Genomic DNA, 56,588 nt, shown 5'->3' with positions numbered 1-56,588 from the left:
CGCTCCCCTCGGGGACCGCGCCGGGCCTTTTCGCCGCCAGCGCCGCGTCACTTTTGGTGACAGTCCTGTGACACAGCGTGCGCTTGGGGCGGACGCGACAGGGGAGGACGCAGTTAGCGGTCGACGGGCCGCAGCAGCTTCCCCCCGCACCACGTTCCCCGCACCGCCCCCGAGGAGTCCCCATGGCCGCCAGGCACGCCCGTACCCGTCCGACCGCCAGGACCGCCGCGCCCGCCTCCTGCCCGGGGGCTTCCCGCCGCCGGGAGGAGCTCCGCTCCCGCCGCTGCGCGCCCCAGGACGCCGCCGCGCCCACCCTGGTCGGCATCATCACCAGCCGGGAGGACTTCGAGGAACTGCGCCGCGACGGCGGCACCGAGTACAGCTCCTTCGCGGTCTACCTGGAGGAGATGGAGCAGCTGATCGGGCGGATCCGGGAGGCCGGCGGCACGCTCAAGGGCCGCGCCTTCCACCCCGGCGACCTGGTCGACTTCTGCCGGCAGCACGGCCTGTCGCTGGCCGACCCGGGGAGCCACACCGCCTACACCGCCGACCCGGCCGCCGACGTGGAGTGGGTCCGCTACGAGGACGAGCCGCTGGACGAGTTCCTGGGACGGCTGGTGCTGGCCCGCCGGCGCGGCCTGGTGCACCGCAGACTGGAACGGCTGCTCGCGGAGACCGCCGAGGCGGCGGCCACCGGGGTGTTCCCCGAGGAGCCGCTGCGGGAGGCCTACGAGCGGGGGGCCGCGGCGCTGCGGCGGATGCTGCTGGGGGCGGGTCCCGGCCGGTTCCGGCTGGTCTGCGCCCTGCGCCCGCCGGCGGAGCCGCCGGTGGAGGCCTGGGCGGACCTGCTGCTGGAGCGCACCGGGGCGGAGGACGGCGGCGCCGTGCTGCGGATCGAGGACGCGGACCTGGACCTGTTCTGCTCGCTGCTCTGCACCGGCTACGCGCTCGGTCTGACCGGCGGGGCGCTGCTGTCCGGGATGTGCGAGGAGCGCGGCTCGGTGGCCTGGGGCTGGGGCTTCGACGGCGGGGCCGAGGGCGGCGGCTTCACCCCGCGCAACGCCGCCGACGTACTGCTCGACCTGTCGCTGCCGGCCGCGTCCTGGATCGCGGTCTGCCTGCCCGGTGCGGCGGCCGCCCCGGGCTTCCCGCTGGACGAGATCGCCCTGGACTGAATCGGCTGAACCGCCGCAGCGCCGTGCGCACCAGGTGCGCACGGCGCCGACGGGGGACTGACGGGCGCTCAGGCCGCGGCCCCTGCCCGGCGGGGGAGCAGCTGGACCAGCCCGGCCAGCACCAGTTCCAGCGCGACCAGTGCGGCCAGCCCCAGCTGGAAGGCGTGCGGGTAGCCGCTCGCGGCCCCGTCGCCGACCGCGCCGTAGAAGACGATGCCGATCAGCGCGATCCCCAGCGCCCCGGCCACCTGCTGCACCGTGGCCAGCACCCCGGAGGCCGAGCCGACCAGCTGCGGGCTGACCCGGGTCAGCACCGCCCCGGTGAGCGGGGCGATCACCATGCCCATACCGAGGCCGTCCACCACCAGTCCCGGCACCAGCCGGAGCACGCCGTCGGTGCCGCCGCCGCTGCCGAGGGAGCCGACGGCCAGCCAGAGCAGGCCCAGGCCGAGCGCCATCAGCAGCGCGCCGACCGCCGGCACCTGACGGCCCATCCGCGCGGCCAGCAGGTGCGCGGTCATCGAGGTGGCCAGGTAGCCGCCCCCGATCGCGGTGAAGACCAGCCCGGAGGCCAGCGCGTCCAGGCCGCGTCCCTGCTGCAGGTACAGCGCCAGGATCAGGAAGAAGGAGCCCTGGCCGAGCCAGAAGGCCAGCTGGGCGGCCATACCGGCGCTGAAGGCCCGCTCCCGGAACAGCCCGGTGTGGACCAGCGGGGAGCCGTCCCGTCCGCTCAGCCGGTGCTGGTGCAGGCCGAAGCCGGTGAACAGGGCGGCGGAGCCGGCCAGGCAGAGCCAGGTCCACAGCGGCCAGCCCTGCGAGCGGCCCTGGATCAGCGGCAGGACCAGGGTCACCAGTGCGGTGGTGACCAGGGCGACCCCGGTGTTGTCCAGCCGGGGCCGCTGCGGCGCCCGGGACTCGGGGACGGTGCGCGGGACCAGCGCCAGCGTGGCCAGGCCGACCGGCAGATTGATCAGGAAGCAGGCCCGCCAGTCCAGCCCGAACAGGTCGGCCTTGATCAGCAGACCGCCGATGAGCTGCCCGAAGACCGCACCGATGCCCATGGTCAGCCCGTACATGGCGAAGGCCTTGGCCTGGGCCGCGCCCTGGTAGGAGGTGCGCAGGAGCACCAGCACCTGAGGTCCCATCAGCGCCGCCGACAGGCCCTGGACGGCGCGGGCGGCGATCAGCACCCCTGCGGTGGGGGCGAGGCCGCAGGCCGCCGAGGACAGGGTGAACAGGGCCAGGCCGAGGCTGAAGACCCGGCGCCGCCCGGCGATGTCGCCGAGCCGTCCGGCCGTGATCAGCCCGGCGGCCAGGGCCAGGCTGAAACCGGCCACGATCCACTGGATCGCGGAGGCGCTCGCCCCCAGTTTCAGCTGCATCGAGGGGATGGCGACATTGACGATGAAGAAGTCAAGCGCGGTCATGAAGGTCGCGGTCAGCACCACCGGAAGCAGTCCGCGCGGCGCGGTCGGCGGCTGCTGCTGCGCCGGGGAGACGGGTGAGGGGACGGAGGAGGGGACGGGGGCGGTCGAGGTGGTCATCACAACTCTCCTGGCTGGTGGGCCCCGCGCGGGCCTGTGGGAGCAGGCCCGCGCGGGGGAATCGGGAAGGTGGCGCACCGTCAGGCGCTGGGCACCTTGTCGAGGAAGCCGTGCACCTGGCCGATCCGCCCTTCGGCGTCCGCGACCAGCACGTCGAAGCCGACGACCAGCGCCTCGCCGCCGGCCGGGCCCAGCTCCCAGCCGAAGCGGGCGATGTGGTGGTGCGCGTCGACCGGGCCGGCCAGGGTGAACACCAGCCCGGCGAACTGGCCCTGCACCGCGGCCAGGGTGGCGTCGATGGCGTCCAGGCCCTCGGCGGCGACCAGCGGGTCGGTGTAGCTGCCGTCCTCGGCCCAGAGGTCCGTCACCAGGGCCCGGCGGGCGGTCGGGTCGGTCTCGTTCCAGGTGGCGATGTAGCGCTCGGCCAGGTCCTGCAGCGTGGCGGTGGCAGTCATCGGAATCTCCCTGCTCTTCCGGGGGACCCGGTGTCCCCGCAGGTCAAAAAGCTACGCAGGGCCGGACGGCGCGGAATCTGTCGCGCTTAGGTACTTCGCGGATAGGTAGGGTGCGGTTGTGCCTTCTCAGCTGTACGGACGCGAGGACGAACAGGCCGCCGTCGACGCCCTGCTGGCCGACGCCCGGCAGGGCCGCAGCGGGGCGCTGGTGCTGCGCGGCGAGCCCGGCATCGGCAAGACCGCGCTGCTCGACCACGCCGCCGGCACCGCGGCCGGCAGCGGCTTCCGGGTGATCCGCGCCACTGGCGTCCAGTACGAGGCCGAACTGCCCTTCGCCGGACTGTCGCTGCTGCTGGCGCCCGCGCTGGACCGGCTGCCGGGGCTGCCCGCGCCGCAGCGGCGCTCGCTGGAACGCGCCTTCGGCCTGGCCGAGGACCCTGGCCCCGGCCAGGGTTCCGGCCCCGGCGACCGGCTGCTGGCGGGCCTCGCCGTGCTCTCGCTGCTGGCCGAACTCGCCGAGCCGCAACCGCTGCTGTGCCTGGTCGACGACGCCCAGTGGCTGGACCGGGAGTCCACCGAGGCACTGCTGCTGGCCGCCCGGCGGCTGCAGGCCGAGGGGGTGGTGCTGCTGCTCGCCGCCCGCGAGGGGGAGGGCTCCTGGGCCGCCCCCGGCCTGCCCGAGCTGCGGCTCTCCGCCCTGGCCGGCCCGGCCGCCGAGGCCCTGCTGGCCGCGACCACCGCGCTGGGACCGCCGGAACGGCGCCGGATCCTGGCCGAGGCGCACGGCAACCCGCTGGCCCTGATCGAGCTTCCGGCCGCTCCCGGCAGAGTCGCTGACGGATCGTCAGGCGGCATGGCGCTCACCGGGCGGCTGCAGCTCGCCTACCACGGGCAGGTCACCCGGCTGCCGGCCGCCACCCAGTCGCTGCTGCTGGTCGCCGCGGCCGAGGAGACCGGCGAACTGGACCTGGTGCTGCGGGCCGGGGCCCTGCTGGGCGCGGCGGCCGAGGACCTGCGGGCCGCCGAGGAGGCGGGGCTGGTCCAGGTCGAGGACGGGGCCAGGATCCGCTTCCGGCACCCGCTGCTGCGCTCCGCCGTCCAGCAGCGCGCCCCGCTGGCACTGCGGCTGGCCACCCACCGGGCGCTGGCCGAGGCGCTCACCGCCGACGGCGAGGACCGGCGCCGGATCTGGCACCTGGCCCAGGCCGCCACCGGGCCGGACGAGCGGCTCGCCGCCGAGCTGGAACGCGGCGCCGAGCACGCGGCCGGGCGCGGCGGCCACGCCGGAGCAGCCGCCGCCTATGAGCGGGCCGCCCGGCTCAGCCCGGCCGCGGCGGACGCCACCCGGCGGCACGCCCACGCCGCCGAGGCCGCCATGGAGGGCGGCGAACCGGACCGCGCCGCCGTACTCGCCGAGCAGGCGCTGCGCCGGATCGCCGCCGAGCCGGGCCCGCCGGACCGGCTGACCCAGGCCCAACTGCTGTTCGTACAGGGCATCGCCCGGTTCTGGCACGGCGACCACCAGGGCGCTCTCGACCTGCTGCTGCGCACCGCCGACCTGGTCACCGACACCGCGCCGCAGCACTCCGCGCGGGTGCTGATCCAGGCCTTCCATGCCGCCTGGTACCTCGGCGAGCAGCAGGTCGGCCTGGTTCGGGACCGGCTGGCGGCGCTCGCCCCCGCGCCGGAGCAGTGGTCCACCCCGCTGGTCCGCTACCTGGTCGCGGTCACCGGGGCCCTGCTCGGACCGGACGACGACGCCGCGCCGCAGCCGGTCGCCGAACCGGTCGCCGAGGTGGCCGCGCAGGCCCGGGCGGCGGGGGCGGCCGTCCCGGTCGACCTCGGCACCTTCTGCGGGGCCACCCTGATCCTCGGCGACGACACCGAGACCGTGCGGCTGGCCGGCGAACTCGTCGCCGAGGCCCGGGCGGTGGGCGCGGTCGGGGCCCTGCCGACGCTGCTGTTCTTCCTGGCCGAGGGGGAACTGTTCACCGGTCAGCCCGCGGACGCGCTGGCCCACGCCACCGAGTCGCTGCGGCTGGCCGAGGACATCGGGCAGCCGCAGTGGGCCAGCCAGATGCACAGCTTCCTCGGCTACCTGGCCGCGGTCGTCGGCGACGAGCAACTGACCCGGGGCAGCGCGGAACGCGCGCTGGCGGCCGGCTTGGCCGGACGCCCGTGGACCCAGTGGGCGCTGGGCCTGCTCGACCTCGGCCAAGGCCGCGCCGAGGAGTGCCTGTCCCGGCTGGAACCGCTGGTCCACGGCCCGCAGCGACACCATGTCGCCGCGCTGCGGGCCGTCCCCGACCTGGTGGAGGCGGCGGTCCGGCTGCGTCGGCCGGAGCGGGCGGAGACGGCCTCCGGGTACTTCCGGGGCTGGGCCGGGCGCGGCGGCCAGCCCTGGGCGGCGGCGCTGGCGCTCCGCTGCGAGGCGCTGCTCAGCACCGACGCCGCGGCCGAGGCGGCCTTCCTGGCCGCCCTGAAACTGCACGGTGAACAGCACCGCCCCTGGGACCGGGCCCGTACCGAACTGCTCTACGGGGAGTGGCTCCGCCGCGAGCGCCGCACCGCCGAGGCACGGACCCCGCTGCGGGCCGCACTGGACGCCTTCCAGCAGCTCGGGGCCGCCCCCTGGGCGGAGCGGGCCCGCACCGAGCTCGGCGCCACCGGGGGCGGCGCGCCCGCGCGGGAACGCCCGGCGGGTGCGCTGGCGCTGCTCACCCCGCAGGAGTCGCAGATCGTCCGGCTGGCGGCGCAGGGGCTGTCCAACCGGGACATCGCCGCGCAGCTGTTCCTCAGCTCACGGACCGTCGGCTACCACCTCTACAAGGCCTACCCCAAGCTGGGCGTGGCCTCCAGGGGTGAGCTGGCGGACGTGCTCTGACACTGCGTCAGGGAGTCGACAACCGACGTTCCAGCGGGGTGCGGAAGCGCGGGGTGATCCTGGCCGGGCCGATGAAGGCGGCCAGCTCCGCCGCCGCCGCGCCGACCGCGGCCTCGGCCTCCGCGCCCACGTCGTCGAGCAGCTGCCAGACCGGCTCGCCGTCGGGCCGTTGGGCCCAGCCGCCGACGATCCGTCCGTTCCACCAGACGGTCGGGCCGATGTTGCCGGTGCGGTCGAACAGCTCGGCGGTGTGCTCCGGCGGGAGGTACCAGTCGCGCTGCTTCCAGCCCATCCCGGTCGGGTCAAGCGCGGGCAGCAGCGCCGCGTACGGGGCGGTCTCCGGGCCGCCCGGCCCGGTGTCGCCCGGCAGGACGTACCCGGTCTCCTGGTCCTCCAGCAGCACCGGCTCGGCCCGCACCGCGAGCAGCGCCTTGCGCACGTCGCCCAGGGTCCAGCCGGTCCACCAGGCCAGGTCGGCCTCGGTGCCGGGCCCGTAGGCCGCGAGCCAGCGCCGGGCCAGCTCGGCCCTGGCCTCGGCGGCGGGCGGCGCCGGGAACGGCTCGGAGCGGACCCAGCGGAACTGGCTGGAGGTCCAGGAGCCGCGCGGGCGGTCCCTGCGGATCCGGTTCTCGGCGGCGAGGACCCGCAGCACCCGGGAGGCGACGGCCTGCGTGGTCTCGTTGGGCTTTCCCGCGCCGACCACCACCCGCTGCTGCAGCGCGGGCACCGCCGCGCCCAGCTCCGCGCCGGTGAGCGGTTCACCGGCGGCCAGCGCGGCCAGGGTCTCCCGCTCCGCCGCCGCCAGCCAGGCCGCGTCCCAGCCGCCGCCCTCGGCCAGGAAGGCCAGCAGCCGCCGGCGCTCCCTCGCGGCGACGGCCCGCGCGGTGGAGGCGTCCACCACGGCGGCCAGCTCCCGGCCGACCACGAACATGGTGCGCCGCATGGCGAGCAGTCGCAGCAGGCTCAGCTCGTCGTAGAGCGCCCGCTCCAGCGCGGCGGGGGTGGCCCCGGCCATCCGGGCGGCCACGGCCAGGAACACCGTGGCCGGGTCGGTGGCATGCAGCCCGACCAGGGCGTCGGCGACCTGCTCCGGCGTGCCCGCGCGGGCGGCGGGGCCGAGCAGATGACGGTCCGCAAGCCGGGCGCGGCGGTCGGCGTGGCTGAGTTTCACCCCCTCACATTAGTCAGCAGATGGGTCGGTCACATTTATTGATGGTTCGTCAGATTCTGGCTAGCCTCACCGGGACCGGTGACCGAGCTGCCGCGCCGTGCGGCTCCCCCGTGGCCGGACCGTGGAGGAGAAGCCATGCCCGAGGTATCAGTCAGCGCGTCCGTGCCCGCGCCCGTCGACAAGGTCTGGGCGGTCATCAGCGACTTCGACCGCTTCGGCGAGTGGAACACCATCCACACCGCGTTCCCGGGCGGCGCGCCCAAGGCCCTGGCGGTCGGGGACGTCTTCAGCGAGAAGATGACGCTGATGGGCATGCCCTCCGAGGCCGCCTGGACGGTGACCGAGCTGGAGCCGGGCCGCTCCTGGAAGCTGTCCGGCAAGGGCCCGATGGGGATCACCCTGATGCAGCACTACATCCTGGCCGAGGACGGCGGCGGGACCCTGGTGACGGTGGAGAGCGAGTTCAAGGGCGCCGCGGTCAACATGATGGCGGCCCGCGTCAAGGACGCCACCACCACGGCCCTCAACGAGTCCCTGCGCAAACTCACCGCCCTGGTCGGCTAGAGCTAGAGCCCTGGCCGGTGCGCCGGGATGGGTAGGGTGCGGGTATGCCTACAGCACTCATCACCGGCGCGACGGCCGGGATCGGCGCGGCCTTCGCCCGTCGCCTGGCCAAGGACGGTACGGACCTGGTCCTGGTCGCCAGGGACGGGGAGCGGCTGGCCGGTGCCGCGGCTGCCCTGGGCGCGGAGTTCGGGACCGGCGTCGAGGTGCTGGTCGCCGACCTGGCCACGGACGAGGGGATCGCCGCGGTGGAGGCCCGCTTGGCCGATCCGGAGCGGCCGGTCGACCTGCTGGTCAACAATGCCGGGTTCGGCCTCAGGGACGGCTTCCTCACGGTGCCGCTGGCGCAGGAGCTGGCCATGGTCAAGCTCCACATCGAGGCGGTGCTGCGGCTCACCACCGCCGCCGTGCCGGGGATGCGCGAGCGCGGGCGCGGCGGGGTGGTCAACGTGGCCTCGGTGGCCGCGTTCCTGCCCCGCGGCACGTACGGGGCCAGCAAGTCCTGGGTGGTGCAGTTCACCCAGGGCGCGGCCCGCGACCTGGCCGGGACCGGCGTGCGGCTGCTGGCGCTGTGCCCCGGCTTCACCCGTACCGAGTTCCACCAGCGGGCCGAGGTCGACATGTCGGAGGTGGGCGGCTGGATGTGGCTGTCGGCGGACCGGGTGGTCGACGACGCGCTGCGGGACCTGGCCAGGGGCCGTTCGGTCAGCATCCCCTCGCGCCGCTACAAGGTGCTGGTCGCCGCCGCGCGCAAGGCCCCGCTGGCCGCGCTCGGCGGGATCTCCTCCCGGGCCGGCCGCCGCCTCGACCGCCGTTGACCCCCGCGCCCGGACCCGGGACCCGCTGCGGGATGATCGGGACGTACGGGATGATGGGGCATCAGGGGCCGAGCAGTCCGGAGGAGGAGGTCGTGATACCCCGTCATCCCGTACGTCCCGAGCCGCCCGGGATACTCAACCTCCCCGCGGTGGCGGAGCGCCGCAGCCTCCGGGAGCAGGTCACCCACGCGCTGCGGGCCGCCCTGGTGGTCGGCGAGCTCCGGCCCGGCGCGGTCTACTCCGCGCCGGTGCTGGCCGCCGAGTTCGGCGTCTCCGCCACGCCGGTCCGCGAGGCGATGCTCGACCTCGCCAAGGAGGGCCTGGTCGAGACGGTCCGCAACAAGGGCTTCCGGGTGGTCGCGGTGACCGAACAGGACCTGGACGACTTCACCGAGCTGCGGGCGCTGATCGAGGTCCCGGCCACACTCCAGGTCGCCCGCAGCGCAAGCCGGGCCGACCTCGAGCCGCTGCGCCCGCTGGCCCGGGAGACCGTCGCCGCCGCCAGGGCCGGTGACCTCACCGGCTGCGCCGAGGCCGACCGCCGGTTCCACCTGGCCCTGCTCTCGCTCACCGGCAACCGGCACCTGGTGCAGACGGTCGGCGAACTCCGGAAGCGCTCACGGCTGTTCGGCCTGGCCGCGCTGGTCGAGAGCGGCCGGCTGCTGGCCTCGGCCGAGGAGCACGAGCGGCTGCTCAACCTGATCATCGCCCGCGACCTGGACGGTGTCGGCCGGCTGATGAGCGGCCACATCCGCCACCTCCGCTGACGTACGCGGTCACGGCAGTGGCCCGCCTCCCCTCCCTCGGGGCGGCGGGCCACTGCCGTGACGTTTCTGCACTGCAGCGAACGGGTCAGATCGAGTCGTCCTCGCGCACCGCACGGCGCGCGTCCGGGTCGAGCACGCCCCAGCTGATCAGCTGGTCCACCAGCAGCGAGGCGGGCTGGTCGTAGATGACGGCCAGGGTGCGCAGGTCGTCCTGACGGATCGAGAGGACCTTGCCGTTGTAGTCGCCGCGCTGGCTCTGGATGGTCGCCGCGTAGCGCTGCAGCGGTCCCGCCTTCTCGGACGGCACCTGGGACAGCCGCTCCAGGTCCAGCACCAGGCGCGGCGGCGGCTCGGCCGCTCCGCCCGGGGTGCTGCCGGGCAGCAGTTCCTGCACCGGGACGCCGTAGAACTCGGCCAGTTCGGCCAGCCGCTGCACGGTCACCGCGCGGTCGCCGCGCTCGTAGGAACCGACGACGACGGCCTTCCAGCGGCCCTGGGACTTCTCCTCGACGCCGTGCAGGGAAAGCCCCTGCTGGGTGCGGATCGCACGCAGCTTGCCGCCGAGCTGCTTCGCGTAGTCGCTGGACAAATGGTCTCCCCGGACGTGATGTGGCGTGACGCTCTGAGTGCGCTGTACGAAAACCTGTACTGGCCTTCTGCTTGCCCTAGACGGTGCGGAGGATGGGCATCCGTCGCCCGGCCGTAACTCACTGTGAGGTTACGCAGAGTGATATGACTTCGTCAAGCTGAATGGGGCAGTCGTGCGATGCCCTGGCCTGCATGATCACCCTGATAGGGTGGACGGCGGTCGCCCTTCCCCCGGGGAGCGGTGTCCACGACATTCCACAGACATCCTTTAAGGCCCGTCCAGTGAGGCGGGGAAGGAGGTCGGCTTCGGCATGACCGCAACAGACCGTACCCAGCGCGAGAACAGCCCCGGCGGCGCCCGCCAGGTCCTGGACGAGAGCGACATCGCCCGTTCCCTGACCCGGATCGCCCACGAGATCGTGGAGCGCGCCAAGGGCGCCGAGGACGTCGTCCTGCTCGGCATCCCCACCCGCGGCATCCTGCTCGCCCGCCGCCTGCACACCATCCTGGCGGAGATTGATCGTGGGGGTCCGGGGGGTCGCTCCCCGGGGCATCGGAGTACCGGGCGGGACATCCCCTTCGGGACCCTGGACATCACCATGTACCGGGACGACCTGAGGCTCAAGCCCGCCCGCGCCCTTGAGCACACCGAGATCCCGCCCGGCGGCCTGGACGGCAAGCTGGTCGTCCTGGTCGACGACGTGCTCTTCTCCGGCCGCACCGTCCGCGCCGCCCTGGACGCCCTCGGCGACCTGGGCCGCCCCCGCGCCGTCCAGCTCGCCGTCCTGGTCGACCGGGGCCACCGGGAGCTGCCGATCCGTGCCGACTACGTGGGCAAGAACCTGCCCACCTCGCTGCGCGAGGCCGTCAAGGTGAAACTGGCGGAACTGGACGGACACGACGCGGTCCTGCTCGGACAGAACGCCGATTCGAACGGGAGCGCCCAGTGAAGCGACACCTGATCTCCACCGCCGACCTGACCCGCGACGACGCGCTGCTGATCCTGGACACCGCCGAGGAGATGGCCCAGGTCTCCACCCGGGCCGTCAAGAAGCTGCCGACCCTGCGCGGGCGCACCGTGGTCAACCTCTTCTTCGAGGACTCCACCCGCACCCGCACCTCCTTCGAGGTGGCCGAGAAGCGGCTCTCCGCCGACGTGATCAACTTCTCCGCCAAGGGCTCCTCGGTCTCCAAGGGCGAGACCCTCAAGGACACCGCGCTCACCCTGCAGGCCATGGGCGCCGACGCGGTCGTCATCCGGCACGGGGCCTCCGGCGCCCCGCAGCGGCTGGCCGAGTCGGACTGGCTGCACGGCAGTGTGGTCAACGCCGGTGACGGCACCCACGAGCACCCCACCCAGGCCCTGCTGGACGCCTTCACCATGCGCCGGCACCTCAACCCCGGCCTCGGCCGGGACCTGGCCGGGCGCAGGATCACCATCGTCGGCGACGTGCTGCACAGCCGGGTGGCCCGCTCCAACGTCCGGCTGCTGCACACCCTGGGCGCGGACGTCACCCTGGTCGCCCCGCCGACCCTGGTCCCGTTCGGCATCGAGACCTGGCCCTGCGCCGTCTCCTACGACCTGGACGCGGTGCTGCCCAAGAGCGACGCGGTGATGATGCTCCGGGTCCAGCGCGAGCGGATGAACGCCGCCTACTTCCCGACCCAGCGCGAGTACTCGCTCCGCTACGGCCTGGACGCCAAGCGGGCGGCGACGCTGCCCGACCACGCCATCGTGATGCACCCGGGCCCGATGGTCCGCGGCATGGAGATCGCCTCCGAGATCGCCGACTCGACCCGCTCCACCATCGTCGAGCAGGTCGCCAACGGCGTCAGCATCCGGATGGCCGTCCTCTACCTGCTGCTCGGCGGCTCCGAGCCAGCCCTCTCTCCTGCACGCCCCACCGAGGAGCACAGCAAGTGACCAGCTACCTGATCAAGAACGCCCGCCTCCTCGGCGGGGAGCCGCAGGACCTGCGCCTCAAGGACGGCGTCTTCGCCGAACTCGGCACCGGGCTCGCCGCCGCCGAGGGCGAGACGGTGATCGACGCCGAGGGCCTGATCGCCCTGCCCGGCCTGGTCGACCTGCACACCCATCTGCGCGAGCCGGGCCGCGAGGACGCCGAGACCGTGCTCACCGGCACCCGCGCCGCCGCCAAGGGCGGCTTCACCGCCGTCCACGCCATGGCCAACACCTTCCCGGTGGCCGACACCGCCGGCGTGGTCGAGCAGGTCTGGCGGCTCGGCAAGGAGTCCGGCTACTGCGACGTCCAGCCGGTCGGCGCGGTCACCATCGGCCTGGAGGGCAAGCAGCTCGCCGAGCTCGGCACCATGGCCGACTCCGCCGCCGCGGTCCGGGTCTTCTCCGACGACGGCAAGTGCGTGGACGACGCGGTGATCATGCGCCGCGCGCTGGAGTACGTGAAGGCCTTCGGCGGGGTCATCGCCCAGCACGCCCAGGAGCCCCGGCTCACCGAGGGCGCGCAGATGAACGAGGGCGCGGTCTCCGGCGAGCTGGGCCTGATCGGCTGGCCGGCCGTCGCCGAGGAGTCGATCATCGCCCGCGATGTGCTGCTGGCCGCGCACGTCGGCTCCCGGCTGCACGTCTGCCATGTGTCCACGGCCGGTTCGGTGGAGATCATCCGCTGGGCCAAGTCCAAGGGCTGGGACGTCACCGCCGAGGTGACCCCGCACCACCTGCTGCTGACCGACGAGCTGGTCCGCTCCTACGACCCGGTCTACAAGGTCAACCCGCCGCTGCGGACCGAGGCCGATGTGCTGGCGCTGCGCGAGGCGCTGGCCGACGGCACCATCGACGCCGTCGCCACCGACCACGCCCCGCACCCGTCCGAGGACAAGGACTGCGAGTGGGCCGCCGCCGCGATGGGCATGGTCGGCCTGGAGACCGCCCTCTCGGTGGTCCAGCAGACCATGGTGGACACCGGGCTGATCGGCTGGGCCGAGGTCGCCGACCGGATGTCCTACCGCCCGGCCGCCATCGGCGGACTGGCCGGCCACGGCCGCCCCGTCTCGGTGGACGAACCGGCGAACCTGGTCCTGGTGGACCCCGCGTACCGTGGAACGGTGAACCCCGACACCTTCGCCACCCGCAGCAGGAACACCCCCTACCGCGGCCGTGACCTGCCCGGACGCGTGGTCGCCACCTTCCTGCGCGGTACGCCGACGGTCCTGGACGGGGAGCTGGTATGAGCCTCGCCACGCTGCTCGCGGCCGACGCGCCGCACTCCGCGCCGGTCACCCATGTGGGGGATCTGATCGGCTGGATCATCGGGCTGCTCGTGATCATCGCGCTGCTCTACTGGCTGATGCGGCAGGGCTGGCTCTGGCGCAGGACCCAGCAGTCGGGGATCCCGCCGCTGCCGGCCGTCCCCACCACGACCACCCCGCCGATCCTGGAGCTGGAGGGCCGCTACCTGGGCAGCACCACCGCCGGGAACTGGCTGGACCGGGTGGTCGCACACCGGCTGGGCGACCGCAGCCTGGTCGAACTGACCCTGGGCGCCGAGGGCCTGAAGGTGGTCCGCCCCGCCTCGGCGAGCTTCTTCGTCCCGGTCGCCGCGCTGCGCGGGGCCAGGACCGACCGGGGGATCGCCGGGAAGGTCGTCCCCGAGGGCGGCCTGCTGGTGGTCACCTGGGAGCACGGCGGCACCCTGCTGGACACCGGGGTCAGGGCCGACCACCCGGCCGAGCACGAGAGCTGGGTCACCGCGATCGAGGTGCTCATGCGGGCCCACGCCAAGGTGACCGCCGACGCTCCGATCGAACCCGCTCCGATCGAACACGCCCCGATCGAACACAAGGAAGGCGCATGATGACCGCACGTACCGAGAGGAAGCCCGCTGCCTACGTCCTGGAGGACGGGCGGGTCTTCCGCGGCCAGGCGTACGGCGCGATCGGTGAGACCTTCGGCGAGGCCGTCTTCAACACCGGTATGACCGGCTACCAGGAGACCCTGACCGACCCCTCGTACCACCGCCAGGTCGTCACCATGACGGCCCCTCAGATCGGCAACACCGGCGTCAACGACGAGGACGGCGAGTCCTCCCGGATCTGGGTGGCCGGCTATGTGGTCCGCGACCCCGCCCGGGTGCCCTCCAACTGGCGCTCGCGGCGCTCGCTGGACGAGGAGCTGACCGCCCAGGGCATCGTCGGCATCAGCGGGGTCGACACCCGCGCGCTGACCCGCCACCTGCGCGAGAACGGCGCGATGCGCTGCGGCATCTTCTCCGGACCGGCGCTGGCGGACGACGCCGCGCTGCTGGAGCGGGTCCGGCAGGCCCCGCAGATGGTGGGCGCCAGCCTCTTCAACGAGGTGTCCACCACCGAGGCCTATGTGGTCCCGGCGATCGGGACCAAGCGCTTCACCGTGGCCGCGCTCGACCTCGGCATCAAGGGCATGACCCCGCACCGGATGGCGGAGCGCGGCATCGAGGTGCACGTACTGCCGGCCGACGCCACCGTCGAGGACGTCTACGCGGTCGGTGACGACGGGAGCGGGCCGGACGGGGTGTTCCTGTCCAACGGCCCCGGCGACCCGTCCACCGTGGACCTCACCGTGATCAAGGCGGTGCTGGAGCGGAAGACCCCGCTGTTCGGGATCTGCTTCGGCAACCAGATCATCGGCCGCGCGCTGGGCTTCGGCACCTACAAGCTCAAGTACGGCCACCGCGGCATCAACCAGCCGGTGCAGGACCGCACCACCGGCAAGGTCGAGGTCACCGCGCACAACCACGGCTTCGCCGTGGACGCCCCGCTGGACGGCGAGACGCAGACCCCGTACGGGCGCGCCATCGTCTCCCACGTCTGCCTGAACGACAACGTGGTCGAAGGACTGCAGCTGCTGGACCAGCCCGCCTTCAGCGTCCAGTACCACCCGGAGGCGGCGGCCGGTCCGCACGACGCCGCGTACCTGTTCGATCGCTTCGTAGAGCTCATGGAGGGCCAGCGTGCCTAAGCGCACAGACATCCACTCGGTGCTGGTCATCGGCTCCGGCCCGATCGTCATCGGCCAGGCCGCCGAGTTCGACTACTCCGGCACCCAGGCCTGCCGGGTGCTCAAGGCCGAGGGCCTGCGGGTCATCCTGGTCAACTCCAACCCGGCCACGATCATGACCGACCCGGAGATCGCCGACGCCACCTATGTCGAGCCGATCACCCCGGAGTTCGTCGAGAAGATCATCGCCAAGGAGCGCCCCGACGTCCTGCTGCCCACCCTGGGCGGCCAGACCGCGCTGAACACCGCCATCTCGCTGCACGACAACGGTGTTCTGGCCAAGTACGACGTCGAGCTGATCGGCGCCAATGTCGAGGCCATCAACAAGGGCGAGGACCGCGAGCTGTTCAAGGGCGTGGTCGCCGCCGTCAAGGCCAAGATCGGCTACGGCGAGTCGGCCCGCTCGGTGATCTGCCACAGCATGGACGAGATCATCGCCGGCGTGGACACCCTCGGCGGCTACCCGGTCGTGGTCCGCCCCTCCTTCACCATGGGCGGCGCCGGCTCCGGCTTCGCCCACGACGAGGAGGAACTGCGCCGGATCGCCGGCCAGGGCCTGACCCTGTCGCCGACCACCGAGGTGCTGCTGGAGGAGTCCATCCTCGGCTGGAAGGAGTACGAGCTCGAGCTGATGCGCGACCGGAACGACAACGTCGTGGTCGTCTGCTCGATCGAGAACTTCGACCCGATGGGCGTGCACACCGGCGACTCCATCACCGTGGCGCCCTCGATGACCCTCACCGACCGCGAGTACCAGCGGCTCCGCGACATCGGCATCGCCATCATCCGCGAGGTCGGCGTCGACACCGGCGGCTGCAACATCCAGTTCGCGATCAACCCCGACGACGGCCGCATCATCGTCATCGAGATGAACCCCCGGGTCTCCCGCTCCTCCGCGCTGGCGTCCAAGGCCACCGGCTTCCCGATCGCCAAGATCGCGGCCAAGCTGGCCGTGGGCTACACCCTGGACGAGATCCCCAACGACATCACCGAGAAGACCCCGGCCTCGTTCGAGCCCACGCTCGACTACGTGGTGGTCAAGGTCCCGCGGTTCGCCTTCGAGAAGTTCCCGAGCGCCGACGCCACCCTCACCACCACCATGAAGTCGGTCGGCGAGGCCATGGCGCTGGGGCGCAACTTCCCCGAGGCGCTGAACAAGGCGCTGCGCTCGCTGGAGAAGAAGGGCAGCCAGTTCACCTTCGTCGGCGAGCCCGGCGACAAGGACGAGCTGCTGGTCAAGGCGGGCATTCCGACCGACGGCCGGATCAACACGGTGATGCAGGCGATCCGGGCCGGGGCCACCCAGCGCGAGGTCTTCGACGCCACCAAGATCGACCCCTGGTTCGTGGACCAGCTCTTCCTGATCCACGAGATCGCCGAGGAGATCGCCGAGGCCGACAAGCTCGACCCGGACACCCTGCGGCACGCCAAGCGGCACGGCTTCTCCGACCTGCAGATCGGCGAGATCCGCGGCCTGAACCCGGACGTGGTCCGGGAGGTGCGGCACGCGCTGGGCATCCGGCCGGTGTTCAAGACCGTCGACACCTGCGCCGCCGAGTTCGCCGCGAAGACCCCGTACTTCTACTCCTCCTACGACGAGGAGAGCGAGGTGGCGCCGCGCACCAAGCCCGCGGTGCTGATCCTCGGCTCGGGGCCGAACCGGATCGGGCAGGGCATCGAGTTCGACTACTCCTGCGTCCACGCCTCCTTCGCGCTCAGCGACGCGGGCTACGAGACCGTCATGGTCAACTGCAACCCGGAGACCGTCTCCACCGACTACGACACCTCCGACCGGCTCTACTTCGAGCCGCTCACCCTGGAGGACGTGCTGGAGATCGTCCACGCCGAGACCCTGGCCGGACCGGTCGCCGGCGTCATCGTCCAGCTCGGCGGGCAGACCCCGCTCGGCCTGGCCCAGGCGCTCAAGGACAACGGCGTGCCGATCGTCGGCACCCAGCCCGAGGCCATCGACCTGGCCGAGGAGCGCGGCGCCTTCGGCCGGGTGCTGCGGGACGCCGGACTGCCGGCGCCCAAGCACGGCACCGCCTTCTCCTTCGACGAGGCCAAGGCCATCGCCGACGAGATCGGCTACCCGGTGCTGGCCCGGCCGAGCTACGTGCTCGGCGGGCGCGGGATGGAGATCGTCTACGACGAGCCGTCCCTGGCCGACTACCTCAAGCGGCACGCCGGGCTGATCTCCGAGCACCCGGTGCTGATCGACCGCTTCCTCGACGACGCCATCGAGATCGACGTCGACGCCCTCTACGACGGCACCGAGCTCTACCTCGGCGGCGTCATGGAGCACATCGAGGAGGCCGGCATCCACTCCGGCGACTCCGCCTGCGCGCTGCCCCCGATCACCCTCGGCGGCTACGACATCAAGCGGCTGCGGGCCTCCACCGAGGCCATCGCCAAGGGCGTCGGCGTGCTCGGCCTGATCAACATCCAGTTCGCCATGGCCGGGGACATCCTCTATGTGCTCGAGGCCAACCCGCGCGCCTCGCGCACCGTCCCGTTCACCTCCAAGGCCACGGCCGTGCCGCTGGCCAAGGCGGCGGCCCGGATCTCGCTCGGCGCGAGCATCGCCGAGCTGCGGGCCGAGGGCATGCTGCCCAAGGAGGGCGACGGCGGCACGCTGCCGGTGGACTCCCCGATCGCGGTCAAGGAGGCGGTGATGCCCTGGAGCCGCTTCCGCGACATCCACGGCCGCGGCGTCGACACCGTGCTCGGCCCGGAGATGCGCTCCACCGGCGAGGTGATGGGCATCGACACCACCTTCGGCACCGCCTACGCCAAGTCCCAGGCGGGCGCGTACGGGGCGCTGCCGACCAAGGGCCGGGTGTTCGTCTCCGTGGCCAACCGCGACAAGCGCAATCTGGTCTTCCCGGCCCGCGCGCTGGTCGAGCTCGGCTTCGAGGTGCTGGCCACCTCCGGTACGGCCGAGGTGCTGCGCCGCAACGGGATCGTCGCCACGGAGGTGCGCAAGCACAGCGAGGGTCCTGGCGCGGACGGCGAGCGGACCATCGTCCAGCTGATCCACGACGGCGAGGTCGACCTCATCATCAACACCCCCTACGGGACCGGCAGCCGGCTGGACGGCTACGAGATCCGCACGGCGGCGGTGGCACGGTCGGTGCCGTGCCTGACGACGGTTCAGGCGATGGGGGCGGCGGTGCAGGGGATCGATGCGCTGATTCGCGGCGACGTCGGGGTTCGCTCCCTGCAGGAGCACGCCGCTCAGCTGAACGCCTCTCGCTGACGGGGGTTCGGTTCGGGGGACTGCGCACCGCCGTGCATGGCTGGTCGCGCAGTTCCCCGCGCCCCTGGGGGATTGCCACTTCACGTCCGCTGGAAGGCGAAGCTTTGTACCGCTTGTTGTTCAACCTTGTTTTTCGGCGGATGGATCCTGAACGGGCGCACCATCTGGCGTTCTTCTGGATCCGGCTGGCGGCGTCCGTGCCGGGGCTCCGCTCGGTGCTGCGCAGCGTCCTCGCGCCGGAGGACCCCGCCCTGCGGGTGAAGGCGCTGGGGATGGACCTGCCCGGGCCGTTCGGGCTGGCGGCGGGGTTCGACAAGAACGCCGTCGGGATCGACGGGCTGGCGATGCTCGGCTTCGACTACGTCGAGATCGGCACGGTCACCGCCGAGCCGCAGCCGGGCAACCCGGCCCCGCGGCTGTTCCGGCTGATCGAGGACCGCGCGCTGGTCAACCGGATGGGCTTCAACAACGAGGGCTCCGCCGTCGTCGCGGCCCGGCTGGCCGCCCGCCCGGGCAGCTCGCGGACCGTGGTGGGTGTGAACATCGGTAAGACCAAGGTGGTCCCCGAGGCTGAGGCGGTCGCCGACTACGTCACCAGCACCGAGCGGCTGGCCCGGCACGCCGACTACTTCGTGGTCAACGTCAGCTCGCCCAACACGCCCGGGCTGCGCAACCTGCAGGCCGTCGACCAGCTGCGACCGCTGCTGACCGCGGTCCGGGAGACCCTGGACGCCAAGGCGACCCGGGGCCACATCCCGCTGCTGGTCAAGATCGCGCCGGACCTCGCCGACGTGGACATCGACCAAGTCGCGGACCTCGCCCTGGAACTGGGCCTGGACGGCATCATCGCCACCAACACCACCATCGGCCGCGAGGGCCTGCGCACCGACCCCGCCAAGGTCGAGGCGGCCGGTGCGGGCGGGCTCAGCGGTGCGCCGCTGCGGGCCCGCTCGCTCGAGGTGCTGGGCCGGCTGCACGCCCGGACCGGGGACCGGCTGACCCTGGTCTCGGTCGGCGGCATCGAGAACGCCGACGACGCCTGGGCCAGGATCACCGCCGGCGCCACCCTGATCCAGGGTTACAGTGCCTTCATCTACGAGGGTCCCTTCTGGTGCCGCAGGCTCCACCGGGGCCTGTCCGCCCGGCTCCGCGCGAGCGGCCATGGAACCCTGAGCGAAGCAGTCGGCGCGTCGAACGGAAGGTGAACGCATGGCGCACCCCCTCCAGATCCGGGCGGAGATCCTCGACATCACGCCGCTGGGCGCCTACTCCCGCGTCCTGCTCCGCGCGCCCGGCGTGGCGTCCCGGGTCCGGCCCGGGCACTTCGCCGCGGTGGCCGTCGGCGGCGGGGACTCGTCCATGCTGCTGCGCCGCGCCTTCTCGATCCACCGGGCCGACCCGGAGCAGGAGACCGTCTCGCTGGTCGTCGCCGAGCACGGGCGCGGCACCAGGGAGCTGCTGCGGAGCCGGCGGGGGGACAGCCTGGACCTGGTCGCACCGCTCGGCACCGCCTTTCCGCAGCCGGTCGGGGCGCTGACCGCGCTGTTCGTCGGCGGCGGCTACGGGGGCGCGCCGCTGTTCCCGCTGGCCGAGCAGATCGTCGCCCAGGGCGGCGCGGTGGGCTTCATCCTCGGCGCGTCCACCGGTGAACGGCTGTTCGGGGTCGACAGCGCCCGGAAGCTCACCCCGGATGTGCTGGTCACCACCGACGACGGCTCCAGCGGGATAAAGGGCCAGGTCACGCTGCCGCTCGCGGAGGCGGTCAAGGCCATCGGCGCGGAGGCGGTCTACTCCTGCGGCCCGATGGCCATGCTCCGGGCGGTCACCGGGATCGCCACCGCGGAGGGGGTGCGCAGCTTCTGCGCGGTGGAGGAGGCCATGGCCTGCGGCGTCGGCGTCTGCATGAGCTGCGTCCTGCCGGTGGTCGGCGAGGACGGGGTCAGCCGCTTCGTCCGCTCCTGTGTCGAGGGCCCCTGCTTCGACGGCACCCGGGTCCGCTGGGACGACATCGGCACCGTCCCGGCCGACCTGTACGGCGCCGCCGCGATGGGGGTGCGCTAGATGGACGCCACCGAGGTGGACCTCACCGCGCCGTTCGGCAACGGGACCCTGCCCAACCCGGTGACCACCGCCTCCGGCTGCGCCGGCTACGGGCGGGAGCTGGCGAAGTTCCTGCCGCTGACCGAACTGGGCTCGATCACCACCAAGACGATCATGCCGTACCCGCGCGCGGGACGGCCCACCCCGCGGATGGCCGAGACCCCGAGCGGGATGCTCAACTCGATCGGCCTCCAGGGCTCCGGCATCGAGCACTTCGTCGAGCAGGAGCTGCCCTGGCTGGCCGAGCGCGGCGTGCGGGTGCTGGTGTCCGTCGCGGGGGAGCGGGTCGAGGAGTTCGCCGAGACCGCGCAGGCCCTGCGCGGCCGGCCCGGAGTGGTCGGCATCGAGGCCAACATCTCCTGCCCCAATGTCGCCAACCGCGGCCTGGTCTTCGCCTGCAACCCGGCCACCTCGTACGACGTGATCGCGGCGATCCGCGAGGTGTCCGACCCGGGGCTGCCGCTCTACGCCAAGCTGACGCCGGACGTCACCTCGATCACCGAGATCGCGGCGGCCTGCGTCCGGGCCGGGGCGGACGGCCTCTCGATGATCAACACCCTGCTGGGCATGGCGATCGACACCACCACACTGCGCCCGTCCCTCGCCGCCGGTGAGCTGGGTGACGGTACCGGCGGGCTGTCAGGGCCGGCGATCCGCCCGGTCGCCGTGCGCTGCGTCTACCAGGTGCACGCGGCCATGCGGGCCGGGGTGATGCCAATGGTGCCGATCCTCGGCATGGGCGGCATCAGGACCGGCCTGGACGCGCTGGAGTTCGTCCTGGCCGGCGCCTCCGGCGTCGCGGTCGGCACCACCGTCTTCAACGACCCCTCGGCCCCGCTGCGGGTCCTCGGCGAACTGCGCCAGGCCCTGGCCGAGCGCGGCTTCGCCGCACTCACCGACGCCATCGGCTATGTCCACCACCAAGGAGTACAGACATGACGGCCCCCTTCGGCACCCGACTGCGCCAGGCGATGGACACCCGGGGCCCGCTCTGCGTGGGCATCGACCCGCACGCGGCACTGCTGGCGGCCTGGGGGCTCGGCGACGACGTGGCCGGGCTGGAGCGCTTCGCCCGGACCGTGGTCGAGGCGCTGGCCGGCGAGGTCGCCGTGCTGAAGCCGCAGAGCGCCTTCTTCGAGCGCTTCGGCAGCCGGGGCATCGCCGTGCTGGAGCAGGCCGTCGCCGAGGCGCGGTCGGCGGGGGCGCTGGTGCTGATGGACGCCAAGCGCGGTGACATCGGCTCGACCATGGCCGCCTACGCGGACGCCTTCCTGGCGCCGACCAGCCCGCTGTTCTCGGACGCGGTCACCGTCTCGCCCTACCTCGGCTTCGGCTCGCTGCGTCCGGCCTTCGACGCCGCGCGGGCCTCCGGCGCGGGTGTCTTCGCGCTGGCGCTCACCTCCAACCCGGAGGGGCACGAGGTCCAGCACGCCCGGGGGGCGGACGGGCTGACCGTCGCCCAGTCGGTGCTGCGCCACCTCGCCGCCGAGAACGCCGACGCCGACCCGCTGGGCTCGTTCGGCGCGGTGGTGGGCGCCACCCTCGGCAGCATCGACGCGGACCTGGACATCAACGGCCCGCTGCTCGCCCCGGGCATCGGCGCGCAGGGGGCGACCCCGGCGGACATTCCCAAGCTCTTCGGCCCGGCGGCGGACAACGTCCTGCCGAGCGTTTCCCGTGACATTCTGAAGCTGGGACCCTCGGTCGGGGCGCTGCGCGAGGGCGCCGCACGATTCGTGGACGAGACGCGCACGGCAATCGGTTGAAAGTTCGACCATTAGCCCATTTGTGTGGTGGTTTAGTGAATGCCTTGTGATGGCCTGAGCTGCGGATACGGTCCCGGGCGCGGCGGAAAGCCGTACCGCCCGGGCCGTACGGGGGCCGGTTGGATGAGTTCGCCTCGTATTCCCGGGCGGTATGTCCGTAAAAGTCCTGGTCGACAGAGTCTGACCAGGACTTTTCTGTTGTTTTTCCTGACGCGGACCGCGTAGAGGGGTAGTGTCCGGCGATAGGTCCAGAGAGGGGCAGCTTCCACGTTGCTCTCGCAGGTCAGAGCCGCTAGGTTCCTCGACGGTCTTGAGTAGGTCCCTGTCCCATTCATTCGAATCACCGAGGTGAACGGCGTGGCACTTCCGCCCCTTACCCCTGAGCAGCGCACCGCTGCGCTCGCCAAGGCAGCTGAGGCTCGCCGGGAGCGCGCCGAGATCAAGAATCGGCTCAAGCACTCCGGCGCGTCTCTCCACGAGGTCATCAAGGCCGGCCAGGAGAACGACGTCATCGGAAAGATGAAGGTCTCGGCCCTGCTCGAGAGCCTTCCCGGTGTCGGCAAGGTCCGGGCCAAGCAGATCATGGAGCGGCTGGGCATCTCCGAGTCCCGCCGCGTCCGGGGTCTCGGCACGAACCAGATCGCTTCCCTGGAGCGCGAGTTCGGCGGCGCTTCGGCCTGATCTGTCCCGATGGTTCGGAAACCCTCCCGGTTCCTGGATAATCGGTACATGAGTGAACGTCCGCGGCTGACCGTGCTCTCCGGCCCTTCGGGTGTCGGCAAGAGCACGGTCGTTGCTTTCATGCGCGCCCAACACCCCGAGGTGTGGCTCTCGGTCTCCGCCACCACGCGCAAGCCGCGTCCTGGCGAGCGGAACGGTGTCCACTACCACTTCGTCGACGAGGACCAGTTCGCCAAGATGGTCGCCAACGGCGAACTGCTGGAGTGGGCCGTCTTCGCCGGGAACCACTACGGCACGCCCCGCAAGGCGGTGCTGGACAAGCTGGAGCTGGGCGAGCCGGTGCTGCTGGAGATCGACCTCCAGGGCGCCCGCCAGGTCCGCGAGTCGATGCCCGAGGCCCAACTGGTCTTCCTGGCCCCGCCCTCCTGGGAGGAACTGGTCCGCCGGCTGACCGGGCGCGGCACCGAGTCGCAGGCCGTGATCGACCAGCGGCTCGCTGCGGCGAAGGTCGAACTCGCGGCCGAAAGTGAATTCGACGCCACTCTGGTCAATACCTCGGTCGAGGGTGTAGCGGCAGAACTGCTAGCCTTGCTCAACGTAGTCTGATCATTTTCTCCGGAAGGTTCCCGCGTGTCCTCTTCGATGACAGCGCCCGAAGGCATCATCAACCCGCCGATCGATGAGCTGCTCGAGGCCACCGACTCCAAGTACAGCCTGGTGATCTACGCGGCCAAGCGTGCGCGCCAGATCAACGCCTACTACTCGCAGCTGGGCGAGGGCCTGCTGGAGTACGTCGGCCCGCTGGTCGACACCCATGTGCACGAGAAGCCGCTCTCGATCGCGCTCCGCGAGATCAACGCCGGTATGCTCACCGCCGAGGCGATCGACGCGCAGTAGGCCTCACCCAATACACAGGCAGTGCGACGCCGCGATCCGTACGAGTGACGGGTCGCGGCGTTTGTTGTGACGCATGGACGCTGGAGGTGGCTGGTCGTGGTGAACGTCGTGCTGGGTGTCAGCGGCGGCATCGCCGCCTACAAGGCGTGCGAGCTGCTGCGGCGATTCTCCGAGTCCGGCCATGACGTCCGGGTGGTGCCGACCGGGTCCGCGCTGCACTTCGTCGGCGCGGCCACCTGGTCGGCGCTCTCCGGGCACCCGGTGTCCACCGAGGTGTGGGAGGGCGTGCACGAGGTCCCGCACGTGCGGATCGGGCAGCGCGCGGACCTGCTGGTGATCGCGCCCGCGACCGCGGACCTGCTGGCCAAGGCCGCGCACGGGCTGGCCGACGACCTGCTGACCAACACCCTGCTGACGGCCCGCTGCCCGGTGGTGTTCGCCCCGGCGATGCACACCGAGATGTGGGAGCACCCGGCGACCCGGGAGAACGTCGCCACGCTGCGCCGCCGCGGAGCGCTGGTGATCGAGCCCGCGGTCGGCCGGCTGACCGGCGCGGACACCGGCAAGGGACGGTTCCCCGACCCCGAGGCGATCTTCGAGCTGTGCGCCCGGGTCCTGGCCCGCGGCGCGGCGGCCGGGGAGCTCGACCTGGCCGGGCGCCATGTGGTGGTGTCGGCCGGCGGCACCAGGGAGCCGCTGGACCCGGTGCGCTTCCTCGGCAACCTGTCCACCGGACGCCAGGGCTACGCGCTGGCCTCGGTGGCCGCGGCCCGCGGCGCAAGGGTGACGCTGGTGGCCGCGCACACCGAGCTGCCCGACCCGGCCGGGGTCGACCTGGTGCGGGTGGGCACGGCGGAGCAGCTGCGGGCGGCGGTGCTGGCCGCGGCTGCGGACGCCGACGCGGTGGTGATGGCCGCCGCCGTGGCGGATTTCCGCCCCGCGGATTACGTTCCCGTGAAGATCAAGAAAGTGGACCGGGCCGAGCCCGAACCGCTGGCGCTGGTGCGGAACCCGGACATCCTGGCCGAGCTCTCCCGGCACCGGGCGGCACCGGGGCAGGTGGTGGTCGGCTTCGCGGCGGAGACCAATGACGTACTCGTCAACGGGCGGGCGAAACTCGCCCGCAAGGGTTGTGATCTTCTGGTCGTCAACCAGGTCGGCGGCGGCCTCGCCTTCGGCAGCGCGGACAACGAGGCGGTGATCCTGGCCGCCGACGGCTCCGAGACCGAGGTGCCGTTCGGGCCCAAGGCGGCCTTGGCCGACACGGTCTGGGACCTGGTCGCGACCCGTCTCACCACGCGGAACGGCTGACCGGCCGCGGGCGCCGTCCGCCGGGCCGGAGTTGTCCGACAGGTGATCCAGAACCTGGACCGAGGGGGTCGGCCCGGGCTTCTGTTGGCTACACTCCCGCTGTAGTCCTCAATAAGTCTTTCCGGACCGCCCGTGCCTTTCGGGCCCGAGTGGTTCAGTCAGCAGCCGCTGCAACCCAGGGAGCGCTGTGTCTCGCCGCCTGTTTACCTCTGAGTCCGTGACCGAGGGTCACCCGGACAAGATCGCTGATCAGATCAGCGACACGATTCTGGACGCACTGCTCAAGGACGACCCGCACTCCCGGGTCGCCGTTGAGACGCTGATCACCACCGGGCAGGTGCACATCGCCGGGGAGGTCACCACCAAGGCGTATGCGCCGATCGCGGCCCTGGTCCGCGAGAAGATCCTGGAGATCGGCTACGACTCCTCGAAGAAGGGCTTCGACGGCGCCTCCTGCGGCGTATCGGTGTCCATCGGCGCGCAGTCCCCGGACATTGCCCAGGGTGTGGACGACGCCTTCGAGGCCAGGGTCGAGGGCGACGACGATGAGCTCGACAAGCAGGGCGCCGGCGACCAGGGCCTGATGTTCGGCTACGCCTGCGACGACACGCCCGAACTGATGCCGCTGCCGATCAGCCTGGCGCACCGGCTGGCCGAGCGGCTGTCCGCGGTCCGCAAGAACGGGACCATCCCGTACCTGCGCCCGGACGGCAAGACCCAGGTCACCATCGAGTACGACGGCGACAAGGCGGTCCGCCTCGACACCGTGGTGGTCTCCTCGCAGCACGCCTCGGACATCGACCTGGACTCGCTGCTCGCCCCCGACATCCGCGAGTTCGTGGTGGAGCCGGAACTCAAGGCGCTGGCCGACGCGGGCAGCGACCTGATCACCGACGGCTACCGGCTGCTGGTGAACCCGACCGGACGCTTCGAGATCGGCGGCCCGATGGGCGACGCCGGGCTGACCGGCCGCAAGATCATCGTCGACACCTACGGCGGCATGGCCCGCCACGGCGGCGGCGCGTTCTCCGGCAAGGACCCGTCCAAGGTCGACCGCTCCGCCGCCTACGCCATGCGCTGGGTCGCCAAGAACATCGTCGCCGCGGGCCTGGCCCGGCGCGCCGAGGTCCAGGTCGCCTACGCCATCGGCAAGGCCGAGCCGGTCGGGCTGTTCGTGGAGACCTTCGGCACCGAGACCGCCCCGGTCGCGAAGATCCAGGAAGCCGTCACCCGGGTCTTCGACCTGCGTCCGGCCGCCATCATCCGGGACCTGGACCTGCTGCGGCCGATCTACGCCCAGACCGCCGCGTACGGCCACTTCGGCCGTGAGCTGCCGGACTTCACCTGGGAGCGCACCGAGCGCGCCGAGGCGCTGAAGGCCGCCGTCGAGGGCTGACTCCGGCCGACCGCCGCCGACGGCGGCCCCCGTCCGAGCCGTGCCCGGACGGGGGCCGCCGTCGCTCAGGCGACCACCACGGCCATGTCGTGGTAAGTGGAGTAGCCGGCCTGGAACTTCGCCTTGCTGATCCAGTAGTGGCCGCGCGCCGGGTCGTTCACATACACGCCGTGGGGGGTCACCCCGACCAGGGTGACCGCGTGCTCGGCCGGACCGGCGTAGGGGATCAGCCTGCCGTCGTAGGCCCGGTAGTTCCTGCTCTTCTTCGCCCGCCACAGGTAGTCGATCCAGACCACCGCCGGGTGTCCGGCCCGGAGCTGCAGGTAGAGCTTCGCCGGGGAGTAGTTCTGCTGGGCGACCAGCACCGTGCCGCCGTTGGCCCTGGCGGCGGCGGCGATCCGGGGGTAGAAGACCCCGTAGCCGGTGCCCCGCGACTCGCTGCCGTCGGGGCTGCCCACGAAGGCCCGGTAGGGGTCGCCCGAGGTCCGGCCCGAGTAGCCGAAGTGAGGGTGCTTCAGATCGACGCCGATGGAGCCGAGCAGCTGCCTGTCGCTGCGCCGGTGCCCCCGGTAGGCGAGGACCATCCGCAGCGCGGCGGCCTCGCAGTCGTTGGCCTCCTGCTGCCGGTCCATCGGCACCCGCATGCTGCGCGAGGTCGGCAGGGCGGCTGCCGCCGCGCCGGTGGCCGGGACCAGCCCGAGCAGCAGCGCGGCAGCCGCGGTGGCCGCGCCGAGGAGCGGAAGGGCAGGGCGTCCGGGCATGCGGGCAGGTCCCCCTGGGTCGGTCGGGCGGTGCGGACGGAGCAGGCGGTGCAGGCGGTACGGACGGTGCAGGCGGTGCGAGTGCTGCGGTCAGCCGACCGGGCTGATCACAGCGGCGGTGCCGTAGGCGCAGATCTCGGTCCCGTTGCCGCCGGCCTCGGTGACGTCGAAGCGCATCGCCAGGACCGCGTTCGCACCCCGGGCCTTGGCCTGGTCGATCAGCCGGTCCATCGCCTGGTTCCGGCTCTCGACCAGGGTCTTGGTGAGCCCGCGCAGCTCGCCCCCGGCCAGTGACTTGAGCCCGGCGCCGATCTGCGTGCCGAGGTTGCGGGAGCGCACGGTCAGCCCGAAGACCTCCCCGATCACCCGGTCGACCCGGTACCCGGGGACGTCGTTGGTGGTGGCCACCAGGACCTCGGTGCTGTGCTGTCCGCCGCCGAAGTCGTCAAGATTCGTCATGGCTCGCATTCTGCCTTTCCAAGGTCAACTCGGCAGCGGAAACTGTCGGCCCGCTCTGATAGGACTACGGGTATGAACGGCACTCCTGACTCCGACTCCGACGCCGCGCCGGACGCCGGCCCGGGGGAGCAGCTGGAGCTGGTCCGGCTGGAGCTCAAGAAGGCCAGGGCCAGGGCGAAGCCCAGGGTGAACCCCAAGGCGACGACCCGTCACCTCCCGGTGGCGCGGGTGGTGGTGAACAAGGGCGTGCTGGTCATCGACCAGTTCTTCGACTACTCCGTTCCGGTGGACCTGGACGAGATCGCCCAACCGGGTGTCCGGGTCCGGGTGCGCTTCGGCGCGAAGATGGTGGACGGCCGCCGCGAGGGCGGCGGACTGATCGACGGTTTTGTGGTGGCCCGGCTGGAGAAGTCGGACTATTCGGGCTCGCTGGCCCCGCTGCTCCATGTCCTCTCGCCTGAGCGGGTGCTGACGCCGGAACTGCTGCGGCTGTGCCGCGCGGTGGCCGACCGCTACGCCGGCACCCTGGCCGATGTGCTGCAGCTGGCGGTGCCGCCCAAGCGCAACCGGGCCGAGGCCGAGCCCTCGCCGGAGCCGCTGCCGCCGCCCGAGCCGCCCGAGCCGGGCTCCTGGACGCGCTATCCACTGGGGGAGGCGTTCCTGTCCGCGCTGGCGGCGGGCGAGTCCCCGCGCGCGGTCTGGTCGGCGCTGCCCGGCGGCTCCTGGGCCGAGGAACTGGCCCGGGCGGTCGCGGCGACGCTGGCCTCCGGGCGCGGCGCGCTGGTGGTGCTGCCGGAGGGCCGGTCGGTGGCGCAGCTGGACGCGGCGCTGCTGGAGCTGCTGGGCTCGGGACGGCATGTGGCGCTGACCGCGGAGCACCCGCCGGAGGAGCGCTACCGCCGCTGGCTGGCCGTCAGCCGGGGCTCGGTGCGCGCGGTGGTCGGCACCAGGGCGGCGATGTTCGCGCCGGTGGCGGACCTGGGCCTGGTGGCGGTCTGGGACGACGGGGACGACCGGCACAGTGATGAGCACGCCCCCTATCCCCATGCCAGGGACGTCCTGCTGCTGCGGGCACTGCCGTCCGCGGCGGCCGGCGCCACCGGCGGGGCGGGTGCCGCAGGCGCGGCGGTGCTGATCGGCGGCCTGGCGGTGACGGTGGAGGCGGCCCAGCTGCTGCACACCGGCTGGGCCAGGCCGCTGGTCGGGGACCGGGCCGAGGTGCGCCGGGCCGCCCCGCTGGTGCGCACGGTGTCCGAGCGGGACCAGGCCAATGACGCGGGCGCCCGTGCGGCCCGGCTGCCCTCGCACGCCTGGAGCGTGGCCAGGGAGGCGCTGACCCGGGGCCCGGTGCTGGTGCAGGTGCCCCGGCGCGGTTATGTGCCCCGGCTGGCCTGTGTGCGCTGCCGGGAGCGGGCCCGCTGCCGGCACTGCGCCGGTCCGCTGGAGCTGGGGGGCGCCGAGGACGCGCTCTGCTGCGTCTGGTGCGGACGGCTCGACCCCGACTGGCACTGCCCGGAGTGCGGGTCGACCCGGCTGCGGGCGCAGGTGGTCGGCGCCCGCCGCACGGCGGAGGAGCTGGGCCGGGCGTTTCCGCTGGTCCCGGTGCGTACCTCGGGCCGGGGCGAGGTGCTGGCCACCGTGCCGGACGCGCCCGCGCTGGTGGTCTCGACGCCCGGGGCCGAGCCGGTCGCCGAGGGCGGCTACGCCGCCGCGCTGCTGCTGGACGGCTGGGCCCTGCTGGGCCGCGCGGACCTGCGGGCGGGCGAGGACACCCTGCGGCGCTGGCTGAACGCGGCCGGTCTGGTGCGCTCCAAGGAGCAGGGCGGCGCGGTGGTGGTGGTCGCCGACGAGGGGCTGCGCCCGGTGCAGGCGCTGGTGCGCTGGGACCCGTCCGGCTTCGCCGGGACGGAGCTGGCGGAGCGGGCCGAACTGCACTTCCCGCCGGTGTCCCGGATGGCCTCGGTGACCGGCAGCGCGGCCTCGGTGGAGGACCTGCTGGCCCTGCTGCGGCTGCCGTCCGGCGCGGACGTGCTCGGCCCGGTGCCGGCCCGGGGCCCCGACGAGGAACGGGTGCTGCTGCGGGTGGACCCCGGCCGGGGCGCCGAGCTGGCCACCGCGCTGAAGGCCGCGCAGGTGGCCCAGCTGGTCCGCAGGTCGGCCGAGCCGGTACGGGTCAGGATCGACCCGCTGGACATCGGCTGATCAGGGCGCCGGCGAGGGCGCGTTCTCCGGGGGCGGCAGCGCCGGGTCGCGCCGGGCCGAGGGGATGGCGCGGGACAGTCCGCCGGGGATCTGCACCCCGCTGCCGCCGCCCGCGGCCTGGGGCTGGGCTTGGACCTGGGCCGGGACATGGTGCGTGGTCGGCCCGACCGGGGCCTGCAGCTCGGCGAGGTCCGGCTCGGACCCGCCGGGCGCGGAGCCCTCGGCGGCCGGGTCGGCGGGGCGGCGCACCCCGTACCTGCGGTGCACGGCCTGCTTGGTGACGCCCAGTGCGGAGCCCACGGCGTCCCAGGAGAAGCCGAGCGAGCGGTCGAACTCGACGGCAGCGGCCACCAGGCCCTCCACGCTGTCCCGCAGTTCCTGGGCGAGCCGGACGGTGGGCGCGGGGGCACGGCCGTAGACCACGAATCCGGCCGAGGTGGTCGGGCGGCGGGGGCGGTAGACGTTGCCCAGCTGGGCGGTGAGTGTGCGCAGCGCGTCCACCTGGCGGCGCACCCGCTCGATGTCCCGCACCAGCAGGTGCAGGCTGGCCCTGGCACGGGCGTCGTGAGTGGCGTGTTCGGCCATGTTGTTTGGGGAGCCTCTCGGAAAACCGGCGGTCAATCTTCCTTGACCAACGTTCCCGAGCCCGTTGAGTCACGGAGAGGGCGCGCGGAATCAAACGTACGGCGTGCGCACGCGGCTCTGCCGCCGTCGGCTGCGGTCCGCCCGGCGGCGATTGTGCGGCGCGGCCCTCAGTACACTGGTGCTTCTGTGCACGAGGGTCGACTGCACGCCTCCACCCTGACCGACGGGAGCCCGATCCGTGGCGATTCAGCCCATCCGCATCTTCGGCGACCCGGTGCTGCGGTTGGCCGCGCAACCGGTCACCGTGTTCGACAAGGAGCTGCGGACCCTGGTCAGGGATCTGACCGAGACCATGAAGGAGGCCCCGGGCCGGGGCCTGGCGGCCCCTCAGATCGGGGTCTCGCTGCGGGTGTTCACCTACCACGTCGACGGGGTGTTCGGGCATCTGATCAACCCCGGCCTGGACCTGAGCGAGGAGGAGCAGGACGGCCCCGAGGGCTGCCTCTCGCTGCCGGGCCTCACCTTCGACTGCAAGCGCGCCTACGGCGTGGTCGCCAAGGGCTTCAACGAGTACGGCGACCCGGTCACGGTGGAGGGCACCCAGCTGCTGGCCCGCTGCATCCAGCACGAGACCGATCACCTGGACGGCATCATCTTCATCGACCGGCTCGACCGCGAGCAGCGCAAGGCCGCGCTGCGGGCGATCCGCGAGGCCGAGTGGGCCGGGGACACCGCGCCGCAGGTGCGGGTCTCCCCGCACAGCACCTTCGGCCGCGCGCTGTGACCGGCTGTTCCTCCTTCCCGTTCCTCCCGAGAGGCCGCACCCGCGTATGAAGCTCGTCTTCGCCGGCACCCCCGAGCCCGCCCTGCCCGCGCTGGAGGCGCTGATCGCCTCGGGGCACGAGGTCGCCGCCGTGGTCACCCGTCCGGACGCCCCCGCCGGGCGCGGGCGGAAGCTGGTCGCCAGCCCGGTCGCCCAGCTGGCGGAGCAGGCCGGGATAGAGGTGCTCAAGCCGGGACGGCCGCGCGAGCCCGAGTTCCTGGAGCGGCTCGCCGCCATCGCCCCCGACTGCTGCCCGGTGGTCGCCTACGGAGCGCTGCTGCCCAAGGCGGCGCTGGACATCCCGCGCCACGGCTGGGTGAACCTGCACTTCTCGCTGCTGCCGGCCTGGCGCGGCGCGGCCCCGGTGCAGCACGCGGTGATGGCCGGGGACGAGGTGACCGGCGCGTCCACCTTCCTGATCGAGGAGGGCCTGGACTCGGGACCGGTCTACGGCACCGTCACCGAGCTGGTCCGCCGCGACGACACCAGCGGCGACCTGCTGGAACGGCTGTCCCACTCGGGTGCGCGGCTGCTGCTGGCGACCATGGACGGGATCGAGGCGGGCACCCTGGAGGCACGTCCGCAGCCCGCCGACGGGATCAGCCTGGCGCCCAAGATCAGCGTGGAGGACGCCCGGGTGGACTGGACCGCCCCGGCGCTGCGGGTGGACCGGGTGATCCGCGGCTGCTCCCCGGCGCCCGGCGCCTGGACCCTGTTCCGCGGCGAGCGGCTGAAGCTGGGCCCGGTGCGGATCGCGGCCGGGCTGATGCTGGAGCCGGGGGAGCTCTCGGTGACCAAGAACGCCGTGCGGGTCGGCACCGGCAGCCATGCGATCGAGCTCGGCGAGGTCCAGCCGCAGGGCAAGAAGCGGATGTCCGCGGGAGACTGGGCCCGTGGCTCCCGCCTGGAGTCCGGCGAGCGCCTGGGCAGCTAAAGGCATTCTCCGTTCGTCCATAACCAACGTCAGCACCTTGCGAGGCAGCACATGAGCACTCCCACCGCCAAGTCCCCGCGTCCGCACCGCCGTCCCAAGAAGGACCCGGCCCGGATGCTGGCCTTCACCGCGCTCCGCGCCGTGGACGAGCGCGACGCCTACGCCAACCTGATCCTGCCCTCGCTGCTGCGCAAGGCCGAGAAGAACGAGGGCTTCGAGCGCCGCGACGCCGCCTTCGCCACCGAGCTGGTCTACGGCACGCTGCGGATGCGCGGCAGCTACGACGCGATCATCGGCGCCTGCATCGACCGCCCGCTGAGCAAGGTCGACGCCAACGTCCTGGACGTGCTCTCGCTGGGTGCGCACCAGCTGCTGGGGACCAGGATCCCGGCGCACGCGGCGGTGTCCGCGACCGTGGAGCTGGCCCGGGTGGTGCTCGGCGACGGCCGGGCCAAGTTCGTCAACGCGGTGATGCGGAAGATCAGCACCCAGGACCTGGACACCTGGCTGCAGCAGGTCGCGCCCCCCTACGAGGAGGACGCCGAGGACCACCTCGCGGTGATGCACTCGCACCCGCGCTGGGTGGTCGCCGCGCTCTGGGACTCGCTCGGGGTGTGGCAGCCCGAGCACTGCGGCCGGACCGCGATGTCCGAGCTGCTGGCCGCCGACAACGCCCGCCCGGCGGTCACCCTGGTGGCCCGTCCGGGCCGGTCCACCGCGCAGGAGCTGCGGGACTCGCTGCCGGCCGAGGACACCGCGCCGGGACGCTGGTCCCCGTACGCGGTGCAGCTGGTCGAGGGCGGCGAGCCGGGCCTGGTCGAGGCCGTGCGCGAGAACCGGGCCGGGGTGCAGGACGAGGGCAGCCAGCTGGTCGCCTCCGCGCTGGCCGCCGCCCCGCTGGAAGGCCGCGACGGGCTGTGGCTGGACGCCTGCGCCGGCCCCGGCGGCAAGGCCGCGCTGCTGGCCGCGCTGGCCTCGCAGCGGGCGGCGGTGCTGGTCGCCTCCGAGTCGCAGCCGCACCGCGCGGCCCTGGTCGCCAAGGCGCTGGACGGCAACCCCGGGCCCTACGCGGTGATCACCGCGGACGGGCTGCACCCGGCCTGGCGGCCCGGGGCCTTCGACCGGGTCCTGGTGGACGTCCCGTGCAGCGGCCTGGGCGCGCTGCGGCGCCGTCCGGAGTCCCGCTGGCGCCGCCGTCCGGAGGACGTCGCCCACTTCGGCCCGCTCCAGCGCGGCCTGCTGACCTCGGCGATCGAGGCCACCCGCCCCGGCGGGGTGGTCGGCTACGCGACCTGCTCGCCGCATCTGGCCGAGACCCGGACGGTGGTCCAGGACGTGCTGCGCGGACGGGACGACCTGGAGTGGATCGACGCCCGCCCGCTGCTCCCCGGGGTGCCCGGCCTGGGCGAGGGCCCCGACGTCCAGCTCTGGCCGCATCTGCACGGCACCGACGCGATGTACCTGGCCCTGCTGCGCAGGAAGGGCTGAGCGGGGACGGGATACTGTCCCCATGAGCCCTCAGATCAGCCCCAGCATCCTGTCCGCGGACTTCGCCCGGCTCGCCGAGGAGGCCGAGGCCGTACGCGGCGCGGACTGGCTGCACGTGGACGTCATGGACAACCACTTCGTGCCCAACCTCACCCTGGGCCTGCCGGTGGTGGAGTCGCTGCGCAAGTCCACCGACATCCCGATCGACTGCCATCTGATGATCGAGGACCCGGACCGCTGGGCCCCGCAGTACGCCGAGGCCGGCGCCGGGTCGGTGACCTTCCACGTCGAGGCCGCCGCCGCGCCGGTCCGGCTGGCCCGGGAGATCCGCTCGCTTGGCGCGCGGGCCTCGATGGCGCTGAAGCCGGCCACCCCGGTCGAGCCCTACGAGGACCTGCTGCCCGAGCTGGACATGCTGCTGATCATGACGGTGGAGCCGGGCTTCGGCGGCCAGTCCTTCCTGGACATCATGCTGCCCAAGATCCGCCGCACCCGGCAGCTGATCGACCGGCACGGCCTGCAGCTGTGGCTGCAGCTGGACGGCGGCATCTCGGCCGAGACCATCGAGCGCTGCGCCGACGCGGGCGCGGACGTCTTCGTCGCCGGATCGGCCGTCTACGGCGCGGACGACCCGGCCGAGGCGGTGCGCCGGCTGCGCGAGCTGGCCGCGACGGCCACGGACAGCGCGCCCTGGGTGCACCGCCACTGAGCCGCGCCCCTTTGTGGGAAAGCACAAACGGCGCCGGCTCGCTCCGTCGGCCGACTGTGCGGAAGCGCAGGAAAGGCCGCTGAGCTGGACCCTTCGCGTCATATGCACGAGAATCGAACGTTGGGCGCAGGGTGCGCCCACCGCAGCAGAGAGTCCCCACATGCGCTTCCTGAACCCCCAGACCGGCAGCTACGACGAGCGCTCCACGGTGCCGTACGACCTGACCTACGACGATGTGTTCATGGTGCCAAGTCGCTCCTCGGTGGGCTCGCGCCAGGCCGTCGACCTCTCCTCCAACGACGGGACCGGCACCACGATCCCGCTGGTGGTGGCGAACATGACCGCCATCGCCGGACGCCGGATGGCCGAGACCGTGGCCCGCCGCGGCGGGCTGGTCGCCATCCCGCAGGACATCCCCAACGATGTCGTCGCCGATGTCGTCGGCTGGGTCAAGCAGCGCCACCTGGTGCACGACACCGCGATCACCCTGGCCCCCGGCGCCACCGTCGCCGACGCGCTGTCGCTGCTGCCCAAGCGGGCCCACGGCGCCGTGGTCGTGGTCGAGGACGGCCGACCGGTCGGCGTGGTCACCGCCGCCGACTGCCAGGGCGTGGACCGCTTCACCAGCCTCTCCGCCGTGATGTCGGCCGACCTGCTGCTGCTGGAGGAGGGCATCGAGCCGCGCGAGGCGTTCGAGCGGCTGAACAACGCCCACCGCAAGCTCGCCCCGGTGGTGGACGCCGGTGGCCGCCTGGTCGGCATCCTGACCCGCAAGAACGCGCTGCGGGCCACCCTCTACACCCCCGCCGTGGACAGCCGGGGTCGGCTGCGGGTCGCCGCCACCGTCGGCATCAACGGCGATGTGGCCGGCAAGGCCAAGTCGCTGCTGGAGGCCGGGGCGGACGTGCTGGTGGTGGACACCGCGCACGGCCACCAGGAGTCCATGATCAGCGCGCTGCGCGCAGTGCGCGGCCTGGACCCGCAGGTCCCGATCGTGGCCGGCAACGTGGTCGCCGCGGCCGGTGTGCGCGACCTGGTCGAGGCCGGGGCGGACATCCTCAAGGTCGGCGTCGGCCCCGGCGCGATGTGCACCACCCGGATGATGACCGGCGTCGGCCGGCCGCAGTTCTCCGCCGTGCTGGAGTGCGCCGCGGAGGCCCGCCGCCTCGGCAAGCACGTCTGGGCGGACGGCGGGGTGCGGCACCCGCGCGACGTGGCCATGGCGCTGGCCGCGGGCGCGTCCAACGTCATGATCGGCTCCTGGTTCGCCGGCACCTACGAGTCGCCCGGCGACCTGCAGACCGCCGCCGACGGCCGCCAGTACAAGGAGAGCTTCGGGATGGCCTCGGCCCGCGCGGTGCGCAACCGGACCTCCGAGGAGTCCTCCTACGACCGGGCCCGCAAGGCGCTGTTCGAGGAGGGCATCTCCACCTCGCGGATGTTCCTGGACCCGGCCCGCCCCGGGGTCGAGGACCTGATCGACTCGATCGTCGCGGGCGTCCGCAGCTCCTGCACCTACGCGGGCGCGGACTCGCTGGAGGACTTCCACCGCAAGGCCGTGGTCGGCGTCCAGAGCGCGGCCGGCTACGCCGAGGGCCAGCCCCTGCACGCCAGCTGGTAGCCCCGCTCCGGCCGGCCAGGAGTGCGCCATGGCCGACGACACCACCGAGGCGCCCGGCTCAGCCGGCGCGTCCGGCGCGTCCGGCGGAGCGGAGCGGGGTGAGCAGGCAGCGGCAGACCAGCCCCGCCGCGTCGTCCAGCGCGGCGGCGGCGACGGCCCGGGCGGCCGGGCGGTCCCGCAGCTCCCAGAAGGTGACCGCGGAGGCCCAGGCGGCGTCCCTGGCCCGGTCGATGCTCCAGGAGCTCAGCAGGTGCAGCAGCGGCTCGGCCACGTCCAGCTCCTCCGGGGCGGGCATCAGCCGGTCCCGCACCTCCTCCTCGACCTGGGCCAGCAGGTCGTTCACCCGGTGGAAGTCGCCGGACAGCTCCTCCGGCGAGCAGCCGAGCGCGGCGCAGGCGTCGACCACGGCGAGCGGCAGGTCGTGCTCGATGTGGGCGTTCATCCCGGACAGCGCGAACTGCAGCGGCAGCACGCCGGGGTGCAGCCGGAACTCCAGCAGTGGCCGCCAGCAGGCCGGGGCGCGCGGGGCGGTCAGCGCGTCCAGGAAGCGGTCGGCGAACAGCACGTCCAGGGCGGCGACCTCGGCCGGGGAGCGGAAGAGGTCGCCCGCGGCGAGGTGCTCGGCGACCGCCTCGGTGACGGTCAGGTAGGCCGCGCCGAACACCGCCACCCCGTCCTGCGGCGGCAGCCCGGCGACCAGCAGGCGCAACCGCTCCACGATCACGGTGACGCCGCTGACGGACTGGGTTTCGGTCGTCATACGCTCCAGCGTGCCCGGTACCGGCCAGTACCGCGATCCCTGCACGGGCCGGCGCGCTGAGCCCGCCGGAACCGCTGCTGCTACCGTTCTCGATCATGGGAGCGCGGGCGAACTACGTGGTGGTCGAGAACGGCGCCTGGACGCTGCACTACTCGCACTGGGGCGCGGGCCGGCTGGCCACCGACCTGGCCCACGGACCGGCCGCGGCCACCCGCTGCTTCCGCGCCAACTCCCCGGTGCCGCAGGACGAGCAGCGCATCGCGGACAGCTGGCTCAACGACGTGTGGTGCGAGGGCGCCGCGCTGGTCGACCACGACCGCAGGCAGCTGCTGTGGTTCACCGACCCGGGGGAGGGCTGGGCCGAGTACACCGCCCGGCGCGAGGTGCTTGCCCGGATGTGGCCCGGCTGGGAGGTCCGCTGGGCCCATGACGGACTCGGCGACCTCCAGGCCCGGCTGGGACTCGGCCGGGACTTCACCCGCACGCCGGGCACCGCCGAGTCCGACAGCTGGGCCCCGCTCTGGGTGGAGCCGGAGGACGACGATGACGTCACCGTCCTGGTGACGGTCCGTCAGCCGGACGGCTCGGTCCGGGCTCGGGGTGGCTGCCTCGACCCGTTCCTGCAACTGATCGGCGGCCAGGGCCTGTTGGGTCTGCTGCCGGCCGACTCGCCGGAGCCGGCCCTGGCGGCGATGCCCGACGGCGGCATCCACCTCGATCCCGAGTCGCGCACGATCGGCCTGTGGACCACGAGGGTCGCCTTCGGCCTGTACCACCGACCGCTGCGCGGCTGGGACGGCTGGACCCTGGAGTTCTGGGGCGACGACCACACCCGGCAGGCGGAGCAGGCGGGCGACCGGGTCCGCTTCCCGCGCACCGACCTCGGGCCGGCCCTGGCCGACTGGCTCCGGCGGATCGGCGCTCCGCCGCGGGACCCCGGGGCGCTGCTGCGCCAGGTCGCGGCGCTGCCCTCAGAGGACGACCGCACCGTGCTGGTCAATCCGCTGGCGACGGTGCGGCACACCGCAGTTGAGCCCACCGCCGAGGAGGTCGACGCGCTGCGCGCCGTCATCGCCGGACTGCTCGCGGAGCAATGACGTGCCAGTCGGCACGTGTACATGCCATAATAACGCTGCGTTCAATTGGCCCTGAGCGCGGCGCGGCGCCCCTGTCCAGCGAGAGCGGGGGCGCCGTACCTGTTCGCCGGCCTGCTCAGGGCGCTTCGAGGCCGCCGTCCGGGCGGCGCACCCCGGCCGCCCAGCGCTCGTGCAGGAACTTGACCGGCGGGAAGCGCAGCGCCGCCTTCTCGTCCAGATCGACGCCCCAGCCCGGCAGTTCGGACGGGTACAGGTAGCCGTCGCGGACGGTCGGAGTGCCCGGGAAGACCTCGTGGGTGGCCTCGTTGTACTCGTGCGACTCCTGGTAGCCGAAGGCGGGCGTGCTGATGTCCACCGCCAGGTTGGCCGCCACACCCACCGGCGAGATGTCGCCGGGGGAGTGGAACGCGGTACGGACGCCCAGGAGTTCGCACAGGGCGACGATCTTGCGGGTCGGGGTGAGCCCGCCGATCGCGGAGGTGTGCAGCCGGATCAGGTCCACCCCGCCGTCGCGGACCAGCCGTACCGCGTCCGCGACCGAGCCGAGCTGCTCGCCGACCGCGATCGGCACCGGCGAGGCGGTCCGCACCTCCGGCAGCCGGTCGTAGTGCTCGGGCGCGACCACGTCCTCCAGGAAGGACAGCCGGTACGGCTCCAACGCCCGTGCCAGCACCACGGCCTGTTTGGGCGTCAGCCTGCTGTGCACATCGTGCATCAGGCTCAGCTCCGGGCCGAACCGCTCCCGGGCGGCGGCGAACAGCTCGGGCACGGCGACCAGGTACTGGTTCACGTCCCAGCCGTCCGGGTGCGGCGAGCGCGGGTAGCCGCCGCGGGTGCCGGGGGCGCCGTAGGTGCCCAGGCCCGGTCCGCCGACCTGCAGCCGGAGGTGCCGGTACCCGGCCTGGACCAGCGCCTCCGCCTGCTCCAGGGTCTCCGCGACGGTCGGCCCGGCGGCATGGGTGTAGACCTCGACGGCGGCGCGGCTGCGACCGCCGAGCAGCTCGTGCACCGGCATCCCGGCCCGCTTGCCGGCGATGTCCCACAGCGCCTGGTCCACCCCGGACAGCGCGTTGCCCAGCACCGGCCCGTTGCGCCAGTAGGAGGAGTAGTGGATCAGCCGGGTGATGTCCTCGATGTCGGCCGGGTGGCGGCCCACCACCAGCGGGCCGACATGCTCGTCCACCGCGGCGGCGACCGCGGCGTAGCGCTGGGTGAAGGTGGCGCAGCCGAGCCCGTGGAGGCCGGGTTCGTTGGTTTCCACCCGCACCACGACCAGCGGCAGCCCCTCGGGGGCGGTCACGATCGCGCGGACGGCGGTCACCCGCAGCCGGTCCCGGGACGGCCAGGGCGGCTGCGCCTCGGGCAGCCCGCCGTCGGCCCCGAGCAGGCGGTTCGGGTCCGTACTCGGGTCTGCGGGGTCCATGTTCGGTGCTGACATGCGGTTCCCTCTCACTCAGCCGGTCCCGCGCAGCGGCGGGTCGATGGGGTCGGCGGTCGCGCCGACCAGCCGCAGATGGCCGGGCGCGGCGCGCCGGGTGCTGACCCGGACCGGCAGCACCACAAGCTCCGGCTCCGGGTGCGGCTCGGCGGCGGCGATCCGCCGGTGCAGCAGCCGCATGGCGGTACGGCCCAGCTCCGCCGAGGGCTGGGCCACCGACGCGGCGGTCAGCGGCAGGATGTCGAACGGGCCGGCGTCGTCCATCCCGGCCAGGTCGAGGTCGCCGGGCACCTCCCGGCCGAGGGCGAGCAGGTCCTCGGCCGCGGTGGCCAGCACGAAGCCGTTGGCGCAGAGCAGCACGGTGGGCGGCCGGGCGCCGTCCAGCAGTTCGGCCAGCCGCTCGCGCCGCTGCTGGTCGGGCAGGTCGTGGTAGCGGCGCAGCACGGTCAGATCGGGGCGGACCGGCAGCCCGTGCTCGCGCAGCGCCTGGACGTGCCCGGCCAGCCGGTCCCGGACGCTGGTGGCCCCGGTCTCGTCCCAGAGGGTGGCCATCACCGTGTGCCCGGCGGTGATCAGGGCCTCGGTCAGCTCGCGGCCCGCCGCGACGTTGTCCGCGACCACGGCGTCGCAGGCGAGTTCGGGGCGGTAGCGGTCGACCATCACCAGCGGGGTGCCGCTGCGGGCCACCTCGGTGTAGCCGGCCGGGTCGCCCTGGCCCTGGGCCGGGTAGACCAGGATGCCGCTCACCCGGTCCGCCAGGGCGTCGCGCAGGGCGGCGGCCTCGCGCTCCGGATCGCCCTCGCAGTAGCGCAGGTAGAGCCGGTAGCCGAACTCGGCGCAGACGGCCTCGGCCCCGGCCAGCACCGCGGAGGTGTGCGGCCCCGGGGTCTGCAGCACACAGGCCACCCGGCGGTCGTGGCGGTCCCGGCCCGCGCGGGCGGTGGGCCCGTCCGGCTCGGCGACGAAGGTGCCCCGGCCCCGGCGGCGCACCACCTGGCCCTCGGCGGCCAGGTCGTTCAGGGCGCGGACGGCGGTGGCGTGGCTGACCCCGAAGCGCTCGCAGATCTCCCGCTGGGTCACGAAGGGCACGCCGGGGGAGTACTCGCCGGAGGCGATGGCCGCCAGCAGCTCGCGCTTGACCTGCTGGTACAGGGGCGTGCGCCGACCGTCGGCTTCCGCTGGCATGGTCCCGGCCTCCTTGCGATGACTTAACATGCTAAAGATAATCTATTAACAGGTTAAGGGGTGCGGCCATGAGGGTTCTGGTGACCGGTGCGGCAGGCCTGCTCGGACGCGAGGTGGTCGCCCTGCTGACCGCGGGCGGCTGGACGGTCAGGGCCCACGACCGCAGGCCGCAGGTCCTGGCGGCCGACGAGTTCCGCTGCGGCGACCTGCTCGACGCGGAGCAGGCGGCGCAGGCGGTGGCCGGGATGGACGCGGTGGTGCACGCGGCGGCGCTGCCCTCGCCGAAGCTGGGCACCGAGCAGGAGGTCTTCACGGTCAATGTGGAGGCCGCGCAGCGGGTGCTCAGCGCGGCCGGGCACGCGGGCGTCCGCCGGATCGTGCATGTCTCCAGCCTGTCGGCGCTGGGTCTGGCCTGGTCCTCGCACTACCGCGCGCCGCGGGAGATACCGGTCACCGAGCAGCACCCGTTCGTCGGCGAGGACGTGTACGGGCTGTCCAAGCACCTGAGCGAGGTGGTCGCGCAGACCGTGGCCCGGCGGGACGGGGCGACCGTGGCCAGCCTGCGCTTCCCGTTCCTGGGCAGCGGGGAGCGGCTGCACCGGATGCTCCGCGGCGTGCACGCGGATCCCGGCGGCTTCAGCCGGGGCGAGCTCTGGGGCTGGCTGGACACCAGGGACGCCGCCCGGGCCGTCGAGGCGGCGCTGCAAAGCCCTTTGACGGGCTATCAGGTGTTCAACGTCACCGCTCCCGACACCACCTCGCTGCTGCCCAGCCGTGAGCTGGTGCGCCGCTACCACCCCACGCTCCCGGCCGAGCGGGCGCCGGAGGGCTTCGGCACCCTCTTCAGCACCCGCCGGGCCGAGGACCTGCTGGGCTTCACCGCCCGCTACTCCTGGCGCGACGGCACCTCCTGAGCCCGCGCGTGGACCGCGACGAACAGGCCGCGGACGGTGGTGCCGTCCGGACCGTGCCAGGCGCCGGCGACGTGGCCCACTGCCTCCGGCGGCGGAACCGGCCCGCCGTCCGGGGCCGGGCGCAGGACCCGGTGCAGGCGCAGGCTCGTGCCGTCCGGTCCGGTCAGTTCGGTGCCCTCGGCGTCGTCGGTGGCGTCGTCGGTGGCGTCGTCGGTGGCGGCGGCGGTGAAGTCCGCGGGGACGGCGCCGTGGGCGCGGTAGGAGCGGGTGACCTCCCGGTCGGGGCTGTCGCTGGTGTTCTGCGCCTGAGCCTCGACCCGGCCCTGGATCAGGGCCAGCAACTGGGCGACCAGCACCGGGTCGTGGCAGCCGTCATAGGCCCAGCGCGGGCCGAGCACCCCGTGCTCCGTGGTGCCGACGAGGGCGTGCTCGGCCCCGTCCAGCGGGGCGCCGCGATAGGTGAGCGGCAGCAGGTAGCTGGTCGGGAGGGTGCCGGAGGTGTCGGTGACCACCATGAACTCGATCCCGACCTCCCCCTCCGGATCGTCCAGCCGGAAACCGCCGGCCTTGGCCAGCACCGGCCCGGCCGGGTCGCCGAGGTACCACGGCCGGGACGGCAGCCAGGCGGTGAGCAGCTCCAGCTTGGTCGGCTTGAGGTCGGTCTGGTGGATGACGGCCATGCCCAGGACTCACTTCCGTCGAGCGGATACGCCCTCGCATCCTGCCACCGCCCGGCAGAACCTAGTCGAGGGGGACCGGGCCGGACGGGGTGAGCTGGTAGCCGCGGGGCTCGTGGGCCGGGTCCAGGGCGAGGGCGGCGATGGTGTCGCCGAGCCGGTCGGGGGTGGAGACGGGGCCGAGCCGCTGGATGAAGTCGGCCTCCGGCACACCGGACCGGGCGGCGTAGCCGGCGACGCCCGAGTCGCCCACGCCGCTGCCGGGGGTCAGCGGCGGCAGGACGGACAGGAAGGTGATGCCGAGTCCGGCCCGCTCGGACTCCTCGGCCGCGTAGGCGGTGAGGAACCTGATGGTGGCCTTCGCCCCGGCGTAGCCCCCGCTGACCGGCGAGCCGCGCAGCGCGGCTCCGCTGGAGACGGCGACCACGGTGCTGCCCGGCGGCAGCGGGGTGGTCAGGGCCAGCCGGGTCCAGTGGAAGGCGTGCTGGACGTCGGCCTGCCAGTGCAGGCTGAACTCCTCCCAGGTGTACGTGTGGACCGGCCGCGCATACGGAACCGCTCCGGCGTTGAGCACCAGGAGCCGCGGGGCGTACTGGCCGAGCAGCCGCTCGGCGACGGCCGGGTCGGTGGCGTCGGCGGTGACCGGGACGAAGGAGTCGCCGAGTTCGGCGTGGACCTTCTCCAGCTCGCCGCGGTCGCGGGCGACCCCGACGACCCGCAGGCCGGCCCGGCTCAGCGCGACGGCGGTGGCGCGGCCGATGCCGCGTCCGGCGCCGGTGACGATCGCGGTCCCGGTCGCGGTGGACCCGGCCGGAGGGGTGGTGGATTCATGGGCGGACATGGGGTACGGCTCCTTGGTAGAAACGTTCAACCTGTTGGTTGAATGTACTCTTCGCGCTAACGTTCAGCAATATGGTTGAACGTCTTGCCGCACCCCTGGATCTGACCTACATGGCCCTGGCCGACCCCACCCGCCGGGCCATACTGCAGCGCCTGCGCACGGCCGAGGCCCGGGTCACCGAGATCGCCGCGCCACTGCCGATGTCGCTGGCCGCGGTCTCCAAGCACATCGCGGTGCTGGAGCGGGCTGGCCTGCTGCGCCGCGAGATCCGCGGTCGCGAGCACTACCTGAGCGCCAACCCGCAGCCGCTGACCGAGGCCGAACGGTGGATCAGCGAGTACACCGGCTTCTGGGAGCGCCGTGCGGACGCCCTGGCCGACCACCTGGAACAGCAGATCGAGGAGAGGCCTACCCCGTGAGTGACACCGTGGTGCGGGTGACCCGCACCCTCAAGGCCAGCCCGGAGCAGGTCTTCGCCGCCTGGACCGACGCCGACCAACTGCAGCTGTGGCTCTGCCCCGACCCCGGCTTCGTCGCCGAGGCCGTCTGCGACCCGGTCGTCGGCGGTCGCTACCGCATCGTCAAGATGCTGGCCAGCGGGGCGGACGAGGTCACCGGCGAGTACCTGGTGGTCGAGCCGCCGCACCGGCTGGTCTTCACCTGGGCGGCCGGCACCACCCAGCACCGCACCACCCGGGTCACCGTCACCCTGCGCCCGGAGGGGGACGCCACCGAGATGACCATCCTGCACGAACTGCTCCCCACCCAGCCGATCCACGACGGCGCGCGGCGGGCCTGGACCGGTATGGCCGACAAACTGGGCACCCTGCTCGCGGCCGGGACCGGGCCCGTATAGTTTCACATTGTGACGAGCGCCGACTTCGAGACCGATGCCGCAGACCCCAGTGCCGACCCGGCGGACCCCGCCGATTCCGCGGCCGACAACGGCCGGGTACGCGGCGCGGAGACGGCCAGGCGGGCACTGCGGCTGATCGAGACGCTGATCGCGGAGCAGCCGGTGCGGCTGGACACCCTGGTGGAGCGCACCGGGCTGACCAAGAGCACCGCCTACCGGCTGATGCGGGTGCTGCAGGAGGAGGGCTACGCCGAGAAGTTCGGCCACGACGGCTACCGGGCCGGCCCCCGCTGCGCGGTGTTCGCCGAGGTCGGCGCGCTCAATGTGCACACCTACGCCCCGGTGCGGGCGATCCTGCAGCAGCTGTCCCGGGCCACCGGCGAGACGGTGACGCTGCATCAGCGGGCCGGTGACCTGGCGATCCTGGTGGCCGGGGCCGAGGACGAGACCCACGCCCTGCGCATGGTGAGCACCCTGGGGGAGTCGAACCTGCTGGTCCGGGGCGCGAGCGGGCTCGCGGTGCTGGCGCACCTGGACCCGGCCGAGGCGGAGCGGATCGTGGCGCGCTACATCGAGGGCCGCACCGACCGGGCGGAGCTGCTGGACCGGCTGCGCACCATCGCCGGCCGCGGCTTCGCGGTGTCCAGCGGGGTGAACCACCCGGGGGTGCGCGGCATCGCCGCCCCGGTGCTGCGGGACGGGGCGCCGACCACCATGTCGGTGGCCGTGGTGGGCCCGGCCGAGCGCTTCACCGAGCAGCGCGCCCTGGCCGTGTCCTCGCAGCTCACCGCGTGCTGCGTGCGGCTGGCGGCCTACTTCACCGCGGCCGGGCAGGGCAGCATGCGCTGAGTCCGTCCCAGGCTTCCCTTCCGCCCCCGTTGCGCGCAGGTCCGCAGCGGGGGCGGTGGTCTGTCTGCTTGACACGGATCGAATCACCATGTGAATCTGAGTTTGCACAATATGAACTCTGAACGTCACAGTGTGGAGATGAGTGCGGTGTCCGTACCAACACAGCAGGCCACCCGACCGACCGATCCGGACGGCCCCACCGGGCAGCTGGCGGGCTGGCTGGCCGGCACCGGCCTTGAGCGGATCCCCGCCACCGTGCGCGAGCGGGCCGCGCACCTGGTGCTGGACGGTCTGGGCTGCGCCCTGATCGGCGCGCAGCTGCCCTGGTCCCGTACCGCGGTGGAGGCGGTGCTGCCGATGGAGGGCGGGGGCAGCACGCCGCTGATCGGCTGGGGCCGCAGCACCAGCGCACCCGCGGCGGCCGTGCTGAACGGCACCTTCATCCAGGGCTTCGAACTGGACGACTACTTCCCGGCCGCGCCGCTGCACAGCACCTCGCTGCTGCTGCCCGCGCTGCTGTCCACGGTGTCCCAGCTCGGCGCGGCAGGCGGCACGGTCAGCGGCGCGGAGTTCCTGCGCGCCGTGGTGCTGGGGATCGAGACCGGCACCCGGGTGGGCCTGGCGCTGGGCGGCCCGGAGATGCTGGTGCGCGGCTGGCACTCCGGGTCCGTGTTCGGCACCCATGCCGCAGCCGCCGCCTCCGGCGCCCTGCGCGGACTCGGCCCGGCGGAGTTCGAGGACGCCCTCGGCCTGGCCGGAACCCAGTCCGCCGGACTGATGGCGGCCCAGTACGAGGCGATGTCCAAGCGGATGCACCACGGTCTGGCCGCGCGCAACGGCTTCTACGCGGCGGGCCTGGCGCAGGGCGGTTACACCGGCATCAAGCGGGTGTTCGAGCGCCCGTACGGCGGGTTCCTGTCGACCTTCGGCGAGGGCCACCACCCCGACGCCTCGCAGATCACCCAGCAGCTGGGCGAGCAGTGGAACACCGCGGCCGTCACCGTGAAGATCCACGCGGCGATGGGCGGCCTGCACCCGGCCGTCGACGCCGTGCTCGCGCTGACCGAAGGACGCGGGCTGCGGGCCGAGGACGTGGAGCGGATCCGGATCGAGGTGCCCACCGCGATCCACCACCACGGCTGGTGGGCCCCCGAGCGCCCGCTGACCCCCATCGGCGCCCAGATGAACATCGGCTACGCCACCGCCGTCGCGCTGCTGGACGGCCGGGTCGGCCCCGAGCAGTTCACCCCCGCGCGGCTGGACGCCGACGACGTCTGGCAGTTGATCGGCCGGACCGAGGTGGCCGAGGTCGATGAGCAGCAGGACCCGGCCTGGGCGCAGCCCGGCTACAACACCCGGGTCACCCTGTCCCTGCGCGGCGGCGAGGTGCTCACCCGGGCGCTGAACCAGCCGCACGGCGGGCCGGACGATCCGCTGACCGACCAGGAGATCCGTGCCAAGTACCGGACCCTCACCACCCAGGTGGTCGACCCGGCCCGGGCCGCGCGGATCGAGCAGCTCGTCCTCGGTCTCGAGGGCCTCTCCGACCTGACCGAACTCGTGGACCTGCTGGCCGCTCCGGCCCGCCGGGCCCTGGACTGAGAGGTGCTACCCATGTCCCTTCCTGAGATGTCCCATCCCGAGCAGGACCGCGGCCCGGAGCCCTCGCCCGGCGCACGGCTGCGCAGGCTGCTGGCCGATGGCGGTCTGGTCACCGCGCCCGGTGTCTACGACGGGCTCACGGCCGCCCTGGTCGCCCGTACCGGCTTCGGCGCCGCCTATCTGACCGGTGCGGGAGTCGCCGTCGGCGGCTTCGGGCTGCCCGACATCGGGCTGCTCACCGCGACCGAGATGGCCGAGCGGGCCCGGGTGGTCGTCGCCGCGCTCGGCGGGGTGCCGCTGATCGCCGATGCCGACACCGGCTACGGCACCGCGATGAACGTGGTGCGCACCGTGCGCGAGTACGAGCGCGCGGGGGTGGCCGCGATCCAGCTGGAGGACCAGGCCTTCCCCAAGAAGTGCGGCCACCTGCCCGACAAGGAGCTGATTCCGGCGGCCGAGTTCCAGGACAAGCTGAGCGCGGCGCTCGACGCCCGTACCGACCCCGACCTGGTCGTCATCGCCAGGACCGACGCCAGGGGGCCGTCCGGGCTCGACGAGGCGATCGACCGGGCCAACCGCTATGCCGCCGCCGGGGCGGACCTCATCTTTGTCGAGGCCCCGCAGAGCATCGGCGAGATCGAGCGGATCGCCGCCGAGGTGCGGGCCCCGCTGCTGATCAACATGGTGCAGGGCGGTCTGACCCCGGACACCGGGCCGGACCGACTGGCCGCACTGGGCTACCGCATCGCCATCCACCCCGGCGCGCTGCTCGGCCCCACCGTACTGGCGGGCTTCGACGCGCTGGTGCGGCTGGGCGGGACGCTGCCGAGCGACCTCACCCCGGGGCCGCAGGGGCTGTTCGAGCTGGTGGGACTGCGCGAGTGGTCCGCCATCGGCGAGCGCTACCGCAGCGCCGGGGAAAGGGTCGGTGCCTGATGGGGATGACCATGATCGAGAAGATCCTCGCCCGCAACGCGGGCCTGGACCAGGTGACGGTCGGTCAGACCGTGGTCTGCGACGTCGACATGACGGTGATGATCGACCTGCAGTTCGCCACCGGCTGGGTCCAGCCGCTGCGGATCAACGACCCGGCCAAGGTCGCCGTGGTGATGGACCACGCCGTCCCCGCCCCGTCCGTGCTCGACGCCGCCGGTGGGACCAAGGCCCGTGCCTTCGCCCGGGACTTCGGCATCGAGAGGTTCTACGACGTCGGGCAGCACGGCATCTGCCACCAGGTCATCGCCGAGAACGGCCTGGCCCGGCCCGGCGAGATCCTCGCCTGCACCGACTCGCACACCTGCGCCGGCGGCGCGTACAACACCGCCGCCCGCGGCCTCGGCCCGGCCGAGGTGTACTCGATCCTGTGCACCGGCCGGACCTGGTTCCAGATCGCGCCGACCATCCGCTACGAGTTCACCGGCAGCAAGCCCGCGGCCGTCTCCGGCAAAGACGTCTTCCTGCACATCGCCGGGACCTACGGGGACGCCACCAACCACAATCTGGAGTTCGGCGGCCCCGGCCTGGCCTCGATCCCGATGAACGACCGGCGCACCATCGCCACCCAGGGCGCCGAGATATCCGCCGACTTCTCCACCTTCCCCGCCGACGAGCTGTGCCGGGAGTTCATCGACCGGCACACCCCTGGCCGGGCCCCCTACCTCGTGGCCGACGCCGACCCCGACGCGGTCTACGCGGCGGTGCGCACCGTCGACCTGGACGCGCTGGTGCCGTACGTGGCCCGGCCGGGGACGGTCAGCCACAATGCGTTCCCGATCACCGCGATCGAGCGGCGGCCGGTGAACCAGTGCTTCATCGGCTCCTGCGCCAACGGCCAGTTGGAGGACCTGGCCATCGCCGCCGCGATCGTCCGCGGCCGCAAGGTCGCCCCCGGGGTGCGGCTGCTGGTGACCCCCGCCTCCCAGCAGGTCTACCGCGACGCCATGCGGGCCGGCTACCTCCAGGACCTGGCCGACGCCGGGGCCGTGGTCACCAACTCCACCTGCGGGGCCTGCTTCGGCTACCACATGGGCCTGCTCGGCCCCGGCGAGGTCTGCCTGACCTCCAGCACCCGCAACTTCACCGGCCGGATGGGCAGCCCCGACGCCGAGATCTACATGGCCTCGCCGGCCACCGTGGCCGCCTCCGCACTCACCGGACGTGTCACCGACCCCCGTGGGGAGCTGAACTGATGGACACTCAACTAACAGGCCGGGTCTGGGTGGTGGGCGACAGCGTCACCACCGACGCGATGTACCCGGCCTTCGCGATGAAGCTGCCGATCCCCGAGGCGGCCCGTCACGTCTTCTACGAGCTGCGCCCCGGCTGGACCGACCGGGTCGAGCCCGGCGACATCGTGGTGGCCGGACGCAACTTCGGCCTCGGCTCCTCCCGTCCGGTCGCCGCGCTGTTCCGCGAGCTGGGCGTGGCGGCGCTGATCGCCGAGGAGTTCAACTCGCTGTTCCTGCGCAACGCCATCAACCACGGGCTGCCCGCGCTCACCGTCCCCGGTGTCACCGCCGCGTTCGCCGACGGCGACACCATGACCCTGGACTTCGCCGAGGGCTGGGTCGAGAACACCGGCACCGGTCCCCGGCTGGAGGGCGGACCGCTGCCGCCGCTGGTACTGGAGATCCTGGCGGCCGGCGGGATCCTGCCCAAACTCGCCCGCGAGGGCTACGTACCGATTCCGAAGGGCTGATCCACCCCCATGCACCAGCAACTCGCCACCGGCATCACCCGGGTGGCCACCAGCAGCCGCGACAACGCCTTCCTGGTCGACGGCGACGACGGCCTCACCCTGGTCGACGTCGGCTGGGCCAAGGCGCCCGGTGTGCTGCTCGCCGCGCTCGCCGAACTCGGCCGCAAGCCGGGCGACATCAAGCGGATCGTGCTCACCCACGCCCACCCGGACCATGTGAAGGGAGCAGCCGAACTGCGCCGCGACACCGGCGCCCAAGTCCTGATCCACGCGGCCGACGCCGACTGGCTGCGGGCCGGCCGGGTCCCCGCAGCCGGACGCTCCGGCGCGGTGGGCCGGCTGATCGACCGCCTGCCCGCGCTGCACTGGCAACCCGTCACCCCGGACGGCCTGCTGACGGACGGTCAGCTGATCGAGGGCGCGGCCGGACTGCGGGTGCTGCACACCCCGGGCCACACCCCCGGCCATGTGGTGCTGGTCCATGAGCCCAGCCGCACCGTGCTGCTGGGCGACGCCCTGTTCCACCGCGGCGAACTGGCACTGGGCCCGGCCGCGCTCGCCGCCGACCCGGCCACCCGGGGCAGCAGCCTCGCCCGGCTCCCGCAGGGTGTGCGGGCGGCCGGATTCGCCCACGGCGAGCCGCTGACCGGGGCCGGGGTCGAGGACTTCCACCGCTTCCTGGAGCAGTTCTAAGTCTCAAAAGTTCTCAGAAGGAGCCCCACCATGGACACCGCACCAGCCACCGGCCTGACCCTGGCGCTCGCCGAGCGGTCCGCCGCCCTCAGCTACGGCGATCTCCCGGACGACGTGGTCCAGTTGGCCCGGCAGTGCCTGCTGGACTGGTTCGGGGTGACGCTCGGCGGCAGTGCCGAGGACGGCCCGCTGATCCTGCTGGACCTGCTGCCGTCGGCGGATCCGGGCGACCCGCGCAGCGCGACCGTGGTGGGGCACGGCAGGCGGTTGCCCACCCTGCAGGCCGCCCTGGTCAACGGGACGTCCTCGCACCGGCTGGACTTCGACGACGTCAACGCCGCGTTCCTGGGTCATGTCTCGGTGGCGGTCGCCGGAGCCGTCCTGGCGCTGGCCGAGCAACGGGATGCGACCGGTCCCGAGCTGGTCACCGCGTTCGTCACCGGCTACGAGACCGCCTGCCGGGTGGCCCTGGCGATCGGCCCGCAGCCCTATCTGCGCGGATTCCACTCCACCGGCACCGTCGGCACCTTCGGCGCGGCGGCGGCCTGCGCCCGGCTGCTGGGCCTGGAGGCCGAGCGGACGGCGGTGGCCTTCGGCCTGGCCGCCAGTCAGGCCGCCGGGCTGAAGAGCAACCTGGGCACGATGACCAAGTCCTTCCACGCCGGGAAAGCCTGCGAGAACGGCCTGTTGGCCGCGCTGATGGCGGAGCGGGGCTTCAGCGCCGGCACCGACGCGATCGAGCACAGCCAGGGTTTTGCCGCAACGGCCGGTGGAGTGTGCGACCGGGAGGCAGCGCTCGGTGATCCGCCCTCCGGATGGCATCTGCGCGACAACCTGTTCAAGTACCACGCGTCCTGCTTCATGACGCACTCGATGATCGACGGCATTCGCGGGCTGTGCGCCTCGGACCGGATCGACGTGCGGCAGGTCAGCCAGGTGACCGTGCATGTGGGCGAGTTGGAGCTCGGCGCCTGTGCCGTCCCCGAACCGGCCACCGGACTTGAGGTGAAGTTCAGCCTGGTCCACCTCGCCGCGATGGCGCTGCTCGGCCGCGGCACCGCCGTGATCGACGACGCGGACGCGGCCGACCCGGAGGTGGTCGCGCTGCGGTCCAGGGTGGTGCTGGCCGAGGACGGCGTGTCCGGTGGTCCGACCAGGGTCGACATCGCCCTGCACGACGGCACCGTGCTGCACGCCGCCCATGACGTCAGCACCCCCGAATCCGATCTCGCCGCCCAGCAGGCCCGGCTCCGCGGGAAGTTCCGCGGCCTGGCCGTACCGGTACTCGGCGCCGCCCGGGCCGACGCGCTGCTGGAGGTGCTCTGCGCCCCGGGCCCGCCCGCCGGGGCACGACAACTGCTGGCGCTGGCCCGGCGGCCGGACGGCGGCCAGGCGACCGTCCGCTCGGTCCTGATGCGGGCCGGGACCAGCAAAGGGCTGTTCTTCCACCAGGCCGACCTGCCGGCGCCGGGGCCCGCGCGGGACGCGCTGCTCAAGCGGCTGATGGGCTCGCCGGACGTGCTGCAGATCGACGGGCTGGGCGGCTCCCGGCCGATCACCTCGAAGGTGGCGATCGTGGCGCCGTCGGACCGCGCCGACGCCGACGTCGACTACACCTTCGCCCAGGTCGACATCGAGGGTGACGGGATCGGTTACGGCGGTAACTGCGGCAACATCTCCTCGGGCGTCGGCCCGTTCGCGGTGGACGAGGGGCTGGTCCCGGCGGTCGAGGGCAGGACCAGGGTGCGGATCCACAACACCAACACCGGCAAGCTGATTGTCGCCGAGGTGCCGGTGCGGAACGGCAGGGCCGAGGTCGACGGCGACTACGCGGTGCCGGGCGTGCCCGGCACCGGCGCCGAGATCGTCATGGACTGGGCCAGCACCATCGGTGCGAAGACCGGTCGGCTGCTGCCCACCGGCAGTCCGGTCGACAGCGTCACCCTGCGGGACGGCAGGGTGGTCGAGGTGACCCTCTGCGACGCCGGCAACCCGGTGGTCTGGGTGCGCGCGGCCGACCTGGGCCGGACCGGCAGCGAGTCGGCGGAGGAGATCGACCAGGACTCCGCGCTGCTGGACACCCTCCGTGAGATCCGCGGCCGGGTCACCGCGCTGCTGCTGCCCGGCGCCGACTGGCGCCGGGTCGACGATCCTGCCTCGCCCGGGCTGCCGCTGATCGGTCTGGTCGCCCCGCCCGCCGACTACCGCACCCTCGGCGGCGGCAGCGCCGCCGAGTCGGAGATGGACCTGCGGGTCCGGCTGGTCTTCATGAACCGCCTGCACGAGAGCATCGCCGGGACCGCCTCGATCTCCTTGGCCGCCGCGTCCCGGGTGAAGGGCTCGGTCGTCGCGTCGGTGGCGCTGAACCGCAGCGCGGACACCCTGCTGATCGGGCATCCGTCGGGGGTCACCCCCACCCGGGTGAGGGCCGACACCACCGACCAGGCCCCGTACGTCCGCTTCGACCTGCTCGGATTCAGCCGCACCGCCCGGAGGCTGATGGACGGGACCGCGTACTACCCGTCGGCCGGGTGAACCCGGTGGTAGCCGCGGCGGTCGTACCAGCGGGTGATGCCGAGGCCGAGGCAGAGGGCGACGGCGAAGCCGATGGCCAGCATGATCCAGGCGCGCTGCAGGCCGGCGTCGGCCCTGGCGTCGAAGTACATGATCGCCCGGACCCCGCCGCTGATCTGCCGCATCGGCTCGAACTGGGCCAGGAAGCGGTAGAAGCCGGGCACCGCCTCCAGTGGGATGGTGGCTCCGGCGGAGGGGATGGCCAGGGCCACGAAGAAGAACATGCTGACGACCTGTCCGAGCCCGCCGAAGACCGCGATCACCGCCTGCGCGCCCACCCCGACCACCGCGCTGGCGCAGACCGCGAACAGCCACAGCTGGAACGGGTGCGGCATGGCCAGCCGCACCACCACGGCGGTGGCCAGCAGCACCACGCTCGCCGTCACCAGCGACAGCACCACCGACATGGTCATCTTGACCAGCAGGGTCTGGAACCGGCTGATCGGCACGGTGGTCCGCACCTGGCGGCGCGGACCCAGCTCGCTGGGGGCGTACCCCAGCGCGGCGTCCACCCCGCTGCTGATGATGTTCGCGCCCAGGAACCCCGACATCACCACCAGCAGCGCGACATAGAAGGCGGTCAGGCCGAGGCCGGTCCTGGTCGCCAGGGCGTGCCCCGGCACGGTACGGGAGGAGACCGGGTCGGCCAGCAGCATGGTCTGGGCCGCGCTGGGCTGGATGCCCGTCGCGCGCTGCCGGGCGCTCAGATCGGCGCCGATGCGCTGCGAGGCGGCCCGCAGGGCCTGCTGCTCCACCCCGGTGGCCAGCGAGGAGGCCAGGCTGCCGGCGCCGGGGTTGGTCAGCAGGGTGACCTGGGGCCGGGCGGTGGTGCCGGCCGTTCCCGGCGGGGCGGTGATGCTGGTGAGCGCGGCGGTGAAGTTCGCGGGCACCGAGATGGCGCCGTAGAGGCGGCCGGAGTCGAAGGCGTCCTGGGCCTCCGCCGGGGTCATCAGCTTCCAGTCGACCTTCTGGTCCGGATTCGGGGCCGCCGCGATGCCCCGGATCATCTGCTCGCCCAGCGGGCCGGCGTCCTGGCTGATCAGGCCGACCGGCAGATGGTGCATCGAGCCCTGCGGGTCGCCGATCCCACCGGAGTAGACCAGGGCCAGGCAGAAGGACACCAGGGTGACCAGCACGGAAGGGAAGACCCACACCGGCCACTTGCCCAGCACCTTCCGCGCGGTGGCCCTCGGCGGAGCGGGGGGTGGGTTCGCCGGGGGATCCTGCGCGGTGGCCATGGCTGTGTCCCCTTCTCGTCGGTCCTGCTCAAAATAGTGCAGACCGACCGATCCCACCCCTCAGCTGCCGCCTCTCAGTGCTGGTAGCCGCGGATGTCGGCGACGCTCCACCAGCTGCCGGAGGCGGCGGTGAGAGTGATCCTGACGTAGCGGACCTGACGGTCACCCAGGTCGACCGTGGTGAACTGGCCGGTACCGGCCGCGTCGGCGACGGCGGTGTGCCAGTGGGTGCCGTCGGTGCTGGTGGTCGCGGTGTAGCCGCGGGGGTAGTCGCCGGTGGAGGCGCCGGTGTCCAGCACCAGCTGCTGCAGCCGCCGGGCCCGGCCCAGGTCGACCTGCAGGTACTGGCCGGGCGCCTGGCCGGTGCCGGAGGAGTAGCGGGTGCTGGCGTCGTCGTCCACGGCCTGGGCCGGGGTGTCGGTGGCCCCGGCCGCGCTCGCGGTGGCGGTCCACCCGGTGGGGTCAGCCTGGCGCAGCTTGCCGCCCTTGACGCCGTGCCAGACGAAGCTGGCCAGCGCGCCGCCGGGCAGGGTGTAGCTGAAGTGCTGGTCGCCTTCCTGGACCGCGAAGGTCTGCGGGTTGTCGTTCTCGTTGTGGGCCACCAGCACGGTGCTGCCGTCCGGGTTGCGGAAGGCGGTGTCCTCGACCTGGCCGTTCCAGCCGGTGGTGCCGAAGGAGGTGCTGGCGATGCGGACCGCGCCCGGCTTCACGAAGCGGGCCAGCGCGCCGAGGGTGTAGTACTCGGCGTTGCGGGTGACGCTGCCGTCGGCGTTGACGGTGAGCACCCCGGTGCAGCCGGTGCAGCCGCCGGTGTGCGGGCCGCCGGACGGGTCCAGGGCGATGTTCCAGTTGACGACGGTCTTGGCCCAGTTCCGGGTGGCGCCGATGACCAGGTTGCGGGTGTGCCACTTCAGGGTGTCGGAGAAGGTGCTGGCCGGGTTGGCGGACTGGCTGCCGGAGCACTCGGTGAAGTAGATGTCCTTGCTGGGGAACTGGTTGTGCAGCGCGGTCATCGCGCTGGGGTCGCCGTAGTAGCAGTGGTAGGCGGTGCCGGAGACGTACTTGGCCGCGCTGGACTGCAGGATCTGCTGCGGGTAGTCGTTGATGTCGGCGGTCTCGTCCGGCGGGGTGGAGGCGGCGTCGTTGGGGTGCTCGGTCCAGTTGTGGTCGTAGGCCAGGATCTTGGTCTTCAGCCCGGCGGCGTGCAGCATCGGGCCGAGCTGGTCGATCACCTTGGCCTCCTGCCAGGAGGGCATGTCGGTGCCCGGGTAGCCGGCCGGGGTGCGGTTCTGCGGCTCGTTCTGGACCGTGATCTGGTCCACCCGCACGCCGTTGGCGCGGTAGGCCTGAATGAACTTCACCAGGTAGGCGGCGTAGGCCCGGTAGACCCTGGGGTCGTCGATCAGCCGTCCGCCGTCGAGCGAGCCGCCGGTCTTCATCCAGGCCGGCGGGCTCCACGGGGTGGCCAGGATCTGCAGCTGCGGGTTGAGCTGCTCGGCCTGGCGCAGCAGCGGCAGGATCTGCTTCTGGTCGTGCGCGACGCTGAAGTGCCGGAGGCCGTAGTCGCTCTGCCCGGCCGGGACGTCGTCGTAGGTGTAGGCGGCGGTGGTGGTGAAGTCGGAGGCGCCCACCGGCTGGCGCAGGTAGTCCAGGCCGTCCCCGGTCCCGGGGTCGAACAGCGAGGCCATCGCGGCGGTCCTGGCCTGCGGGGTCAGCGTGGAGAGCACGGCGGCGGAGGAGTCGGTGATCGAGGCGCCGAAGCCGGTCATGGTCTGGAAGCTGCGGCTCGGATCGACCACCACCGTCGGCGGCGCGGTGGCCGGGTCGGCCGGGGTGCTGGTGAAGTCGACCGTGCCCAGGTCGGCCATGGTGTCGGTGCCGTCCGGGGTGGTGATCCAGACCTGGGCCGAGTCGGCCGGGCGCGGCGGCTGCCGGTGCTCGGCGGCCGAGGCGCTGCCGAGGCCCGAGCCCGCGAGCGTGGCGGCGACCAGGGCACTGCTGGTGGCGATCAGCAGGGTGGTACGAGGTGTCCTCATGGCTGGCTGCTCTCCGCTTCACTCGCCGGATGTAACATTGTGAAACTATTTCTGGAACACATCCGAAACACAGGTAAGCGGCGCCCGTTCCGTCTGTCAAGGCATCGGCGCTAGGCTGAGGTCATGAAACGAAACGCTGTAACACGTGGGTAGGCCCCCGGGAACCAGGGTCACCGTCCGCGCCATCGCCGCAGAGGCGGGCGTGTCGATCGCCACCGTGTCACGCGTGATGAACGGCCGGGTGCAGGTCGCGCCCGAGACCGAGGAACTGGTCCGGCGCGCGGTCGGCCGGCTGGGAGCCCCCGCCCCGGCCCGGCGCGGCGCCACCGAGGGCGCGATCTATGTGCGCTGCCCCTATGTGCTCACCGACTACTTCGGGCTGATCGTCTCCTCGATCGCGGAGACCCTGGACCTGCACCGCCGGCGGCTGGTGCTGCAGGCCGGCGAGGCCGCCCAGCGCTCGCCGGTGCTGCGCACCCTGGCGCAGGACCCCAGCATCGCGGGCGCGATCCTGATCCTGCCGCCCGAGCCGGGCGAGGAACTGGTCGCGCTGCAGGGGCAGGGCTTCCCCTTCGTGGTGGTCGACCCCAGGACGCTGCTGCCGCGCGATATCGCCTCGGTCTCCGCCGCGCACTTCGCCGGGGGCCGCAGCGTCACCGCGCATCTGACCGCGCTGGGCCACCGCCGGATCGGGGTGATCGGCGGGCCGCGCGAATGGCTCGCCAGCGAGTCGCGGATCGTCGGCCACACCTCGGCGCTCGCCGAGGCCGGCACGCTGACCTCGCCCGAGCTGCTGCGCAGCATCGAACCCACGGTCGACTGGGGCTACGGCGCGGCCTGCGAACTGCTGGACCTGCCGGACCGCCCCACCGCGCTGGTGGCCTTCAACGACAAGGCGGCGGTCGGCGCGATGCGGGCGGCGCAGGAGCGCGGGCTGCGGGTGCCCGAGGACCTCTCGATCACCGGGTTCGACGACATCGACCTCAGCCACAGCACCGTTCCCCAGCTCACCACGGTGCGTCAGCCGCTGGAGGAGATGGGGCGGATGGCGGTCTCGCTGCTGATGCGGCTGCTGGAGCGGCACACCGTCGACACCCTGCATGTGGAACTCGCGACCCACCTGGTCGTGCGCGGCTCCACCGGTCCGGTGGGCCGCGC

Annotated in this window: 52 protein-coding genes; 38 read left to right on the top strand and 14 right to left on the bottom strand. The window is 73.0% G+C overall.

The annotated features are described in order from the left end of the window. The first annotated feature begins 182 nt into the window (after positions 1-182). The gene (locus ACEZDG_RS00260; protein ID WP_380500876.1) at positions 183-1,175 is read left to right on the top strand and encodes a hypothetical protein; all 993 of its coding nucleotides are present in this window, start codon (positions 183-185) and stop codon (positions 1,173-1,175) included. Between the two features lie 68 nt (positions 1,176-1,243). Here the strand turns inward: ACEZDG_RS00260 and ACEZDG_RS00255 are convergent, their stop codons facing one another. Further along, positions 1,244-2,719 carry an MFS transporter gene (locus tag ACEZDG_RS00255; RefSeq protein WP_380500874.1) on the bottom strand — a complete coding sequence of 492 codons (1,476 nt, stop codon included), beginning with the start codon at positions 2,717-2,719 and terminating at the stop codon, positions 1,244-1,246. Between the two features lie 80 nt (positions 2,720-2,799). Continuing rightward, positions 2,800-3,174 carry a nuclear transport factor 2 family protein gene (locus ACEZDG_RS00250; protein WP_380500872.1) on the bottom strand — a complete coding sequence of 125 codons (375 nt, stop codon included), beginning with the start codon at positions 3,172-3,174 and terminating at the stop codon, positions 2,800-2,802. A gap of 118 nt (positions 3,175-3,292) precedes the next feature. Between ACEZDG_RS00250 and ACEZDG_RS00245 the strand changes: the two genes are divergently transcribed. Next, positions 3,293-6,058 carry an ATP-binding protein gene (locus tag ACEZDG_RS00245; RefSeq protein WP_380500870.1) on the top strand — a complete coding sequence of 922 codons (2,766 nt, stop codon included), beginning with the start codon at positions 3,293-3,295 and terminating at the stop codon, positions 6,056-6,058. Positions 6,059-6,065: 7 nt separating this feature from the next. Here ACEZDG_RS00245 and ACEZDG_RS00240 read toward each other — a convergent pair whose 3' ends face one another. Beyond that, complete coding sequence (locus tag ACEZDG_RS00240) at positions 6,066-7,229, bottom strand: winged helix DNA-binding domain-containing protein (protein WP_380500868.1); 1,164 nt, start codon at positions 7,227-7,229, stop codon at positions 6,066-6,068. A gap of 135 nt (positions 7,230-7,364) precedes the next feature. Between ACEZDG_RS00240 and ACEZDG_RS00235 the strand changes: the two genes are divergently transcribed. From ACEZDG_RS00235 to ACEZDG_RS00225, 3 genes are all read left to right on the top strand, one after another. Next, positions 7,365-7,793 (top strand): type II toxin-antitoxin system Rv0910 family toxin, encoded by a 429-nt coding sequence (locus tag ACEZDG_RS00235; protein WP_380500866.1) that lies wholly within the window; start codon positions 7,365-7,367, stop codon positions 7,791-7,793. Between the two features lie 44 nt (positions 7,794-7,837). After that, entirely contained in the window at positions 7,838-8,611 is a 774-nt protein-coding gene (locus ACEZDG_RS00230) for an SDR family NAD(P)-dependent oxidoreductase (protein WP_380500864.1), read from the top strand. Positions 8,612-8,703: 92 nt separating this feature from the next. After that, positions 8,704-9,378, top strand: a complete 675-nt coding sequence (locus ACEZDG_RS00225) for a GntR family transcriptional regulator (protein ID WP_380500862.1) — start codon at positions 8,704-8,706, stop codon at positions 9,376-9,378. Between the two features lie 85 nt (positions 9,379-9,463). On the opposite strand, the gene bldD is transcribed toward ACEZDG_RS00225, so the two are convergent. Beyond that, positions 9,464-9,967, bottom strand: coding sequence for a transcriptional regulator BldD (bldD, locus tag ACEZDG_RS00220; protein ID WP_042406621.1), 504 nt, complete (start codon positions 9,965-9,967; stop codon positions 9,464-9,466). 310 nt (positions 9,968-10,277) lie between these two features. On the opposite strand from bldD, the gene pyrR reads away from it, so the two are divergent. The 15 genes from pyrR to metK all read left to right on the top strand — a co-directional run bounded on the left by pyrR (position 10,278) and on the right by metK (position 26,390). Beyond that, positions 10,278-10,916, top strand: coding sequence for a bifunctional pyr operon transcriptional regulator/uracil phosphoribosyltransferase PyrR (pyrR, locus tag ACEZDG_RS00215; protein WP_380500860.1), 639 nt, complete (start codon positions 10,278-10,280; stop codon positions 10,914-10,916). Beyond that, complete coding sequence (locus ACEZDG_RS00210) at positions 10,913-11,890, top strand: aspartate carbamoyltransferase catalytic subunit (protein ID WP_380500858.1); 978 nt, start codon at positions 10,913-10,915, stop codon at positions 11,888-11,890. Before pyrR ends, ACEZDG_RS00210 begins: the two co-directional genes overlap by 4 nt. Next, positions 11,887-13,176: a dihydroorotase gene (locus ACEZDG_RS00205; protein ID WP_380500856.1), complete on the top strand. Its 1,290-nt coding sequence runs from the start codon at positions 11,887-11,889 to the stop codon at positions 13,174-13,176. The genes ACEZDG_RS00210 and ACEZDG_RS00205 overlap by 4 nt, the downstream gene beginning before the upstream one ends. Then, on the top strand, positions 13,173-13,799 hold the full coding sequence (locus ACEZDG_RS00200; RefSeq protein ID WP_380500854.1) for a PH-like domain-containing protein: 627 nt from the start codon (positions 13,173-13,175) through the stop codon (positions 13,797-13,799). Before ACEZDG_RS00205 ends, ACEZDG_RS00200 begins: the two co-directional genes overlap by 4 nt. After that, entirely contained in the window at positions 13,796-14,941 is a 1,146-nt protein-coding gene (gene carA / locus ACEZDG_RS00195; RefSeq protein ID WP_380500852.1) for a glutamine-hydrolyzing carbamoyl-phosphate synthase small subunit, read from the top strand. Before ACEZDG_RS00200 ends, carA begins: the two co-directional genes overlap by 4 nt. Then, positions 14,934-18,239: a carbamoyl-phosphate synthase large subunit gene (gene carB, locus ACEZDG_RS00190; protein ID WP_380500850.1), complete on the top strand. Its 3,306-nt coding sequence runs from the start codon at positions 14,934-14,936 to the stop codon at positions 18,237-18,239. The genes carA and carB overlap by 8 nt, the downstream gene beginning before the upstream one ends. Positions 18,240-18,343: 104 nt before the next feature. After that, entirely contained in the window at positions 18,344-19,444 is a 1,101-nt protein-coding gene (locus ACEZDG_RS00185) for a quinone-dependent dihydroorotate dehydrogenase (RefSeq protein WP_380500848.1), read from the top strand. Positions 19,445-19,448: 4 nt separating this feature from the next. Then, positions 19,449-20,300, top strand: a complete 852-nt coding sequence (locus tag ACEZDG_RS00180) for a dihydroorotate dehydrogenase electron transfer subunit (protein WP_380500846.1) — start codon at positions 19,449-19,451, stop codon at positions 20,298-20,300. After that, on the top strand, positions 20,301-21,278 hold the full coding sequence (locus ACEZDG_RS00175; protein WP_380500844.1) for a dihydroorotate dehydrogenase: 978 nt from the start codon (positions 20,301-20,303) through the stop codon (positions 21,276-21,278). Continuing rightward, positions 21,275-22,105, top strand: coding sequence for an orotidine-5'-phosphate decarboxylase (gene pyrF, locus ACEZDG_RS00170; protein ID WP_380500842.1), 831 nt, complete (start codon positions 21,275-21,277; stop codon positions 22,103-22,105). Before ACEZDG_RS00175 ends, pyrF begins: the two co-directional genes overlap by 4 nt. A gap of 357 nt (positions 22,106-22,462) precedes the next feature. Then, on the top strand, positions 22,463-22,786 hold the full coding sequence (gene mihF / locus ACEZDG_RS00165; RefSeq protein WP_182442798.1) for an integration host factor, actinobacterial type: 324 nt from the start codon (positions 22,463-22,465) through the stop codon (positions 22,784-22,786). A gap of 48 nt (positions 22,787-22,834) precedes the next feature. After that, on the top strand, positions 22,835-23,392 hold the full coding sequence (gmk, locus tag ACEZDG_RS00160; RefSeq protein WP_380500840.1) for a guanylate kinase: 558 nt from the start codon (positions 22,835-22,837) through the stop codon (positions 23,390-23,392). Between the two features lie 24 nt (positions 23,393-23,416). Next, positions 23,417-23,683 carry a DNA-directed RNA polymerase subunit omega gene (gene rpoZ / locus ACEZDG_RS00155; RefSeq protein ID WP_030248832.1) on the top strand — a complete coding sequence of 89 codons (267 nt, stop codon included), beginning with the start codon at positions 23,417-23,419 and terminating at the stop codon, positions 23,681-23,683. Between the two features lie 96 nt (positions 23,684-23,779). After that, positions 23,780-24,994 carry a bifunctional phosphopantothenoylcysteine decarboxylase/phosphopantothenate--cysteine ligase CoaBC gene (gene coaBC, locus ACEZDG_RS00150; protein WP_380500832.1) on the top strand — a complete coding sequence of 405 codons (1,215 nt, stop codon included), beginning with the start codon at positions 23,780-23,782 and terminating at the stop codon, positions 24,992-24,994. A gap of 187 nt (positions 24,995-25,181) precedes the next feature. Beyond that, positions 25,182-26,390, top strand: a complete 1,209-nt coding sequence (gene metK, locus ACEZDG_RS00145; RefSeq protein ID WP_380500830.1) for a methionine adenosyltransferase — start codon at positions 25,182-25,184, stop codon at positions 26,388-26,390. 65 nt (positions 26,391-26,455) lie between these two features. Here the strand turns inward: metK and ACEZDG_RS00140 are convergent, their stop codons facing one another. Next, a complete protein-coding gene (locus ACEZDG_RS00140) occupies positions 26,456-27,151 on the bottom strand; it encodes a C39 family peptidase (RefSeq protein ID WP_380500828.1) in 696 nt (231 codons plus the stop codon). 90 nt (positions 27,152-27,241) lie between these two features. Next, complete coding sequence (locus tag ACEZDG_RS00135) at positions 27,242-27,610, bottom strand: YbjQ family protein (RefSeq protein WP_380500826.1); 369 nt, start codon at positions 27,608-27,610, stop codon at positions 27,242-27,244. 72 nt (positions 27,611-27,682) lie between these two features. Between ACEZDG_RS00135 and ACEZDG_RS00130 the strand changes: the two genes are divergently transcribed. Continuing rightward, positions 27,683-29,812 (top strand): primosomal protein N', encoded by a 2,130-nt coding sequence (locus tag ACEZDG_RS00130; RefSeq protein ID WP_380500824.1) that lies wholly within the window; start codon positions 27,683-27,685, stop codon positions 29,810-29,812. Here the strand turns inward: ACEZDG_RS00130 and ACEZDG_RS00125 are convergent, their stop codons facing one another. After that, the gene (locus ACEZDG_RS00125) at positions 29,813-30,397 is read right to left on the bottom strand and encodes a hypothetical protein (RefSeq protein WP_380500822.1); all 585 of its coding nucleotides are present in this window, start codon (positions 30,395-30,397) and stop codon (positions 29,813-29,815) included. Positions 30,398-30,635: 238 nt separating this feature from the next. Between ACEZDG_RS00125 and def the strand changes: the two genes are divergently transcribed. From def to ACEZDG_RS00100, 5 genes are all read left to right on the top strand, one after another. Further along, positions 30,636-31,181: a peptide deformylase gene (gene def / locus ACEZDG_RS00120; RefSeq protein WP_380500821.1), complete on the top strand. Its 546-nt coding sequence runs from the start codon at positions 30,636-30,638 to the stop codon at positions 31,179-31,181. A 46-nt stretch (positions 31,182-31,227) separates the two neighbouring features. Beyond that, positions 31,228-32,154, top strand: coding sequence for a methionyl-tRNA formyltransferase (fmt, locus tag ACEZDG_RS00115; protein ID WP_380500819.1), 927 nt, complete (start codon positions 31,228-31,230; stop codon positions 32,152-32,154). A 51-nt stretch (positions 32,155-32,205) separates the two neighbouring features. Continuing rightward, positions 32,206-33,642 (top strand): RsmB/NOP family class I SAM-dependent RNA methyltransferase, encoded by a 1,437-nt coding sequence (locus tag ACEZDG_RS00110; protein ID WP_380500817.1) that lies wholly within the window; start codon positions 32,206-32,208, stop codon positions 33,640-33,642. 22 nt (positions 33,643-33,664) lie between these two features. Then, positions 33,665-34,351, top strand: a complete 687-nt coding sequence (rpe, locus tag ACEZDG_RS00105; RefSeq protein WP_380500815.1) for a ribulose-phosphate 3-epimerase — start codon at positions 33,665-33,667, stop codon at positions 34,349-34,351. 160 nt (positions 34,352-34,511) lie between these two features. Then, positions 34,512-35,972: a GuaB1 family IMP dehydrogenase-related protein gene (locus ACEZDG_RS00100; protein WP_380500813.1), complete on the top strand. Its 1,461-nt coding sequence runs from the start codon at positions 34,512-34,514 to the stop codon at positions 35,970-35,972. Between the two features lie 58 nt (positions 35,973-36,030). Here the strand turns inward: ACEZDG_RS00100 and ACEZDG_RS00095 are convergent, their stop codons facing one another. Continuing rightward, entirely contained in the window at positions 36,031-36,732 is a 702-nt protein-coding gene (locus ACEZDG_RS00095) for a DUF5995 family protein (RefSeq protein ID WP_380500811.1), read from the bottom strand. Positions 36,733-36,827: 95 nt separating this feature from the next. Between ACEZDG_RS00095 and ACEZDG_RS00090 the strand changes: the two genes are divergently transcribed. Further along, positions 36,828-37,829: a hypothetical protein gene (locus ACEZDG_RS00090; protein ID WP_380500809.1), complete on the top strand. Its 1,002-nt coding sequence runs from the start codon at positions 36,828-36,830 to the stop codon at positions 37,827-37,829. 115 nt (positions 37,830-37,944) lie between these two features. Here ACEZDG_RS00090 and ACEZDG_RS00085 read toward each other — a convergent pair whose 3' ends face one another. Both ACEZDG_RS00085 and ACEZDG_RS00080 read right to left on the bottom strand, forming a co-directional pair. Further along, on the bottom strand, positions 37,945-39,267 hold the full coding sequence (locus tag ACEZDG_RS00085; RefSeq protein ID WP_380500807.1) for an enolase C-terminal domain-like protein: 1,323 nt from the start codon (positions 39,265-39,267) through the stop codon (positions 37,945-37,947). Between the two features lie 15 nt (positions 39,268-39,282). Further along, positions 39,283-40,452, bottom strand: coding sequence for a LacI family DNA-binding transcriptional regulator (locus ACEZDG_RS00080; protein WP_380500805.1), 1,170 nt, complete (start codon positions 40,450-40,452; stop codon positions 39,283-39,285). A gap of 68 nt (positions 40,453-40,520) precedes the next feature. On the opposite strand from ACEZDG_RS00080, the gene ACEZDG_RS00075 reads away from it, so the two are divergent. Beyond that, a complete protein-coding gene (locus ACEZDG_RS00075) occupies positions 40,521-41,366 on the top strand; it encodes an NAD-dependent epimerase/dehydratase family protein (RefSeq protein ID WP_380500803.1) in 846 nt (281 codons plus the stop codon). Here the strand turns inward: ACEZDG_RS00075 and ACEZDG_RS00070 are convergent. Then, positions 41,339-42,046 (bottom strand): maltokinase N-terminal cap-like domain-containing protein, encoded by a 708-nt coding sequence (locus tag ACEZDG_RS00070; protein WP_380500802.1) that lies wholly within the window; start codon positions 42,044-42,046, stop codon positions 41,339-41,341. The genes ACEZDG_RS00075 and ACEZDG_RS00070 overlap by 28 nt on opposite strands. 61 nt (positions 42,047-42,107) lie before the next feature. Continuing rightward, on the bottom strand, positions 42,108-42,884 hold the full coding sequence (locus tag ACEZDG_RS00065) for an SDR family NAD(P)-dependent oxidoreductase (protein WP_380500800.1): 777 nt from the start codon (positions 42,882-42,884) through the stop codon (positions 42,108-42,110). 71 nt (positions 42,885-42,955) lie between these two features. Between ACEZDG_RS00065 and ACEZDG_RS00060 the strand changes: the two genes are divergently transcribed. The 9 genes from ACEZDG_RS00060 (at position 42,956) to ACEZDG_RS00020 (ending at position 52,117) form a co-directional block, all read left to right on the top strand. Continuing rightward, positions 42,956-43,303: an ArsR/SmtB family transcription factor gene (locus tag ACEZDG_RS00060; RefSeq protein WP_380500798.1), complete on the top strand. Its 348-nt coding sequence runs from the start codon at positions 42,956-42,958 to the stop codon at positions 43,301-43,303. Beyond that, the gene (locus tag ACEZDG_RS00055) at positions 43,300-43,740 is read left to right on the top strand and encodes an SRPBCC family protein (protein WP_380500796.1); all 441 of its coding nucleotides are present in this window, start codon (positions 43,300-43,302) and stop codon (positions 43,738-43,740) included. Before ACEZDG_RS00060 ends, ACEZDG_RS00055 begins: the two co-directional genes overlap by 4 nt. Positions 43,741-43,749: 9 nt before the next feature. After that, positions 43,750-44,589: an IclR family transcriptional regulator gene (locus ACEZDG_RS00050; protein ID WP_380500794.1), complete on the top strand. Its 840-nt coding sequence runs from the start codon at positions 43,750-43,752 to the stop codon at positions 44,587-44,589. 147 nt (positions 44,590-44,736) lie between these two features. After that, positions 44,737-46,191 (top strand): MmgE/PrpD family protein, encoded by a 1,455-nt coding sequence (locus tag ACEZDG_RS00045; protein ID WP_380500792.1) that lies wholly within the window; start codon positions 44,737-44,739, stop codon positions 46,189-46,191. A 12-nt stretch (positions 46,192-46,203) separates the two neighbouring features. After that, a complete protein-coding gene (locus tag ACEZDG_RS00040; protein WP_380500790.1) occupies positions 46,204-47,127 on the top strand; it encodes an isocitrate lyase/PEP mutase family protein in 924 nt (307 codons plus the stop codon). An 11-nt stretch (positions 47,128-47,138) separates the two neighbouring features. Continuing rightward, positions 47,139-48,380 carry a 3-isopropylmalate dehydratase large subunit gene (locus tag ACEZDG_RS00035; RefSeq protein ID WP_380500788.1) on the top strand — a complete coding sequence of 414 codons (1,242 nt, stop codon included), beginning with the start codon at positions 47,139-47,141 and terminating at the stop codon, positions 48,378-48,380. Further along, on the top strand, positions 48,380-48,889 hold the full coding sequence (locus tag ACEZDG_RS00030; protein ID WP_380500786.1) for a LeuD/DmdB family oxidoreductase small subunit: 510 nt from the start codon (positions 48,380-48,382) through the stop codon (positions 48,887-48,889). Before ACEZDG_RS00035 ends, ACEZDG_RS00030 begins: the two co-directional genes overlap by 1 nt. 9 nt (positions 48,890-48,898) lie before the next feature. Continuing rightward, positions 48,899-49,582, top strand: coding sequence for an MBL fold metallo-hydrolase (locus tag ACEZDG_RS00025; RefSeq protein WP_380500784.1), 684 nt, complete (start codon positions 48,899-48,901; stop codon positions 49,580-49,582). Between the two features lie 30 nt (positions 49,583-49,612). Beyond that, positions 49,613-52,117, top strand: a complete 2,505-nt coding sequence (locus ACEZDG_RS00020; RefSeq protein WP_380500782.1) for a PrpF domain-containing protein — start codon at positions 49,613-49,615, stop codon at positions 52,115-52,117. Here ACEZDG_RS00020 and ACEZDG_RS00015 read toward each other — a convergent pair. Then, entirely contained in the window at positions 52,099-53,394 is a 1,296-nt protein-coding gene (locus ACEZDG_RS00015) for a YhgE/Pip domain-containing protein (protein ID WP_380500780.1), read from the bottom strand. The genes ACEZDG_RS00020 and ACEZDG_RS00015 overlap by 19 nt on opposite strands. A gap of 74 nt (positions 53,395-53,468) precedes the next feature. Then, positions 53,469-55,430, bottom strand: coding sequence for a discoidin domain-containing protein (locus tag ACEZDG_RS00010; protein WP_380500778.1), 1,962 nt, complete (start codon positions 55,428-55,430; stop codon positions 53,469-53,471). A gap of 145 nt (positions 55,431-55,575) precedes the next feature. Between ACEZDG_RS00010 and ACEZDG_RS00005 the strand changes: the two genes are divergently transcribed. After that, positions 55,576-56,588 (top strand): LacI family DNA-binding transcriptional regulator (locus ACEZDG_RS00005; RefSeq protein WP_380500776.1); only part of this gene is annotated, 1,013 nt, incomplete at its 3' end.

This window comes from Streptacidiphilus alkalitolerans, from assembly GCF_042511045.1.
Taxonomy (GTDB): Bacteria; Actinomycetota; Actinomycetes; order Streptomycetales; family Streptomycetaceae; genus Streptacidiphilus; species Streptacidiphilus alkalitolerans.
The sequence above is the reverse complement of the archived record's forward strand: the minus strand, read 5'-3'. Positions and strand labels throughout refer to the sequence as shown.

Excerpts from the sequence above, each read along its gene's own strand:
- ACEZDG_RS00065 (WP_380500800.1), bottom strand. The coding sequence starts at position 42,884 with ATGTCCGCCCATGAATCCACCACCCCTCCGGCCGGGTCCACCGCGACC.
- ACEZDG_RS00010 (WP_380500778.1), bottom strand. The coding sequence starts at position 55,430 with ATGAGGACACCTCGTACCACCCTGCTGATCGCCACCAGCAGTGCCCTG.
- ACEZDG_RS00125 (WP_380500822.1), bottom strand. The coding sequence starts at position 30,397 with ATGGCCGAACACGCCACTCACGACGCCCGTGCCAGGGCCAGCCTGCAC.
- ACEZDG_RS00110 (WP_380500817.1), top strand. The coding sequence starts at position 32,206 with ATGAGCACTCCCACCGCCAAGTCCCCGCGTCCGCACCGCCGTCCCAAG.
- ACEZDG_RS00200 (WP_380500854.1), top strand. The coding sequence starts at position 13,173 with ATGAGCCTCGCCACGCTGCTCGCGGCCGACGCGCCGCACTCCGCGCCG.
- ACEZDG_RS00070 (WP_380500802.1), bottom strand. The coding sequence starts at position 42,046 with ATGGCCGTCATCCACCAGACCGACCTCAAGCCGACCAAGCTGGAGCTG.
- ACEZDG_RS00075 (WP_380500803.1), top strand. The coding sequence starts at position 40,521 with ATGAGGGTTCTGGTGACCGGTGCGGCAGGCCTGCTCGGACGCGAGGTG.
- ACEZDG_RS00255 (WP_380500874.1), bottom strand. The coding sequence starts at position 2,719 with ATGACCACCTCGACCGCCCCCGTCCCCTCCTCCGTCCCCTCACCCGTC.
- ACEZDG_RS00015 (WP_380500780.1), bottom strand. The coding sequence starts at position 53,394 with ATGGCCACCGCGCAGGATCCCCCGGCGAACCCACCCCCCGCTCCGCCG.
- ACEZDG_RS00025 (WP_380500784.1), top strand. The coding sequence starts at position 48,899 with ATGCACCAGCAACTCGCCACCGGCATCACCCGGGTGGCCACCAGCAGC.
- ACEZDG_RS00030 (WP_380500786.1), top strand. The coding sequence starts at position 48,380 with ATGGACACTCAACTAACAGGCCGGGTCTGGGTGGTGGGCGACAGCGTC.
- pyrR (WP_380500860.1), top strand. The coding sequence starts at position 10,278 with ATGACCGCAACAGACCGTACCCAGCGCGAGAACAGCCCCGGCGGCGCC.
- carA (WP_380500852.1), top strand. The coding sequence starts at position 13,796 with ATGATGACCGCACGTACCGAGAGGAAGCCCGCTGCCTACGTCCTGGAG.
- ACEZDG_RS00095 (WP_380500811.1), bottom strand. The coding sequence starts at position 36,732 with ATGACGACCGAAACCCAGTCCGTCAGCGGCGTCACCGTGATCGTGGAG.
- ACEZDG_RS00100 (WP_380500813.1), top strand. The coding sequence starts at position 34,512 with ATGCGCTTCCTGAACCCCCAGACCGGCAGCTACGACGAGCGCTCCACG.
- ACEZDG_RS00140 (WP_380500828.1), bottom strand. The coding sequence starts at position 27,151 with ATGCCCGGACGCCCTGCCCTTCCGCTCCTCGGCGCGGCCACCGCGGCT.
- ACEZDG_RS00020 (WP_380500782.1), top strand. The coding sequence starts at position 49,613 with ATGGACACCGCACCAGCCACCGGCCTGACCCTGGCGCTCGCCGAGCGG.
- ACEZDG_RS00090 (WP_380500809.1), top strand. The coding sequence starts at position 36,828 with ATGGGAGCGCGGGCGAACTACGTGGTGGTCGAGAACGGCGCCTGGACG.
- ACEZDG_RS00080 (WP_380500805.1), bottom strand. The coding sequence starts at position 40,452 with ATGCCAGCGGAAGCCGACGGTCGGCGCACGCCCCTGTACCAGCAGGTC.
- fmt (WP_380500819.1), top strand. The coding sequence starts at position 31,228 with ATGAAGCTCGTCTTCGCCGGCACCCCCGAGCCCGCCCTGCCCGCGCTG.
- ACEZDG_RS00175 (WP_380500844.1), top strand. The coding sequence starts at position 20,301 with ATGGACGCCACCGAGGTGGACCTCACCGCGCCGTTCGGCAACGGGACC.
- ACEZDG_RS00250 (WP_380500872.1), bottom strand. The coding sequence starts at position 3,174 with ATGACTGCCACCGCCACGCTGCAGGACCTGGCCGAGCGCTACATCGCC.
- gmk (WP_380500840.1), top strand. The coding sequence starts at position 22,835 with ATGAGTGAACGTCCGCGGCTGACCGTGCTCTCCGGCCCTTCGGGTGTC.
- ACEZDG_RS00085 (WP_380500807.1), bottom strand. The coding sequence starts at position 39,267 with ATGTCAGCACCGAACATGGACCCCGCAGACCCGAGTACGGACCCGAAC.
- ACEZDG_RS00040 (WP_380500790.1), top strand. The coding sequence starts at position 46,204 with ATGTCCCTTCCTGAGATGTCCCATCCCGAGCAGGACCGCGGCCCGGAG.
- ACEZDG_RS00035 (WP_380500788.1), top strand. The coding sequence starts at position 47,139 with ATGATCGAGAAGATCCTCGCCCGCAACGCGGGCCTGGACCAGGTGACG.
- ACEZDG_RS00230 (WP_380500864.1), top strand. The coding sequence starts at position 7,838 with ATGCCTACAGCACTCATCACCGGCGCGACGGCCGGGATCGGCGCGGCC.
- ACEZDG_RS00260 (WP_380500876.1), top strand. The coding sequence starts at position 183 with ATGGCCGCCAGGCACGCCCGTACCCGTCCGACCGCCAGGACCGCCGCG.
- ACEZDG_RS00135 (WP_380500826.1), bottom strand. The coding sequence starts at position 27,610 with ATGACGAATCTTGACGACTTCGGCGGCGGACAGCACAGCACCGAGGTC.
- ACEZDG_RS00060 (WP_380500798.1), top strand. The coding sequence starts at position 42,956 with ATGGTTGAACGTCTTGCCGCACCCCTGGATCTGACCTACATGGCCCTG.
- pyrF (WP_380500842.1), top strand. The coding sequence starts at position 21,275 with ATGACGGCCCCCTTCGGCACCCGACTGCGCCAGGCGATGGACACCCGG.
- rpe (WP_380500815.1), top strand. The coding sequence starts at position 33,665 with ATGAGCCCTCAGATCAGCCCCAGCATCCTGTCCGCGGACTTCGCCCGG.
- ACEZDG_RS00130 (WP_380500824.1), top strand. The coding sequence starts at position 27,683 with ATGAACGGCACTCCTGACTCCGACTCCGACGCCGCGCCGGACGCCGGC.
- ACEZDG_RS00180 (WP_380500846.1), top strand. The coding sequence starts at position 19,449 with ATGGCGCACCCCCTCCAGATCCGGGCGGAGATCCTCGACATCACGCCG.
- ACEZDG_RS00235 (WP_380500866.1), top strand. The coding sequence starts at position 7,365 with ATGCCCGAGGTATCAGTCAGCGCGTCCGTGCCCGCGCCCGTCGACAAG.